We start from the raw sequence: 57,671 nt of genomic DNA on the forward strand, positions 1-57,671 counted from the left end.
ATCTATTAGATAATATAATCAATATAAATTTACACCCATACTAATACTGTGTTCTACTGATAAAGAAAGGTAGCCTTTTATAATGAATAAATTTCGTGAAAAATGGTCAGCAGCCTTAGCGTTTGCAATATTTCTGCATTTAGCGATATTCTTTACCTTTTATATAAACTCAAGCAAATACAGTTCAGATGATCTTGCTAATAACCAGAAAAATAGTTCGGATCACATCACTGTGACTCACACAGATAATAGCGATTCCCCACTTAAGACATCGGCCTATACCCTTACCTTAGATAAAGCTGAAACACGTCCTAAAATCGATAATAATCAGAGAAAGCACGTCACTGTCTCGGAAAAAACTATTCCTCAAGAGAGTGAAAATCAGAAAAGCAACTCTCAAAAACGTAATGAAAATGATAATTCATATTCTATAGAGCCAAGTATTGCGTCTGATAAAGACTCACAAAAAGTGGATAAAATCTTAAAAAATGAGCAAGTGAGCAAAGTGATACCTTTACGCACTATAGAGAGAGAAAATTTAGAAGATTTTGAAAACGATTATGGTCTACTGGATATAGATATCCCGACACAAAAGACTGAGATGAAAAGAAATGAGAGTTATGAGGAAAAAAAATCTGAAGTAGAAGAAATAAACAATCAACTTAGTGCTGCTATTAGTGAAGTTAAAAAGCGCAATCAGCAGAAAATCGACCAAATGCAACAACAAAAACAACTGAGCTATGCTGAAGAAAATGTAGAACCAAACTCGGTAAACTAAGTACTCATTCATGGCAAAGGGTTTATCGAGAAACGCACTGTATGCACCATACACTGCTGAATCTGCATTTTAGGATAGAAAAGTACCCATAGCATCAGAGAAAGCCTTTAAATCGTCTATACAGGCGATTAAGACGTCTTGACCCAGCAGATTTGTCGTTAATGCTATTGAGAAGCTGATTTTTCCAAGCGAGGATACCATCGATGAAAAGGTCATTGTTTGGTCACCGAGCAAATAGTCAGCGATTTTGGAACGAAAACTATAGTCAAGGAATGTTAGAATCGCTACAAGGCGACCGACCGCAGATAGTACACTGCGTACATCTACGACGGGTAACACCGTAGCGGTTTAAAAGTGCTCTGACGATACCTGCATGCAGATTCATATCTGGTTCATTAATAAAGAGCTAGCTATCGCTACTGGAGCGATAAAGTGAAAGTGAAAGTGAAAGTGAAAGTGACAAGACCATATTATTAAAAAGCTTTAAGCTAAAATTTAGACACAAAAAAACCTCAAGTAAACTAATACTTGAGGCGAAACTTGCTTAAACTTTACAGTTTAAATTCGTTTTAAATATGGCGCAGCGGACGGGACTCGAACCCGCGACCTCCGGCGTGACAGGCCGGCATTCTAACCAACTGAACTACCGCTGCTTAGGTCTCTTTAGCACTTTACCTTTATGAAGAGGCCCACTTCGCTAAATAAGTGGTGGGTGATGACGGATTCGAACCGCCGACATTCTGCGTGTAAGGCAGACGCTCTACCAACTGAGCTAATCACCCATCGAACAATTGCTATGCAATTTATTCAACATCAACTGAGCTCTTTAGTTTGTCACTAAGCTCTGCTGCTGTGGGTGTGTATTATATAGATTTACATGTGCGTGTCAAACAGTATTTACCACTTTTTGAGATATTTTATTCACTATTATGACAAGCATATGTTTTTGTTGATTTTATATTTTTATAAATGTTCAATATTTCTAGACTTCATGCTTATTTATTAGCTAGTGCTTGCTCGATATCGCTTTTTATCGCGTCAGGCTTGGTCGTTGGTGCATAACGATCAATCACTTGACCCTTACTATCGATTAAAAATTTGGTGAAATTCCATTTAATACCATCTGTCAGCAATCCGCCCTTTTGCTCTTTGAGCCATGCATAAACGGGATGAGCCTCTGCTCCGTTGACATCAATCTTTGCCATCATCGGAAAGCTGACGCCATAATTCTTTTGACAAAACGCGCCAATTTCGTCATTAGTGCCTGGATCTTGGCTACCGAATTGATTACAAGGAAAGCCAACGACGACCAATCCTTGATCTTTGTATTGCTCATATAGCGCCTCCAACCCTTCAAACTGGGGCGTAAAGCCACATTTACTCGCGGTATTAACGATTAACAATACCTTGTCTTGATAGTCAGAAAACGCTTGCGGGCTACCATCCATGCGCTCAGCCGTAAAATCATAAATAGTACTCATCATTTATCCTTAAATTGAGGTTTTTGTTGTTTTGGGTATTCATTTGACACTTTTACTTTATCAGTCATATAAGCAGCAAGTGTTATTGAAAAGGAAGCACTCTGTACTTCCCTTCCATATTACTATTACTACTATTATCTAAATACTTACTTCTCAGACTTATCTAAATCGATAGATACTGAGTTGATGCAATAGCGCATACCTGTCGTCTCACTCGGTCCATCAGGGAATACATGACCCAAATGTGCGCCGCAGTTGCTGCAAGTTACTTCTGTACGAGTCATACCTAGCGAATTATCAACGTGCTCTTCAATTGCGCTATTATCGATGCCTTGATCAAAACTTGGCCAACCGCAGCTTGCATCAAACTTATTGGTCGAATCAAATAAGCTGGCACCGCAGCCTTTACAGCGGTAAACACCGTCATCAGTCGCGTCATTATAAACACCAGTAAATGGACGCTCTGTGCCTTTCTCACGCAGTACATGATATTCGTCAGCACTCAGACGCTCTTTCCAGTCAGCTTCAGTCAATTGGCTGATTTCTTCTTTACTTAATTGATTGTCTTGCATGATTTGTCCTTATTAGAGTATCTGTTATCTCTGTCACTATTTTATCGCCATATTATTATGAAAACGATGTGCCCTATCTGTTGCTTATCGACTCACTATTCAAGGTGAATATTAGAGTCGCAATGCCTGTATTTTGGAATAAGTATGTCGTTAAATAGAATTTTATCTGATTTAAAATATATCAAATTACTTTAAAACTAGAGTGAGTAAAGATGTAATTTTGATAGGTAAACATGTATTTAGTTGACTGTCATCGTCGGGAGCGTCATACATAAAAGGAGTAATGCAAGTAAAACTTGCATTTACAAGTGTAAGTGATTTGAAAACCTCTTGCATTAAGATTAACAATGCAATAATATCTTGCATTGGCGTCTAATTAAAATCCTCAATTCATCTACTTATTAAAAAACTATCAGTTAATAAAGGCCTAAACAACCATGTCGGATGACAACAGCACCCAAGCAGCACGATTGGTACAATTACGCCGTAAGAAAGGATTCACCGCTGAGCAGCTAGCACAAGCGATGACCGCTGCTGGTGCCAAGGTGAGTCGCGGTGCTATCTCGAACTGGGAGCGTGGTACCAACGGTATCGTCTCATCCAAGCTCCCTACCCTCGCACGTATTTTGGGCTGTAGCGAAGGGTATCTGTTACGTGGTGAGCTTCACGATGAAAACTCTGATGACACATCGCCTAACAGTAATAGCCCACCTCAAGATGAAAAAATGCAAGACGCAATAACACCACAGAAAACACAAAGAAATCAGACCAAGACGCCATCAACTGCTTTCATTGATACTAATAAAAACTCACCAAACACCCTGACAAATGGTCATGCTATGAATCCGATAAAAAAATCCGATAAATTACAAAACGTTTGCTATGACATTCGTGGTCCCTTATTACAGACTGCCAATAAAATGGAAGCAGAAGGCAAACGTATATTGAAGTTGAATGTGGGCAATCCAGCGCCGTTCGGCCTAGAAGCCCCTCATGAGATTTTACGCGACGTCGCGATGAATCTATCTGAAGCCACGGGGTATTCGGACTCGCAAGGGATTTTTTCGGCACGCAAGGCTATTTTGCAGTATTACCAATCTAAAGGTCTGCTCTCGGCAGTTGATGTCCGTGACGTATATTTGGGTAACGGGGTCTCTGAGCTGATTGTCATGACCATGCAGGCGTTGATGAATGATGGCGATGAAGTGCTGATTCCGATGCCAGACTACCCGTTATGGACGGCAGCGGCTAACCTCGCTGGTGGTACTGCTGTACACTATCGCTGCAATGAAGAAGACAACTGGCACCCTGATATCGAGGACATCAAATCTAAAATCACCAGCAAAACCAAAGGCATTGTGGTTATTAACCCCAATAATCCGACAGGTTCCCTTTATAGTGATGAACTACTAAAGCAAATCATTGCAGTCGCTAAAGAGCATGACCTAATCATCATGGCCGATGAGATTTACGATCGCATTCTCTATGATGATAATGTGCATACCCCGATGAGCACTTTAACTGACGACGTTTTGGTTCTCTCATACAATGGCTTATCGAAGTCGCATCGCATTGCAGGATTTCGCTCAGGTTGGATGATGGTATCTGGTCGCAAGCAACATGCAGCGGACTTTATTGAAGGCTTGGATATGCTAGCATCCATGCGCCTTTGCTCTAACGTCCAAGGACAGTATGCGATTCAGACAGCCATGGGCGGTCACCAAAGTATGAAGGACTTAACCTCTAAGACCGGTCGGCTATATAAACAGCGCGACATGGCCGTCTCACGTCTCAATGCGATTAAAGGTATTTCTTGTACCATGCCTCAAGGCGCGTTTTATTGTTTTCCAAAGATGGATCCTGAAGTTTACCCTATCGAAGATGATATGGATTTTATGATGGACTTACTTGTCGAAGAAAACGTATTGATGGTTCAAGGCACAGGATTCAACTGGGACAAACCAGATCATTTTCGCTTGGTGTTCTTGCCAAACTTGCTTGATTTAGAAAATGCGATGGATCGCTTGGACCGCTTTTTTGCCAAAAAACGCCAGCAGTTTGGCACTGAGTAAATCTGCATCCAACATAAAAAAATGCTTATCAGCATCACGCTGATAAGCATTTTTTGGTTCTAATCCAAGCCTTATTAATGGGCTCTATAGCATTACTCTTAAAAGATATTTATCAATATGAGATAACTAATAGCAGACATTGAGGCTGCCGCCGGAAGGGTAATCACCCATGCCAGACCAATTGGTTTCATAAGCTTCCAGTTAGTGTCTCTATTGACGATACCAATGCCAAGTACTGCACCGACCAAGGTATGTGTACTTGAGACTGGCAGACCCATCGTCGATGCGCCCATCACAACGGCAGCAGCAGCCAATTCAGCTGAGAATCCAGAAGCTGGATGCATCTTCGCTAGATTGGTACCGACGGTCTGAATCACTTCTTTACCAATGAACCAAAGACCAACGATAAGAGCAACACCAAAGGTCAGCATCACAGCAGGGGGTACAGCCGCTTCGGTAGAGATACTGTTGGTACGAATGACATCCATAATCGCCGCAAAAGGACCAACTGCATTGGCAATATCGTTTGAACCATGACTAAAGGCAAATGCAGAGGCAGTAAAGACCTGCATCCAACTGAACATAATGAATGTGGCTTTGGTCAGATCTTCTTTATGCTTACCACGGATACTCTTGGTATAAATATAGGTCGCAAGCCATACTAGCGCTGAGATCATCCCCATGATCAAAAAGCCTTGCAGCGTCGTCATACCATTATTGACGTTCTTTAGACCTTTAAAGACAACCAGAGAGGCCATGACTGCACCGCCCATAGCCGCAATTATAGGTACCCATTGCTTCAATGCCTTTAGGGTATCGAGGTTACTGCGCTCGTTTTCAATCTCATAAAGCTGTTTGTAATAATCGGTCTCTAAATCTTCAACGACGCAATCATCATCTTTGTAAATTTCTTGGTCACGTAACATCGCTGAGGTATAAGCCAGCTGTTCTGATTCTGTTAGACCGTCCAAAAATTCTTTGTGGTTTTGTTTTAAGGTTTTTTTATCAGCTTTTAACTCGCCAATATGCGCCTCTGTTTTATCATTATACTCGATGATATTTTTCTTAATTTGTCCATATAATAAATAAGACAAAACACCGCCTAGTAGCGGTGATAGCACCCAGGAGATGGCGATAGTACCAATCTTGCCCCAATTCACGGTTGATAATGCCATTTCGGTACCACCTAGCGTGATACCTAATACGATGGAGCTACCAACCACGCCGCCAATAATCGCATGTGTGGTCGAAACTGGCAGACCTTTTTTGGTGGCAAATAACAGCCAAAAGGCAGCAGCAATGAGTGCTGAAAGCATGACATAAATAAACTGGTTGGGTTCGACTGCGAGGCCATCTAGATCGACAATGCCGCTTCGGATAGTATCGGTTACTTCACCACCTGCCAGCACAGCGCCTGACACTTCAAATATCGCTGCGATACCCAATGCTTGCGGGATAGTCAACGTCCCTGCACCTACTGAAGTACCAAAGGAGTTGGCGACATCGTTACCACCGATATTGAATGCCATAAAGACACCAAAAGCGGTCGCCACAATAAATAGCGTCGTTTGCTGACGCATCGTGTAATCTAGACCCCACCACAAAAAGTAACTGGTCATCGCAACCAATAAAATGGCAAAAAATAGATTTATTCTCATGGAGCCAACTGATTTAGCTGACTCTGTAGAACTGTTGCTAATACCCATACGTTGATGCGTCCTGCGTAAGCTGATTGGAATTATATGCGATTAGTAATATTGCGCAGCTATACAGGCAGGTTTTAATATCCCGCACTAAAATAGCATTATATAAAGGCGCAACGTGCTCTCTAAACAATGAACTCTTTACGTTTGTTTTGCTGCCGTATCTTAGAATCGATTGTTGCTGTTTGACGTTTGATTCAAATTATTAATACATTATCAAAAACCCATCACTCCACATGTCACAAAGCCGCAAGTGGTATTGCTAAATCATCTGATTACAGCATCTTGCGGCTTATATTTGTGGTGATGTTACTGTTTTTACCGATATCTGATACGGCAACAATATCTTTTAAATATCTGTACAAATCATACAATACACACTTATTAAGGCAATATATGACATAACAGAGACAATTGTGCCCCTATTATATTAAATATAATCACATAATGCATAATGATATTGCAAGATTTGTAACTGTGACTGTGTACTTTCAATGTCACTCTTTATCAGTGACAGATGAGATCTAGTATGTTTCACTAAACTTCACTTGGAAAAGACGGCTGACAATATAGACCGCCATTAACCTTCAATTTTAATAAAGAGCTACTGGCTTTTAGATGCTACTGACAACTGTTTAATAGCATGATCTAAAACATCCAAACGCGCTTGACGCTTCTCATTGGTGGCTATGACACACCATGGTGCATATTCAGTATCAGTACGTACCAGCATATCAGCGGCGGATTGTACGTGATCTGACCACTTATCGCGGTTACGCCAATCGTCATCAGTGAGCTTAAACTGTTTATGAGGTGTTTCTTCGCGCGCTTCAAAGCGCTTAAGCTGTTCTTTCTTATCAATCGCCAGCCAGTATTTAATAACCAACGTCCCTGCTGCGCTCAAATCCGCCTCGAAGCGGTTGATTTCATCATAAGCACGTTGCCATGCAGCATCAGTCGCAAACTGCTCAATACGCTCAACCAACACGCGCCCATACCAAGTACGATCAAAGATGGCAATACGGCTGATACGATTTGTTTGCTCGTCAGGCAGCCTTGTCCAAAAACGCCAGAGATAAGGATGCTGCGACTCGTATAGCATCGGCGCACCAATATTATAAATTTGGTATTCACGCGGATCGAGCGCTGCCACCAGTCTTTTGATAGCCCCGCCTTTGCCAGCAGCGTCCATTCCTTCAAAAGCAAAAACAATATGACGACCTTTGCGCGCACGTAGCAATTCGGCAAGACGAGCTTGTTTTTCTGCCAATGCCTCTTGATAGTCAGATTTACTGACGTCTGAGTCATCGATATCGGTTAGTAACTTGGGTATTTTTACAGGTTCAAACGGTTCCTGATCGACTTTTGACTCAAGTTTTTGCGTCTTGGACTCGGACTGACTTTTTGTTGTTTCCTTATTGTCTGTTCGACTACTTACAAGTGCAGTTTGCATCGCATGCAATACTTCATGGCAAAAATGATCGGCAGCTTGTGATTTATCCTCACCATCGATGATGATCCAGTCATCCTGTTGCCGTAACAATGTCACGGCTACTTTGTTAAACTGCGCGACAATCTCTGCATTATTCCAATCAATTTGATACAAAAACTGCGGATCGGCTTCATCGTCATTTAATCGCTCTTGCAACGTTTCAATATCAACATGAAACCAGCATTTTAGTAGTCTGGTTTGATTGGCAACGAGGTCTTGCTCAAATGCTTGCAGTTTAATAAGTTGCTGCTGTAGATACGCTTGCCATTTCGCAATCGGTAGCGCTTTGTCATTATCGGATTTTTTGTCTTCTGATTGACTATTTTTTGACGACTTATCATCGTTTTTGTTGTCTGCTGCCATACGCATGACGTTGTAAAGCAAATCAGCATACCAGTTGCCAAAATAAACCATGACATCACCATGACGTGGCAGCGCTTTAGCGTGTGCTTGCCACATCGGCTGATACGCTAAGGGACAATAACCAATAGTTGCCTCCACCTTAAGCAGCCGAGGATCTACCCACTGGCGCAACTGTTTGACAGCAGTCCCCTTGCCCGCCTGCTCCATACCATTAACCAGTACCAACAGCCCAGTTGGCTGATTGGCAGGTGGCGGCGTTTGTTGCCGTGTCGCGCGCAGAGCATATTGGGCAGTAACCAGTGCCAATCTAAGGTCATCTTTATCCATCGAAAACTGACTCAGTGGATTGGGCGTTAAGCGCTCCTCGATCACTTGCTCACTAAATTGCGCACTGACCGCTTGTGGTGCTGTAAGTTCAGTCGTATTATTATTTTTGCTCATAACTGGTATCGTCCTATGATTGAAAGCGTGTCAGCTTAATCATAGCATTCGACCAATTCAGTAAATAACGCTGCTGTGTAACAGTTTGACATTTGTATTCTGCTTTATTTTCTTTTAAGGTGAACACAATCTTGAGAGCATGTTTTAAAAGAGTCTTAAAATTATAATAAGCACCAAAAACGGCATAACTTTGACCATTTTATTCTCAACTTAATCATGATCTTTATTTTTATATAGGATTTTACGCCATGTCTGCTTTAACCGACTTACAACAGCACCTAACAAATTTCTGGGCGCTGCCACATCATCAAGACGCCGAATTGAATATCAAACTCAACGAAGTGCAAGCATGGCAACAAGCGCGACTCCAACGTACGCATAGTGAGCTGTTTGAACAGCCAAAAAACCAGCTGATGGCAGACTATTTTCTGACACAGTTATATGGTGGCGATGAGTTCAAGTTATTGGCCGAACAGTTAGAACGCATTTTGCCAAAAGCAAAAAAGCTTGAGCGTCTTGCTAAAGAGTCCGCTTTAGAAGCTGGCAGCATGGGCATCCAAGCAGCCATTTTAGCGATTGAACTAGACTTGCATTTGGCCCAATGGCTACTTGCTCAAGACTTACCAGTCACCGAAGACAATATGCTAGCCGCCTATCGTACTGTCGATGAAGAGGATGAACGCCGTGTCCAGATTGGTACTCTTAAAGACGTTTGCTACCGCACTGACAAACATCTGAACTCATTTATGCTCAAAAAAGCGTTTGCCCTAGCAAAAGGTACCGCCTATCGCTATAACTTTCAACCATTGTACGACTTCATCGATACTGGTTTTAAGGCCATGAAACCCCTCAAAAGTGTGAGCAATTTTATCGAGCCGTTTTGTGAACGTGAGCTTGAGATTATTGACGAAGTTCATGACACGGATAATGGCAGTAAGCCCTTGTCATTTGATGTATCATAGGATTGATGAGAGACTGAGTTAACTGGCAAAAACTCGTTAACGAACACAATATATACTCAAAAAACATCTCAAATAAATAATCATAAAAGTGAACAATAGGATAATGCAATGACCGATATTACCAATAATAACACTGCTCACTCTGACCAAAAGCCAGCGCTCAACACCACGACTAATGGTCATTTACAAGATAAATTGGTCAGAGACAGTATCACTCACAGTCAAAATATCACTGCACAAGTAAAAGCGCGTCAAAGTCCTGTGCCTAATGCGATGACTGATACTGGTAGTGATGCTAACGTCAAAAAAAGTAATGATTTTACGCAAGTCCAAGACTTGCCAACTGGAACGCCACAAGGCCAACAAACCACTATGTCAAACAACCCTACAAACAATAGCGCCGCTGCACAAGAGCAGACCGCTAAGCAAACGCTTTTTAACCAGCGTGATGACATTAATAACCCGCACACACTCGACACTGACGGTAATGAGCAAACGCATTTCGGTTATAAAACAGTCAATAAAGCAGAAAAACAAGCACGTGTTGCCGACGTTTTTACCTCAGTCGCCAAAAAATACGACATTATGAATGACTTGATGTCCTTTGGTATTCATCGCTTATGGAAGCGTTATGCGATTAGCTTATCAGGCGTACGTGCGGGTCAGCATGTGCTCGATATCGCTGGCGGTACGGGTGATTTGGCCAAAGTCTTTAGCCGTGAAGTCGGTCGCAACGGTAAAGTCGTGTTATCTGATATCAATGCGGCAATGTTAGAAGTTGGTCGTGAGCGCTTGATTAATGCTGGCTGCAATAATGTCGATTTTGTACTTGCCAATGCGGAAACATTAGCACCATTTGATGACAATAGCTTTGATTTGCTTACTATCAGCTTTGGTCTGCGTAATGTCACGGACAAAGATGCTGCTCTAAAATCTATGTATCGCGTGCTAAAACCAGGTGGTCGCTTATTGATTCTAGAGTTCTCAAAACCTGTGTTTGAGCCATTATCGAAAGCCTACGATTTATATTCATTTACCGCCTTACCGATCATGGGTAAGCTGATTGCTAATGATGCTGAAAGTTACCAATATTTGGCTGAATCGATTCGTATGCATCCTGATCAGCAAACGCTGAAGCAAATGATGCAACAAGCGGGCTTTGAAAATTGTGATTATCATAACCTTACTGCTGGTATCGTCGCCGTGCATCGTGGCTTTAAAGCATAACGATAAAAGAAAAATACTAACACCCAATAGTCGTAACCACTGACCCTGATAAACCATGCGCTTTTCTAAAGGCGCTCAATTAAATATGCGAGAGCCTTATGCTGACTGTGTTACTTTTAGCTGGTGCCGAAAAGCTGATTAACCTTGCCATTGCTAGCGATGAAATCACCAAATCAGGTCTAGCACCATTGGCTGGCAAAGTGTTACGGCTGAATATGAAGTCGCCTGAGATTGATTTGGATGTGTTATTCACCCATGAACGTTTGCGTTTTGAGCCCGTCACGACTGACAGTGTGTTTGAGCCAAGTGGCCGCATGAGTGAACGCCAAAAAGCGAGTATGGAGCGCGCACGTATCGGTCACAGTCGACCCGATTGTGTCATTACCGTAGACAACCCAGCCCAGCTGCTCAATCTAATGCGAGGCACTGAAGGTAACTTGCCTATCGCTGGTGATTATAAAGTGCTGATGCAACTGAAACAGTTGGTGGCAGGTTTTGACCCAGATGTCGCTGGCCAGTTAGAACCCTTCATCGGAAAACCGATGGCGAGTCAGTTGCATCTGCTCATATCACAGCTGAAAGGCAGTTGGCGTCATAGTGCCAAACGTGCTTTTAATGATGTCAGCGACTGGGCCAATGATGTGGCGGGCAACAGTGTCCCTGACCCCGTTGAGCTGGAAGAAGTAAATGATCTTAAGCAACAACTGCTAAAGCTGCGTGCTGATGTCGAACGTGAAGAGGCCAAACTTGCTGCTATCAAAGAGGAGCAGGCACGTTTTATCAATAATTCGTTCCATCAATAACCCGTTTAATTAATAACAAGCAAACATTATTAGTTAAACGGGTTATTGATCACATTATCTATAGATAAGCACAGCGTCTACCTTATTTTTGACTTTCTCTAGAGTACCTATACCTCATGCTATTATCCCATCGCGCCCGTTTACTTGAGCTTTGGCGTATCGCCGCAATATATCGCATTGATACGCACTTTTCTATTGAAGAGGCGCCACAGCTGCAACCTTTAGCACGTTTAATTCGCTTGCATCCAGCTGCTTGGGGTAAAAAACATCAGCCAAACGCTATTAAATACGCGCTTGAGGACATGGGTACGCTGTTTTTAAAATTAGGCCAACTACTGTCAACACGTCGTGATTTGGTACCGCCTGAGATTATTGCTCAACTGGTTCAGCTACAAGACAAGGTTAAACCATTTAACTCTGATGTGGCCATTACCCAAATCCAAGACCCTAAGCATGGTCTTGGGCAGTCTATTGGCACATTGTTCGCACGCTTTGATGTCAAACCGCTAGCGGCCGCCTCTATCGCCCAAGTACACACTGCCGCCCTGCATGATGGTCGTGAAGTCGTCATAAAGGTGGTTCGTCCCGATATCCGCACCACGATTGTTTCTGACTTTGAGCTACTGCGTGAATTGGCAAGCTGGGCATCCGCTCGTATTGAAGCGGCGCGTGCCGTACATATTATCGATATTGTCGAGGATTATCGGCAAGTCATGCTTAACGAGCTAGATTTGATGTTAGAGGCAGACAATACCACCCAGATGCGCAATAACTTCTTAGGTTCAGCATTGATGTATGTGCCTGAAGTGTATGATGCTGCCAAAAATGTGATGGTGATGGAGCGTATCCAAGGTGTCCCCATCTCGCAGGTTGAAGTCTTTGACCAGCTAGGCTATGACCGTGCAGCACTGGCAAAAAAAGGTCTAACGATATTTTTCACCCAAGTCTTTCGTGATAATTTCTTTCATGCTGATATGCATCCAGGCAATGTATTCGTAGAGACCCCGCCTGTGCAAACACTACATGCAGGTATGGCAGCGGTCGACTTGGGTCATGAGCCACGTTACATCGGACTTGATTGCGCCATCATGGGCACCTTATCAAAAGACGATCAGCTCATTGTCGCGAGGATGTTATTGGCGGTTATGAATGACAACTTTACCGCAATGGTTGATATCGTTAGCCGAGCCGGTTGGATACCACCAAATGCAGATAAGCATGCGTTGATGCGTGATATGAAACGCACCGTCGGCCCTATGCTACAAAAATCCATTAATGACATCGACTTTGCTGGCGTATTGATGCAGATTTTGGATATCGCACGTCGCCATCATATGAGTATCCCGCCACAGCTGATGCTATTGCTAAAGACATTAGTACACGTTGAAGGCCTCGGTCGCGACTTGTATCCTGACCTTGATATTTGGTCACTTGCCAAGCCCATTCTAAGCAGCTGGATCAAAGAACAGCTAGACCCGATGCGTAATCTACAGCAACTACGCCAGCAATTACCTGAAATGTTACTGTCTACAACTGATATTCCAAAACTGCTAGATCAAGGCTTACAAAGTCTTGCCTCACAAGGCTCACGCCAAGACAGCCAACTACGTGAAATACAGCAAATTCGCGCGGACATGCTTAACGATCGCCGCCGTGATTGGCTAGCACTTGCAGGCTTTGCTATTTTCATTGCCATTGCAACGCAAGTCGTCGGTTGGCTATCACCTATATTTTATATACTGGCTGTCTTGGTAGTTGTTTGGCGAATTTTAGCTTAGAGACCAACTTTATCTTTTATTTACTTAGTTCAGAAAAAGCCTCGTAACTCGAGACTCAAACAAAAAAATGCGCCTGCTTTTAATGAGAAGCAGGCGCATTTTTTATGCTAAATACTGATTACTATAACATTTGGTCAATCGCCATTTGAGTCAATACACGACCACGTGCCGTACGCAACACATAGCCTTGCTGAATCAAATAAGGCTCAATCACGTCCTCAAGTGTACCGCGATCCTCTGCCATAGCAGCTGCTACCGCTTCGACACCAGCGGGACCACCATCAAAACGCTCATGTAGTATCTCGATATAACGTCTATCTAAATGATCGAGACCACGTCTATCAACAGCTAGCATATCTAGCGCACTACCCGCAATCGCCCCATTGATACTGCCATCTCCCCTGACCTCCGCATAATCGCGCACACGGCGTAGTAACCGATTGGCTATCCTCGGTGTACCACGCGCCCGACGAGCAATCTCTACCGCACCATCTTCACTCATAGGCACACGCATCAAGCGGGCGGCACGGCTAACAATCGTGGTCAGATCGGCGATATTATAAAACTCTAGCCGCTGTACGATACCAAAGCGATCACGTAGTGGTGAGGTCAATAATCCTGCTCTGGTCGTTGCCGCAACCAAGGTAAACGGTGGTAAATCAAGCTTGATAGAACGGGCAGCTGGCCCTTCACCGATCATGATATCTAGCTGAAAATCTTCCATGGCTGGGTAAAGTATTTCTTCAATGACCGAACTCAAACGGTGAATCTCATCAATAAATAGTACGTCACCCTCCTCCAAATTGGTCAGCATGGCCGCCAAATCACCTGGACGCTCGAGGACAGGCCCTGAGGTCGAGCGTAAGTTACCGCCCATTTCACGAGCAATGATATTGGCAAGCGTTGTTTTACCCAACCCTGGTGGACCAAAAATGAGCGTATGATCCAATGGCTCGCCACGACCGCGTGCCGCGCCAATAAATACTTCCATCTGCTCACGCACCACCGGCTGACCAATATATTCAGCCAACAGTGCTGGTCGAATATTGGAATCAGGCGCATCCCCTGCGCCTTCTAGCGGATTAATCAAACGATCTTGCATCATAGTTTTTATCATTATATTAAAAAATTAGGTAATAAATAGCATAACCAAACGCCACCTATAAGTCATGCAAAACATCAACAGTTATATACCAAAACGAAAATAAGCGACAATTAATGTCGCTTATTTGTTTGATACTGACTGATGTAACCATTAATAGCAGTTGGAGTAAAAACTACTTAAACGTTGATAGCTGCTGTAATGTGGCTTTTAACAATCCTTGTGTATCTTCAAAGATGCCACCGTTACTTTTGGCAGCTTTGATGGCTTGCTGAGCTTCTTTTTCTTTATAGCCCAAACTAATCAGAGCGCCTTCTACTTCGGCGATGATATTGTCTTCGGCAGAAATCTCAGCTGGCTGCATAGCAAACTCTAAATTACTATTATCCACTTCGATATTTTTTAGCTTATCTTTTAGCTCAATCAATAACCGTTGCGCGGTCTTTTTGCCAATACCTGGAATACGAGTCAATGCGGTTTCAGAGTCTTGCTCGACGTGCATTTTTAGCTCAGCTGCTGACATTGCAGACAGCATCGCTAGTGCCATTTTTGCACCAACACCGTTGATTTTAATCAACTGACGAAAGACATCACGCTCTTTGCGGTCAATAAAACCATAGAGCAACTGCGCATCTTCACGCACATGGAAATGCGTCCAAATGCTTGCCTGCTCATTGAGATGTAGCTGACAAAATGAAGGCAATGGCAGCTCAATATCATAACCCACACCAGAGGTCGTCATGATACAGGCGGTTGGTGCCATTAAGTATTGCACTTGTCCGGTAATCAATCCAATCATCACTCACTACCTCTTACATAGGCCATCGTATAAATAACATCAGCTACCATTTTTTGTCTGCGACGCTTGTTCAAAAAAATAACCTTACTGGTAAAAATTCACCATACCTTCAAGGCTCGTTGGACGAATTTTATGCGCTTGACCTGCAGAACCAAAAGCTTCAAAACGATTGGTGCAGATATCTGACATTGCGACCATAGATGCTTTGAAGTATTTACGTGGATCAAACTCGCTCGGATTTTCTGCAAGAAATTTACGGATAGCACCTGTTGAGGCCAAGCGTAAATCGGTATCGATATTGACTTTACGTACCCCGTGCTTGATCGCTTCGACGATCTGCTCAACTGGCACACCATAAGTTTCGCCGATATCACCACCATTCTCATTGATGATTTTTAGCCATTCTTGTGGCACTGATGATGAACCATGCATCACCAAATGCGTGTTAGGAATACGAGCATGAATCTCTTTTACGCGCTCAATAGATAAGATGTCACCTGTAGGTGGACGCGTAAATTTATAAGCGCCATGGCTAGTACCAATAGCAATGGCTAGCGCGTCGACATTGGTGTCTTTTACAAATTGTTCGGCTTCGTCAGCACTGGTCAATAGTTGCTCATGATCCAATACGCCTTCAGCGCCAGAGCCATCTTCTTCGCCTGCCATACCAGTCTCAAGACTACCTAAACAACCGATTTCGCCTTCTACAGAAACACCGCAAGCATGTGCCATTTTGACGACTTCACGAGTAACGCTAGCATTGTAATCGTAATCCATTGGCGTTTTGCCATCTTCACCAAGCGAGCCGTCCATCATCACTGATGAAAAACCAAGCTGAATTGAACGCTGGCAAATCGCTGGTGACATACCATGATCTTGATGCATAACTACTGGAATATGTGGCCACTCTTCGATAGCGGCAATGATCAAATGACGCAAAAACGCTGACCCTGCATAGTTACGTGCGCCTGCGCTGGCTTGTACGATGACAGGTGATTCACAAGCATCCGCAGCCATCATGATTGCACGCATTTGCTCTAAATTATTGACGTTATAAGCAGGAACACCATAGCTGTGTTCAGCGGCATGATCTAGAAGTTGACGTAAGGATATTAGGGCCATAAGACGCTCTCTGATTAGATTTTGAATAGTATTTAAAAAAGCTTTATAACGATCATCCCAATGTGCAGAAGACCATACTAACGGTATAGAAAGTAATAAAAGCCCAAAATATTTTGGGTGTGAACGCTACGCGGTGATTATAGCAAAAATTGTTCCGTCTTCGTAGCAGTTGCCCGACTATTTGTCAGTCTACACGTCCCTTCACGTGAGTTTGATTATTATCAACTATAACACTGACACACAACGCAAAAAGCCTTGGTAATCACCAAGGCTTTTCTAGTATTTTGAGGGCTTATAAAGCAACTATCAATTAAAGCAATTATCAATGCTCGCTACTCATTTAGTGCCTCGTCCTATCAATCGATAGCACGTCACCGAATCAATAACTGACTTGCTCAGTACGATTATTAGTACTGTTGCTCTGCTTCTACTGCGTTTTCACTGGCTTTATCTTCAACAGCAGATGCGCCATCGGCAACCACTTCAGCAGTATTGGCAACGGCTTCATTTGCGCCGACCACAACCGCTTCACCCGTGTTTTCTAGTGCATTTGTAGCGGCAACACCAGCAGTGTCAGCGCCTTCAGCAACTTCGGTACCAGCGTTTTGTGCGGCAACTTCAGCTTCAGCAGCAGCAGCTTCTGTTTCAACAGCAGCAGCGTCAGCGTTAGCAGCAGTGTCTTCAGCAGCAGAATCAGCAGCAGCTTCAGTTTTATCTTGTGTTTCTTGGCTACATGCAGTGATTGCAAAAGTACCAGCAAGTACGCTAGCAAGTAACAAATGACGTTTTAACATAATAAACCTCTCGTAAATAAAGCATGTCAAAATACATGGTTGCGCTATTCTATAGGCAGTAAATAAGACATGCAATAATAATTTTCAGTATAAAAACAAATAATTACTACTTGATAATAATTGATGACCAATTGCACTCATAGCTGTCAAATTAATAAGGTAAGAGAGCCAGTCACCATATTATTTTTATAGCCTACCTTAGATGATTGCGATACGTTGTACGCCTAATGTTACTGAACTGCTGAAAGTTGGTTAAATTATCGCGCTTCTATTTGCAGTGCGGCAACAGCTGGCAGCACTTTGCCTTCTACAAACTCTAAAAATGCACCGCCACCTGTTGACATGTAGCTCACGCCATCTGCAACTTGATATTTATCGATCGCTGCTAAAGTATCGCCACCACCAGCAATCGAAAAACCTTGACTGTTTTTGACCGCATTTGCCACGATTTGAGTGCCTTGACCGAAAGCATCCACTTCAAAAACACCCACTGGCCCATTCCACAAAATAGTCTTTGCATTGGTAATAGCATCAGCCAGTTGCTTGGCGCTTTCTGGAGCGATGTCCAATATCATGTCATTATCACCAATCGCATCAACCGACTTCGTAGTCGCAGTGGCTTTTTGTAAGGAGCCTGTAAAGTCAGCGAAATCAATCTCATTTTTATCGGCAACCACCACATACTCAGGCAGTAAAATCTCAGTTTTAGTCATAATCTCACGAGCGGTCTCAACCAAGTCCGCTTCATATAGCGAAGCGCCGACACTGTGACCTTGCGCGGCTAGGAAGGTATTCGCGATACCACCACCAACGATTATTTGCGTGCATACTTCTGCCAAGCTATGCAAAACTTGCAATTTTGTAGAGACTTTTGAGCCACCAACAATAGCGAGCATGGGCTGCGCTGGGGTTTCAAGCGCTAGGCTCAAGGCATCAAGCTCAGCGGCTAATAGCGGCCCTGCGCACACTGTTTTATCTGCTTGACGCATGGCCTGAGTGACACCCTCAGTTGAGGCTTGCGCACGGTGCGCAGTGCCAAAGGCGTCCATCACAAACACATCACATAGCGATGCATATTTCTGTGCTAAGTCTGCATTATTTTTCTTCTCACCCGTATTAAAGCGCACGTTTTCTAGTAGTACCACTTCACCTGCTTTAATTGCAACGCCTTCAGTCAGATAGTCATTATTTAAACTAACTGGCGCTGCCAATTTGTCGCTTAAATAGTCAGCGACAGGTGCTAGAGAATATATGGCTTCAGGATTGCCTTCAGTTGGACGTCCCAAGTGTGAACACACAATAACGGCAGCGCCTTTCTCTAGTGCCATTTTGATGGTAGGCAAGCTGGCCTGCAGGCGCGCATCACTCGTGACCTTACCGTCTCTAATAGGTACGTTCAAGTCTTCTCGAATCAATACCACTTTGTCCGTTAAGTTTAGCTCACTCATACGCAAAAAATTCATTACCTGCTCCTATGCATCATCTATTGTTAATCTACGGTGTGGCTTTTTACTAAATATCACTCAATGCTAAATATCACTGAATGACAGTTATCAAACTATTTAACCGCTTATTCTTACTAATGGTCTCATGAGACTAATCTAGCAAGAATCTGAGGCGGTGTATTCTAGCAGTTTTCTAACAAGCGCTCATAAAGAACCTATGATTAAATTTTACTAAGCAGGTTAAAAATAAGACAAACTTATTTAATTTTTATAAAAATCAGTAACATTTCGTGGTGGTACTCAGCAGTCAGGCTGTTTATGATGGCATTGATGTTTATCGTAAATATGAGCTTTACGATACAGCGCCTATTAATGATAATAATTAAGTTCAACAATAAAAATAACCCATTAGGAGAATACCATGAGTATCGATCTAGCCACTGCTAAACAGACTTTATTGAAGCTGAAAGACGAGTATGAAACTCGAATCGATAAAATCGAAGATCATATCCAAAATCCACAAGATGACCTCAATGAGCATTGGGAAGATCAAGCCATCTCTTATCGTCAAAACGATATGCGTAAAAATCTCATGGGTGAAGCACGACAAAGCCTAATCTATGTCGAAAATGCCTTGAACCGTATCGAAAATGGGACTTATGGTGAATGTGAGGTATGTGGCAAACTGATTGAAGAAAAACGCTTGGAAGCACTGCCCTATGCCACCTTATGTATGGAACATGCAGAATAACGATTCATTTATATAATGCACTTATATTTTGAAACATCGATTTTATTTTGAAACATTGATTTCAAATTTAGAAATCAGTTATAAAGCAGGCGTCTGCCACGTACCAAGCGCCTGCTGCCATTGCTCACAGCGCTCGGCTATTTGGTGTTCTGGCAAATCCATAATATCCCCAACTACTGCCACATAAGCAATCGGCAAACCTGCCAGCTCAATAACGTTTTCTGCCGTTAGACCGCCTATCACACATAACTCAATACCTTGCTGACACCCATCGGAAAGCTCTCGGCGCGAGATGACATCTGCATTAGGCTTGGTTGTAGACGCAAATACTGCGCCCATCGCGGCATAACTGGCGCCATCATCCTGCGCTTCTTTCACCAGCGCCACATCACCATGACAAGTGCGGCCAATAATCTGATTCGATAATAGACATTGCTTGGCCTCTCTGATATCGCCATCTTCTTGCCCCAAATGAACCCCAACACCAAGCTTTGCGGCCAGCTGAATATCATCATTGATGACGACTGGGACATTGTATGTCTTTGCCAAGCGAATTATTTGTAGAGCTTCGTCATAGAGCTTGGATGCGCCATTGCTTAACGTCAATGTTTGCTTACGGCGGATTTGCAATAAGGCAATACACCCTGTGGCAAACGCGGTCTCTAATTTGCGGTATAGCAGCGCGAATTCATCATCATTGGTCAGCAAATATAACTTTGGGGCTAGTGTAGTAGTCGATGCTTGAGTCATATGGTTTTTCCTAGGGCGTGTTCTTATTTTAAAAATAATGGAGACAAAAATTCAACACAATAAAAAAGCCGTTATATTACATAACAGCCTTTTTATACCTACTAAACCCATCCGCTTACACTGTACGGCGAGTTGCCAAACTGTTTAAAATGTTCTTAGCATCACCCCAACGCGTGGCTGAGCTGTTCGCCCCTAAGATGACAATAATCGCAGGACGGTTATTCACACGTGTTTCCATTACCACACAACGACCTGCTTCATTAATAAAACCGGTTTTTGAGATCCCGATTGGATAATCGCCTGAACGTACTAGACTGCTGGTGTTGTTGGCTTTATAGGTACGGTTACCGGCTGAATAATTGGCCACGTAAAAGTCATAGCTCTTAGTCGTGGAGAAACGACGAATCACATCGTAGTTACCAGCAGCACGGACCATTTTTACCAAGTCATTTGATGAAGCAATGTTACGTTTATCGAGACCCGTTGGATCACCGAAATAAGCTGTCGTCATACCAAGCTCTTGTGACTTACGGTTCATCGCTCGTATAAAGGCATCATAGCCACCTGGATAGTTACGCGCTAGGCTTTTGGCGGCAGGGTTTTCAGATTTCATTAATGCCATTAACAGCATTTCAGCACGGTTCAAACGATCGCCTGATTTTAACCGCGAACTTGCACGCTTAGGACCGACGAAATCTTCAGGATCGAGGGTGATCTCTTCTCTCATATCGAGACCTGCATCCAACACCACCATTGCCGTCATTACCTTAGTAATACTCGCCATAGGACGGGCGACATCAGCGTTTTTCTCGTAAATAGATTCACCAGTTTCGGCATCGATCACCGCCACACTGCGAGAGTCGGTGCTGATCGGAATCATGCTACTGCTGCCAAAGCTCCCACGATAAGTAGTGTTATAGCTGTTGGTGTTATTGAAGCTGTTATTACTACTACCAAAACTACTGGTGTTGCTGTTAGTAATATTGGTAGTGCCATACCCATTATCGACTTTTTTGATGGCCGAACCGTTAGACTTGTACATGATATTGCGCGCTTCGGACAAGCTATCAGCACCGCCCCAACTCATACGAGCACTCGATCCAGCATCAGCGCTACCATTAATTGTAAGTGCAGCTTGTGCAATACTGCCTAAACTCAATGAAATCATGGCAGCAACTAACTGCTGTTTGGTTAATGGTAAGTGCTTCATTCTTCCCCCTGCTGTCGCGATGCTGTTAATTAGCGAATCAGTTACATACTAATTAATAGCAACAACGTACGTAGCGTTTGTGGTTGTGTTTGTAGGTACTCACATAGAGTTTTTGTATTTTTAGTGTATCATGGTTTGCATTTAAGTTTAATGTACTAAATCAGTTAGATGGGCATTTTTTAACCAGCTTCAAATTTTGCTACATTTAAATTAGATTTTAGCAATATTAATTAACACTATAGCAATATATGATGAGAGTAGTAGTCATCAAATCAATGCGATATCATCCTATTATAAAATAATAAAAATCATTGTTGTGGTTAATAGATATACAGATTGGTTCAGATAGTTTAACGTTCACAATGCAACCTTCATTTTGATAGACAGCAAAGAGTACAACTATGATTCGAGTATTGGTAGTAGATGATCATGATTTGGTGCGGATGGGTATCAGCCGTATGTTGGCAGACAGTGCTGATATCGAAGTCATCGGTGAAGCTGACAGCGGCGACATGGCGATTAAACTGGCCAAACAGCTGCGCCCTGATGTGATTTTGCTAGATGTGAATATGCCCAATATCGGCGGGCTTGAAGCAACCAAGCGCTTGATTCAGCTCGATCTGGGTATCAAAATTTTGGCCGTCAGTAGCATGTCGGCACAACCTTATCCATCCATGCTGATCAAAGCGGGCGTCAATGGTTATATTACTAAAGGTACGCCGCTTGATGAGATGATACGCGCGGTCAAAAAAATCTATCAAGGTGGTCGTTACTTTAGCCAAGATGTCGCTGAGCAGTTGGCTGATGTTCTCTTGTCAGATAATGCCAACTCACCTTTTGACTTATTAAGTGACCGCGAAAAACAAGTAGCCATGATGGTGGTCAACTGCCAAAGTCCGCAGCAAATTGCTGATCAATTGTTCGTGAGTGTCAAAACCATCAACACTTATCGCTATCGCATTTATGAAAAAGTCGGCGTCGATAGTGACGTGAAATTGACTCATCTGGCTATCCGTCATGGTCTCATTCAACCGTAAACCTCTTCATACCTTTTTTATTACGGTCAATTTATGAAACTTGCGCTCAGAGCCGTCTCTGCTATCACCAATTACCTACAGCAAGATGAGACGCTGCCTTTACCACAGTTACGGCGGTTGGGACTGATCTATAGCAGTTATCGATTTATCGTTAGCGTATTTTTTATGTTGATGGTATATGTGACCGTCAAATCTGATAGTGGCTCATTATTACCAAGCTTATTGCAGCAAACAGCGCTTAGTTTCTACGTCATCATCAGTTTAATTTTGCTTGGCTTGTTTTATGTGGTGACTAAGAATCTGCGGCGCCAGCTGGCTTTTGGATTGGCATTAGATGTCATTATCTTGAGCCTTTTGCTTTATACCAATGGTGCCCCTGACTTACAGCTCACCATGCTTTATATGGTCGTCGTCGCGGCCAGCTTCATGCTACTGTACGGCTCGCAAGCACTTATTATCACTTTGCTTGCTATTATTTTCGTAATCTATCAGCAGTTTTTTTATGCCATCGCCAATAGCATGAGTTTGTCCAATTTAGGCGATGCCTTGCTGATGTCAGCAAGCTTTTTGGCGGTAGGGGTCTTGAGCTGGTCCATTTCCCAGCGCTTGGTACAAGTCGAGCAAGTCGCTGCAAATCAAGCCAAAGAAGTCGAACGACTGAACGTGATCAATCAAGAAGTCATTACCCAAATGGTCAATGGGGTCATCGTGATTGACAGACAGCATATTGTGTTAGCAAACCTAGCGGCTCATCAGCTACTCAGTATCCCCCACCCTCCGCTAGCGTCCATGCTTGATACGTCCAGTCATTTAAGATATGAGCAAAACAACCCCGAAGCTACCCTTCTCGCCGACTTTCAACATCAGCTCAAAGAACAACATCTGCAACTTATTGATGCCTGTTTGTCCGTCTCTGAAGGGCTGTCACGCAGCTTTGTTTATGAATTACCTGCGGTAGCAAATGCCTCTGTCATCGGTAAGCTACGGGTACAAATCATCCCCTTAAAAGATAATAGCAAGCTGATCATGCTAGAAGATTTGCGCCGTGAGCAAGCCAGCGCTCAACAGTTAAAGCTGGCATCGCTTGGGCAATTGACCGCCAGTATTGCCCATGAAATCAGAAATCCGCTTGCGGCTATCTCACAGGCCAGTCAACTATTGATGGAAGATGTCGTAGAAAGTGAGAGGAACAAGGCAGCAGAGCATAGTACTATCAGTTCTACTGCCGACCATACAACAGCGATGACAGAGCCTGCAAATACTTATATGACGGGCAATCACGAACTGTATGAAATGATATTTTCGCAAACCAAACGTGTAAACCGTATTATTGAAGATATCTTAAAACTGTCGCGCCAGCAGGTAGCCCGTCAGCAATCAATTCTATTGGCTGATTGGCTACCACTGTTTTTGGACAATTATTTTCGAGACCATGACATTTTTTTGCGTGTATATACCAATCCCACTATCTCGTTCGACATGCACCAATTGGAACAAGTATTAATTAATTTGATCAATAATGGTCTGCGTTATAGTAGCTACGCTCACCCTCATGCTTTTGTGGAAATTGAGATTTACTGTGCTGATAACGATGTTATAATTGATATTTTAGATGATGGATTGGGCGTTAGTAGCAATGATTTACAGCATTTATTCAATCCATTCTTTACCACCGACGAAGCTGGAACGGGTTTAGGATTGTATTTATCACAGGCGTTCTGTGAAGCCAATCAAGCCCGTTTACTCTATATTCCTGAACACCAAAAGACTTGCTTTCGCTTGATTGCCCCTGCTATCGACACCGATGGTCACGATGCTGATAAACGGCTTACTGAAGACCAGTAGCTTCTATAAAAGAGAAGGGTTGTTTGATAAAAACACGTTGATTATCACCCTTACTAGGGCGTGTCATCAATTAGCACATGGATACATTTAGTGGTCTTAAAATGGCTAAATTTAGCCAAACATCGTCAGAAATCTTGTCAATATGTTCATATTTACGGCAATTTCTTCCTTGTTTGGCTGCAATTTTCCTCATTTTAAGCCTCACAATCTAAATGATGACACACCCTAGATAAGACAGATTGAACCCTATTTTTAAATTTTTAGCCATCGAACACAATGAGATAACGTATGACAGTAACCGCGCTAGTCGTTGATGATGAAGTAGATTTGTGCCGCTTGATGCAAATCACCCTAACCAAGATGGGCATCAAAAGCGATGTGGCTTATACCTTATCGCAAGCACGCGCCTACTGGCAGCAAAACGACTATGACTTTTGTCTGACGGATCTCAAGCTACCCGATGGCTCAGGACTAGAGCTGGTCAAAGACATCAGCAACAGCTCTAGTACACCGATCGCCGTGATTACTGCCCATGGTAGTATGGATTTGGCTATTGAAGCGTTAAAGCTGGGTGCTTTTGACTTCGTCAATAAACCGCTTGAGCTGCCACGTTTACGCCAGTTGGTCGAAAACGCACTCAAGGTTATTCACCAAAATAACGAAGCAGAAGCCGCGCCTGAATGTTCACCTGAGCAGCAGATGTTGGATAGCCGTTTAATCGGTGATTCTGCCGTCATGCATCCCCTTAAAAACACCATTTTAAAGTTGGCACGCTCACAAGCGCCAGTTTTTTTATCAGGTGCGTCCGGAACAGGTAAAGAAGTGGTTGCCAAGCTGATTCATGATTTAAGCCCACGTCGAGATGGCAGTTTTGTACCGGTGAACTGCGGAGCAATCCCTTCCGAGCTGATGGAGTCGGAATTTTTTGGTCATAAAAAAGGCAGCTTTACGGGAGCGGTCGCTGATAAGCAAGGCTTGTTCCAACAAGCCAACGGTGGCACGTTATTTTTGGATGAAGTAGCAGATTTGCCCTTGGCAATGCAAGTCAAATTACTACGCGCCATTCAAGAAAAAACCGTGCGTGCCATCGGTGATACCAAAGAGCTGCCTGTCGATATCCGCATCTTATCTGCGACCCATAAAGACTTGAACCAATTGGTACAAAGCGGACTGTTTCGGCAAGATTTGTATTACCGTATCAATGTGATTGAACTAAAACTGCCCACGCTTAATGCGCGGCGTGATGATATTCCTGTCTTAGCAAAGCATTTTTTAGCACTGATCGCAAAAGAGTGGCAGTTGGACACCCCACCCTCATTGACAACGGCGGCTTGCGCGCGCTTGCAGCATCATGATTTTGCTGGTAATGTTCGTGAGCTACGCAACCTACTCGAACGCGCCGTGACATTGGCGGAAACGTACACCATTGACGTCAGTCATCTGGGTCTAGCGGAGCTTGATACTCATCAAGAGATTAATACTCAACAAAGTCAAAATACCAACGCAACCAGTCATAAAGTGCCTACTCCCAACCCATCTAATTATAAAGAAGACAACCAGCCAGCAATCGAATCCGTAATTAACAAAGAAGAAATTGGTCAAACCTCGACGGTGAAGCAATCTGAGCAAGCAAAGACCAATCTACATCCTTATCGTACGATTACGCAGCACTACCCTTCCACGATTCAGCGGTCGATGGCCGATAGCAGTGAACCAGACCGTAGCCCCATCTCTTCTATAGAGCAGGAATTAACAACCAGTCATGACGAGCAAATAGGGTCAGAAGAGAATTTTCAAAGCCAGTTGTTGCCTGCCAAAGGTCTAGAACACTATCTGCAAGAGCAAGAAAAAAATCTGATTATTACTGCACTTAAACAAACAGGCTGGAACAAAACCCAAGCCGCTGAACTGTTAGGAACGACGTTTCGCTCTTTACGTTATCGTATGAAAAAGCTCAATATTGCTGAAGATCAGGCCGATTGATTTTAAGGTCTGTAGATTTAAACATAATACATCATCAATTTTGAGCATAATAATGGTGCTGGGCAAGTAAAGTACGCTTAGGGCTATCGATACCTATTTACTTTTCGTCTATCTGCTTTTCGTCTGTCTGATCTTCGAGAATATTATCCTCTACAGCTGAATTTCTCACAAAGCGAATACCCGAAGCGAGCGCTTTTGCCCTGAGTAAATCAAGCGCCTGCTGCTCCCATGTATTCTCATTACCCAGTAGAGCCACATCAGGCTCGACCCCGATACCATCTATCTTATTGCCAGCCGCCGTCACATAATTAGCAACGGTTAGCTTAACGGCCTGCTCGTCATTCACAGGTATCACCGACTGTACCGAGCCTTTGCCATAGCTCACCTCACCGACGATAGTGGCGCGTTTTTGCGCTTGCAAGCTGCTTGCTAATACTTCGGCAGCTGAGGCAGAATAACGGTTTTGCAATACCACTACGGGCAATGGCTTGAGTATTGCAGCACCTTGGGTCGATAAAACACGAGAGTCATCTTTCCGACCTTTCACTTGTACCACATCAGTGTCCGCCATAAACAAACTAGCCACACTCACCGCTGAGGTTAAAACACCACCTGGATTATCACGCATGTCTAACAAAATACCGGATATCGGTGCTTCTAAGCTAATAAGACCTTGCAGCAGCTTTTCACGACTGTTGTTTTGAAAAGCGGGCAGTTTCATCACCGCCATACCATCAACAAGCCGTGTCTCAATGACTTGCGGGTGGTTATTGTTACGCTGTAAAGTCGTGGTATGTTTGCGGCGACCCGCTTTAGAAGTCACAATATCCACTTGTGTACCCGCAATACCGGTTAAAAGCTGTTCAACATCATTAGTTTGTTTGTCGTCATCTAATTTGAATTCATCAACTTGATGCAGATAGTCACCGACTGCGATGCCTTTTTTATCCGCAGGTGAGTCATTAAGAACTTCTGTGACGACCCAATAGCCAGCCTTTGGTCGATAGACCACCTTGATACCAATATCGCCGACATCCCCTTCGGTAAAAGCCCGCAGATTTTCGTAGGCCTCAGCATCCAAAAATTCAGCGTGGCTATCGAGCTTAGTCAACATGCCACTCATCGCATTATTAAATAACTCTTCGTCATTGACCGTGTCCACATATTCACGGCGTACCAAGTCCACGACCGCGACAAACGTTTTTAGAGTTTCAGGGGAAATAGCATTCAATGACACTTGGCCCACTTCATCAGGGACATCTGTATTGATATCGTCGGCCTCATCGGTCAAAGCGCTTTCATCTGCAACACTGTCTATCGCATCATCAGACGCGTCAGCAGCATCCAACATATCAGCGATATCAGACAAATTATCTGCACCGTTTTCTGCCGATATCTCATCAGCATCGAGACTGATAAGCTGTAGGCTGGCCGTCGGGCTGCTTTCATTATTTGTCGCAGCCTGTGCTTGCATGCCAACAACATTCAACCCTATGAAACTGGCCATGAGTACGGGTTTAAAAACAGTCGACGTTATCAATGCGGTCATCATTGATGGTTTTTCTAGTCGTTTAGACGCCGACGAACGTATAAGACAGATGGGATGCATAAAAACTCACCTAGATAAAAAGAAAACATGCAAAGTTATTGTTATCGGGTAATTAATGAATGATATCGTGTAAGGTAGCATCAAGATCACAGCCAAGACTAGGGTAGTATTGCAAGTGATACCAAACCCAAAAAGTACGATTAGCTGTGTCAAACTCGTTTAGTCTACAATGCGTAGCACTTATACTCGTTTTCCTTGCTGCTCTAATTTTTGTGAATGGTATAAGCTAAAATCCTATCCTAAAAAAGGGAAGGAGCATAGATACCCTTCCCTTTATCTTTCATTCGCTGACTGCTTCAGCTGTGCTTATGGCATTATCATAGGCATTATCATAGCCAGCATGCGAAAGTATCAGAATGACTGAATCACGATACTGGAATCAATAGGTTTTCGCCCGTCATTTCTTCTGGCGCATCGATATTCATCAATGACAAGATGGTCGGTGCGATATCGCTAAGCTTACCGCCACTACGTACTTGTACTTTTTGCTCACCAATATAAATTAGAGGCACATGCTCGGTGGTATGTTGGGTATGTACCTGTCCGCTTTCGTAGTCTTGCATTTGCTCAACATTGCCATGATCAGCGGTAATGAGCATATCGCCGCCAGCTGCTCGTACTGCCGATTCAATGCGGCCAACACAGACATCTAACGCCTCTACCGCTTGCACAGCTGCTTCAAAGATACCGGTATGCCCTACCATATCACCGTTGGCATAATTGACGATTAACACATCATATTTGCCTGATTCAATAGCAGCCACCAACTTATCGGTCACTTCAGGAGCACTCATTTCTGGCTGCAAGTCATAAGTGGCGACATCTGGCGACGGCACAAGAATACGTGTCTCACCTTTATACTCTGCTTCGCGGCCACCACTAAAGAAAAACGTCACGTGCGCGTATTTTTCAGTTTCGGCAATACGCAGTTGCGTTTTACCTTGCGTTTGCAAATATTCACCCAGCGTATTGGTCAAAGACGTCGGATAATAAGCGATACTGGTCTTCGGGCTATCCGCTAAAATATCTGAGTACTTGGTCAACATGACAAACGCGGCCAGTTTTGGCTGTTTATGACGGGCAAAACCTGAAAACTCATGATCTGGCAGCACAAACGCTTGCGCTAGCTCACGGGCGCGATCGGCACGGAAATTCATAAAAATAAGTGCATCATTATCATCGACGGTATAGGGCGTGTCGCCGCTCTCAATCACGGTAGTTGGATTGATAAACTCATCAGTTTCACGGGCTTTGTAAGCGGCTTGAACAGCACCATCAGCACGGGTAGATAGACGATCGGCTTTACCTTCCGTAATAAGCTCATAGGCCTTCTGTACTCGATCCCAGCGATTGTCACGATCCATCGCATAATAGCGACCGATGATACTGGCAATCTGTACGCGACCTTCATAATGGGCGTTAAGCTTGTTCAAGTATTCACGCAAACGATTGATGTACTTATCAGCAGATTTAGGCGGCGTATCACGACCATCTAAAAAACAATGAACAAACACGTTTTTGGCACCGTGAACCAATGCCGAGTGACACATTCCTTCGATATGGTCTTGATGCGAATGCACGCCACCATCAGAGAGCAAGCCCATAATATGGACATTACCCCCTTTTTCGTTAGCCGCTTTGACAGCATCGACCAAGGCTTCGTTTTTATAGAACTCGCGATTGGCAAGCTCACTTGAGATACGGGTTGAGTCTTGATATAGCACACGACCAGCACCTAGGTTCATATGTCCCACTTCAGAATTACCGAACTGACCATCTGGCAAACCAACATCTTCACCCGACGCAGAAATCAATCCATGCGGATATTTCTGATAGATCTTATCTAGATTCGGCATATTAGCCGCAGCAATGGCATTATCCTTGTCTTCTTCACGATGACCAAAGCCGTCCAATATCATTAAGACATACGGTGTTTTTTTATGCTGTGCGCTATCTTGCTTGCTATCAAGTTGCGCCTGATTGTCGTCAATAGATTCAGATTGTTGCTGGGTACTGGTCATAGATTACCGCTCCTCAAGTGAATGAACGCCTATACTGCTATATTAGGATGTCGAAAGTTGTCTATATTAGCATACATCTTGAAATTGCTGAAAAACTGCGCGTTTATCCTGTTATTTCAATGCTTTCGACCCTTTTTTTCTGCTATTTATTTTATGGAAATGGTTGCTATTATTGCTGTGCTTTTCTAAAAAGACGTATTAATCTGTAAACCGCGCTTGCAATCAGCTATGCCATTAGTTAAGATAAATCTATTCTGAAGTGTTGGCTAGTAGATGTTTATTCCCTGAGCCGATAATGCTTTACCAGGATGTGGTACCTATTGCTTCATTGTGTATGCCTGCACCGCTTGCGGTGTATCAGGAAACCTGCAGAGGCAGTGACGCATCCGCCCTGAACTTCACGGTTCATGGGTCACCATCTTACGGCGGCACTTCGGTTGTTATATTCGGTTAGTCATGTCTCTATTTATATTCACTAGGTTTATTAGTAACCCATAAGTTTATAAGAGATTCATAATAACCAACAAAAAGCCCCTTTCGTCAATGACGTAAGGGGCTTTTTTTATGTCAATTTTTCGCTATTTTTATTCATCATTAGCAGATTTGGTAATCTTTTTGACATCTTTAGGAATGTTTTTAGCAGTCCCATCAACGGTTGTATGCTGCTTGAACACATCCCCAAATGGGTTTTGTTGTTGTTGACCGAATGGGTTTTGGCCATTAATACCACCGCCAGCGCCACCAAATGGATTTTGTCCACCCATACCGCCTGCGCCGCCGAATGGGTTTTGACCGCCGCCCATCTGTTTGGCCATCATCTCCATCATTTTTTGCTGGTTGTTCATGACGTAATTATTAGCAAAGTCTTTGAGCTTCTTTTGCACAGGTGGTAATACCACCAATAACGCGAGTAAATCGCTAAGCACACCTGGAATAAGTAGCAAAATACCAGCCGCTGCCATGGCCACACTTTTAAGCATGGTCGACTCTTGTGGGCGCATCGCTGGGTTCATCATGCCGCCCGCTTTCATTTGCTGAGCCATCGGATTGAGCGCTGCCATACCTTTACGAATAAGGGTGATACCAATAACTGCGGCGATAATAAACCACATGAATACCCACCAACCACTCATAAACTGGGCAATTAAATACCACAGTAGCATCTCGATAATAAACCAAACGATGGCAATACCAACTATCTGACCCATAAAGTGTCGTCCTATAAAATAAAAACCAATAAATTGAGCGCCATACAAATTAAGATGGCTAACATATGATGTATATGGGGATTGATTGCTATACTATCAAACTTAAGGCGTATTTTTAAGCCATATAGTCGGGGCAATATAATTTGGATACAAGGAAGATGAGTAAAAGTACTACGAGTAGTAGGCTGAGCGAGTCTGACACCGTATCCGATTTATATAGGATTGAATATAAAACAAAATGTAAGTAAGACGGAATACTATGGCAATTATTATCGGGATTGACCCAGGCTCACGTATGACGGGTTATGGTATCGTGCAACAAACGGGCGATAAGCTAACCTATATTGACGCAGGCACCATTCGTACGGATACCAAAGAGATGCCTGAACGCCTAAAGCGCATCTTTAATGGCTTGACGCGTATCACCCAGCATCATCTAAAATATGCAGAAGAGCCGATTTATACCGCAATTGAGCAAGTATTTATGGCAGAAAACCCAGATTCTGCGCTTAAACTGGGGCAAGCACGAGGCGCAGCCATCGCCGCGATGGTGGCACTGGATTTGGAAGTATCAGAATATACCGCACGCCAGATCAAGCAAGCTGTGTGCGGTTATGGTGCCGCAGCCAAAGAACAAGTACAAGAGATGGTCTGCCGGATACTGTCTTTAGATGTCGTACCACAACAAGATGCCGCTGATGGTCTTGCCTGCGCTATTTGTCATGCGCATTCAAGCCATTCAATGAACAAGTTGCTCCTAAATAGCGCCATGCGTGGACGCGGTGCGTCTAAGAAAAAAGGTCGCTGGCGTTTGACGGAAGAAGATTTAGGTAATTTACGATAAGATAAGAAGCCAAAATACAGCAAACAACCATAAAAAAAACACGCGATCAAATGGCGCGTGTTTTTTGTTTCAACCATCTAAATGATTCAAATAATTTAACTATAATAATAAGACCGCTTCACCCGTCGTCTACTCTGCGACGGCACTCTCAATCACCGCATCTAACACATAAGCATATTCTTCGCCTTCTGCACTCTCGTTATTGTCGATCTGATAGCGTTGTAGGCGTAATACTTCTTCGTGCATGCCGTCGTGTTGATAGCCATCAATGTCACCCTTGAATGCTGTCCACTTGCCTTCGCTGGTTTTCAGGCCTTGATCATCATAAGTGACAGGCTTGACTTGCAGACACATCCTAGAGTCAGCATCGCCACAAGCGATTTTTTCACTACTCACTGCCCAAAAGACGGTCTCGCCTTTGCTATTATATTTGGCTTGTGAAGTGAGCCTACCTGTCCAAATCAAAGTCATTGAATCATTAGTCACTTGCGTCAATAGTGGCGTCTCACCTTCAGTGACAGTTAACTCGCTACTACCTTGCATGAGCGTATTTAAAAGACTCTCTGCGCTATCAAGATTGCCACACGACATCTTAGTGCTCATACTATCTTCTATCGTTAACCTTTGAGCCTGTAATTCATAGGCAGCGCTCATCGTATTGCAGCCAACGCTATAACTCAAGGTATCTTGACCTTGATTAAATAACAGCGTCACCTGATCCTTGATATTTATCAGGGGCGCTAATGGTTGATCGCTCGCACCTTTGGCAGTCATCAGTGTCCAACGATGGCGCGCAAGATTGGCAATCATCTGTTGTTCGACGCTGAGCTCAGTTACTTCAGATGCCGCCACTGTCTCATTAGCATCAGGCTCAACTTCTGTGTTTGCTAGCGTAGCCCTCATCTCTGCACTTGCCGTAGCATCTGTCCCTTCGCTCTCCGTAGATGGGGCGTTTTTTTGACAAGCACCTAGTGTCAGACTGACTGCCAATACGCTGGATAATAACAGTAGTTTTGTGATTGGTTGCCTTTTTATGTCTACCATACTACGCCTCTCTTACTAAGCTTATCTGATGCCTGCTACGACTGTATTAACTTATAAGGATTCTTATAGCTATTCATAAAACAAAACCAATAGCAGCAATCCGATACAATTTAACCACTATAACCTCGATCCTATTATCGTATGTAATGAAACGTTTCATTTTATTAATGATATTTTAATAAATAAACATAGTGAGTTTCCAAAAAATAGGGATGGCTAACAGTTCTAGTTAACCATCCCTATTTGGGTGTTTAATACAGCTATTTACACAGTTGATAGTTAGCACTTCAAACCACTAAAACTTAAAGCACGATTGACGATGTAGCCAGTTCTAATTGCACAGAAAAAATCAGATTTAATTACTGTCCACTACTCATTGGTCGCTTTAGGTTCTGCTTTTGCCAGTTTTTTAATACTAAAACGCTCATGCATTTTTTCATAAAACCGCGCAAGATTCGCGCCATGGGCTTTGGGGTCTACTTTTAATGCCTTGCCAAAGTCCAAACCAAGATATAGTACGATGTCTGCAAAGCTCAGTTGATCCCCGACTAGATATTCATGACCTTCTAAGCTTGTTTCGAAATATGCTAAGGCTTTTACAGCGCGCGCAATGGACGGTGCTACAAATTCTGGTACTTGGTCAACACGTTGTGCCTTTAATGGATGACTGTGCTGAAATGCCAGCATCAAGTTGTACAGTATTTCAAACTCCGCGATGCGGCGCATAGAGCACACTTGCGCGCGTTGTATGACATCGTTACCCATCACTGAGCGCTCACCATAAACGCGATCAAGATACTCACAAACCGCCTGCGAATCATTGAGCATCGTACCATCATCTAACGTTAAAACAGGTACCGTCTGCATCGGATTCATTTGAGTGAAAGCCTCTGACATCTGCTCGTTAGCAGCAAAATCAATGTCTATCACGTCGATGTCATCCATATCATCGACATCAATACCTTTTGATGCGAGCAAAATAAGAGCTTTACGAGGGTTGGGTGCAGTACGGGTTATATATAGTTTTTTCATGGTAAATTCCTTTTAAGTATTATTTCCGAAAAGAACGATAACGGTAAATTTTTATGATTATCGTTATATTATCAAAGCACAGAAGTTTATTGTTGCTCGCTTAGCGCAGTGACTATTGGTTTTTTTATCATAGCAAAACCTTGTCGCTGCTTGTGATATGAATAGTAAAAAACCCCATAACAGTAAGTTATAGGGTTTTTATTTTTTAAGCAATTATAAAAACGCGCACTTTATTTGTTAGGCGCTGGCGTGGTGCGCAAATAAGGCTTAATTTCTGTATGACCTTTAGGATAATTGGCAGCAATGTCTTCATTTTTTACGCTTGGTGGAATGATGACATCATCACCGTCTTTCCAGTCGACGGGAGTGGCGACGTTATATTTGTCCGACAATTGCATAGCGTCAATAACGCGAATAATCTCGTCGAAATTGCGACCACAGCTGGCTGGATACGTTAAGGTCAAACGTACTTTTTTGTTAGGATCAATAATAAAGACACTTCTAACCGTCGCTGTATTATCCGCATTGGGATGAATCATGTCATAAAGATTGGCCACGGTGCGCTCAGAGTCAGCAATGATTGGAAAGTTGACAGCAGTCCCTTGAGTCTCTTCAATATCGCCAACCCAGCCTTTATGATCTTCTAAGCCATCAACTGATAAAGCAATTGGCTTCACATTGCGCTTTTGAAACTCGCCGCCTAATGCCGCGGTACGACCAAGCTCAGTCGTACATACTGGCGTATAGTCTGCAGGATGTGAAAAGAAAACCACCCAGCTATCCCCTGCCCAATCATAAAAATTGATGTCGCCGTCTGTCGTAGTGGCGTCAAAATTCGGTGCGCTATCACCTAAACGTAAATGTGCCATGCTTAATTCCTTAGCTATTGTTAGTGATGAGCGCTGGTCTCTAAAAGCCAATGTTTAAGCATTAGCATATAAAGAAAATCACGCGCTCTATTATTATCATTGACGCGCGCCGCTATAAGAAAGGACTGGCTACACGTCAGGAAAACTTACTTTATCTTAACAAACTGATTATCAATGTCTTGTGACGGATTGTAATGCGGTTATACCATTTGGGTTTAAAAAAATAACAGATGATAGAGTTTTTATTTAAACCACCATTCCTGAATCCCACAAACAAAACTCGCCAAATTTACCGCGTTTGCTAGTACCTCCAGCCGTACGTCCAATATCCGTCAATACCAACTCGCCTTCTTGCTCTACTAGATAGCCTGCGGCAAGGAGTTTGTCATTTAATTCTTGCGTCTTCAAGCCCAACTCTTTCGCCAGCTTCGCCGTAGTAAGTTTGGAGTAATTAGGCGTTGCCGCTTCTGTAGTGGTGATAGCCGGCGCTTGAACAGTAGCGCTTGCTGTTTTAGCGTTAGAGTCAGTCCTATTATCAGATTCGCTTACTTTTTCGAGGGACATGCGGACTTCATCACTGATACGAATAATGCGCTGGGCTTCCTCATAAGTGTCGGCATAAAGCTTGGCGTCTTCGTTACGGTAAATCAGCACGCCCATTTCATTATTATTGACTTGGCTAAATTCATAGAGATTCAGACTGGTAATGATGCATTCATTTTCGTTGAGGTAGCATTTGGCATGCAAGTTTTTGCAAAAGCTGGTACGGATAAAAGTGAGATTTTTCAGCCAATTAATCTCTTCAGGGTGCAAGTCATTTTTGCCATAGACAATGCGAATATCGATTTTAAGACGGTTACGATCCTCTAATAGCTCTTTGATGCGCTCATTGAGTTTTAAATAGGGGCTGATAATAATCAATCTGTCAGACGCGTTTTTAATCAGCTCTTCTAAATGATAAGTCGTCCCACTGCTATTTAAAAACTTTGCCATTCTAATGCCCCCAACATCTATTATCAAAATTTTTGCGTAGTCACAAAAAAACCCATCCCTAGCGTACTAGAAATGGGCAACATTGCAAACTACTATTGTTGATTATTAGATTAAAATGCTATCGATAAGGTTACGACTGACACAGATTAAGCTGGTTTATAACTGTCACGCAAGCTGACAATTTGATTAAACACGGGCTGGTCACTACTGTGCTCTTCGCTATCAGAGATAAAGTAGCCTTCACGCTCAAACTGGAAGCGCGTGCCAGCATCAGCATTGACCAATGATGGCTCAACCACAGCATTAAGTTTAGTCAATGAGTTAGGGTTCAATGCTTGATGGACATCACTGACATTACTCGGATCTTCGACACTGAATAGCGGCTCGTATAAACGCACGGTGGCTGGAATCCCTTGGCTCGCCGATACCCAATGAATCACGCCTTTAACCTTGCGGCCTTCAGGATTTTGACCCAAGGTCGTCGGATCAATCGTCGCTTTTAGCTCCACGACGTTGCCGCTATCATCGGTAATATGCTCGGTCACGGCCAATACATAAGTATTACGCAAACGAATTTCTGGCTTTTCAGGTGATAGACGCTTATAGCCTGCTGGCGGTTCAATCTCGTAATCGCCTTTATCGATATAAAGGGTCTCGGTAAACGGAATCTCACGCTCGCCCATATCGATATTGGGATGGTTTGGCTGCGTCAACCATAAGGTTTGTGCCTCAGCGTCAAAGCGCGCATTGACGCTGTCCGCTTTTAGCATTTTCCACTGACTGACCGCATCGCTGAAGTTAGTAATGGTCACTTTCAATGGCTTAAGCACCGCCATACCGCGTGCTGTCGTATTGTCTAACGACTGACGAATACTAAATTCTAGCAAACGCATATCGGTCACACCATCTGCTTTAGAGACACCAACGCGATCACAGAAATCACGCAAGCCTTCAGGCGTATAGCCGCGACGACGCATACCAGCGACGGTTGGCATGCGTGGATCATCCCAGCCATCGACGATAGCTTCATCGACCAATTGCTTGAGCTTGCGCTTACTGGTCAACGTATGGTCAACATTGAGGCGTGAGAACTCATACTGATGCGGCGGTTGCTCGAAGCCGATTTTATTGACAATCCAATCATAAAACGGACGATGGTCTTCAAACTCAAGGGTACATAGCGAATGAGTAATGCCTTCTAAGGCATCTGACAACGGATGGGCAAAATCATACATAGGATATATGCACCATTTATCACCGGTCTGATGATGTTCTTGATGCATCACACGGTAGATAATTGGGTCGCGCATATTCATATTGGCATCAGTCATGTCAATTTTGGCACGTAATACGGCAGTACCGTCTGCATATTTGCCGTTTTTCATGTCTTCAAACAATGCTGAATTGTCTGCGACGCTAGCATCACGCTGTGGTGACGGCTTGCCTGCCTCATTGAATGAGCCGCGATTTTCTTTGATTTGCTCAGGGGTCTGTAGGTCAACGTATGCATCGCCCTGCTCGATCAATTGCACCGCCCAGACATATAGCTGGTCGAAGTAGCTAGAAGCATGCAGTGCCTCGCCTGCCCAGTCAAAGCCCAACCATTGCACATCGTTTTTGATATTATCGATGTAATCTTGCTTTTCGGCCGTTGGGTTGGTGTCGTCATAGCGCAAATGACAGATACCACCAAACTCTTTAGCGACGCCAAAGTTTAGACAAATGGATTTTACGTGACCCAAATGCAAGTAGCCATTTGGCTCAGGCGGAAAACGGGTCACAATCTGCTGGTATTTTTGCGCATTGACATCGTCACGAATGATATTACGAATAAAGTCGTTTTTTTGTTCATCTTTTTGTGCATTGTTGCTTGAGTGCTCACTCATCGGGCATTGCTCCTAACGCAAATTGTCCATTCATGCAGCGTGCCATCACGCCTCATGAAAACTTAAACCAAACTATTAAAACAGGACTATTAAAATCGGACTATTAAAACTAATTTACTAAAACTAAGCTACTAAAAATGGATGATCATAAACCCAATTGTTAAAATTGGCGCTGTTAAAATCAGCGTTCAAAAATCATTAAAAATGGAAAGTTGCGTTATTCTATCAGCTTTTGCAAACGCATTAACAGCCAGATACATGACACGGGATAAAAAAGCCGTTAGACTAGCCATAACTTTTAACCACCAACTTTTTATCCACCACTTAACAGCGTCATTTTAGGCGCTGCAATCAAAAAGGAATATCTTATGGTAGACATGCCACCAGTAGTAGAGCTTGAAACCAATATGGGTGCGATCGTTATCGAACTCAATGAAGAAAAAGCGCCAAAAACCGTAGAAAACTTTTTAAACTATGTAAAATCTGGTCATTATGACGGCACGATTTTTCATCGCATCATTGATGGTTTTATGATTCAAGGCGGCGGAATGGACGCTGAAATGAATGAAAAAGCAACCAATGCCCCAGTTGAAAACGAAGCAGACAATGGTCTAAAAAATGATGCTGGTACGATTGCGATGGCACGTACCCAAGATCCGCATTCAGCAACCAGTCAGTTTTTCGTTAACGTAAAAGACAACGATTTCCTAAACCACTCTGGCAAAAACATGCAGGGTTGGGGCTACACTGTATTTGGTAAAGTAACAAGCGGTATGGATGTGATCGAAAAAATGCGCGGCGTTCCTACTGGTCGTTTCGGCATGCATGCTGACGTACCAAAAGAGCCAGTCGTTATCAACTCAGCGACCATCATTACTCAGTAATAGTTATTAAGTAATGGTTATTAAGTGATAGTTAAGATATAAGCATTATTGATAGAAGCTTATGACAAGTCACGAGGATAAGGATAAATGCAAAGTTTTGACCACCTAATTACCACCCGCCCTCATGAGGTGCGGCAAGTATTGATTAGCGATTTGCATTTATCGCCTGAAGAGCCTGCCTTAGTGCAGGCTTTTTTGGCGCTATTGGATGATTGCCTTGCCTTGCCTGCGCTTAAGCGACTATTCATTTTGGGCGATTGGTTCGAAGTTTGGCTAGGCGATGATGTGTATTTGTCCTTATCAGAAGAGGAGCGACAAAGTCATTGGCTTACCCCACTTATCATTAAGTTGAAAAAACTACGGGTAGCTGGCTGCGAGATTTTAGTCATGCATGGCAACCGTGATTTTCTATTGGGGCAGCCTTTTTGTAATATATTCGGTGGCGAGCTTATTTTTGAGCCTTACGCCTTAAAAGTCGGTCAACAAGACTACCGCTTAGAGCATGGCGATGCCTTGTGTACTGATGATAAAAAGTATCAGTTTTTTCGCAAAGTAATGCGCAATCCTATGACCCAATGGTATTTGCTGAACAAACCGCTAAAAAAACGTCTGGCTATCGCCGATAACATACGTAAAAAAAGTCAAAAGAACAATGCCAATAAAGCCGCGCATATTATGGATGTTAATGACAAAGCTGTGGCAGCCGCAGTGAATAACAATGATGCGCTATTACATGGACATACTCATCGTCCTGCCATTCATCAAAGGGAGAATGATAAGATACGTTATGTCCTTGGCGACTGGCGCTTGCTCGATGAAGAAAAACGCCAATCCAAAGTTGTGGCGGTGATTGGTGCGGTTATATCTGAAGAACACTTAGAGCATAATAATGCTGAGTTTAGCTTGGTTGAGTTTAGCTATTTAGTGTAGGGTGCGCCTCATTAAGTACCTTTCATTTAAAAGAAAAAGGGTCTGTTGCATAAGTAACAGACCCTTTTTTATACCCTTTCACATTCTGCTAGCCATTATCCTAAGGCATGAGTTTAAAGAAATGCTGACGATAATGTTTCAGCTCACGAATAGAATCGCGAATATCATCCAATGCTAAATGACTGCCACCTTTTTCAAAGTTTCTGAGAATATCAGGACGCCAGCGGAAACACAGCTCTTTAATCGATGACACATCGAGGTTGCGATAATGGAAGAATCGCTCAAGCTCTGGCATTTGGCGCGCCATAAAGCGGCGATCTTGACAGATGGAGTTGCCACACATAGGTGACTTGCCGCTATCGACCCATTTATTGAGGAACTTAATCGTCTCAGCTTCAGCTTCTGCCAATGTCACGGTACTACGGCGCACACGATCCACCAACCCTGACTGCCCATGCTGCTTGGTATTCCAATCATCCATGCCGTTTAAAATACGGTCAGACACTTTTATAGCGAATACAGGTCCTTCAGCAAGGACATTGAGATCCTCATCCGTCACCACGGTAGCAATCTCGATAATCTCATCGTTGATGGTATCAAGTCCGGTCATTTCTAGGTCAATCCATACCAGCCCTTTTTTGCCTTGGTTTCTGATTTTAATCTTATTGGGATGGTCATCGGTACTCATATTTTGTCCTATGGTCAAAAAGTTTGGAACAACTTTGGCGCAGTGTTACTTACGTAAATCATCGCCAGCTGGCAACGCGCAGATGACATTGCTGTGCGCTTGGTGGTTCATAACGTCCAAAAAAACTTAAACATTACAAAACCACTGTCTGGCACAGGCGCTTTAGGCTGTATGTTAGCAAATTTTCACGCTACACTTAGCAATATTTTTTTAATAGGTCACACTCTCATGGCATTAATCCGGCAACGCAAGCTGACCAAACAACAGATTCGGCGCATCGACAAACAACAGCTGATCAGTCAAGACAGCATCGATGAGAGTTTGATGGATGGCGTGGTCATGGCGCACTATGGTAAGCAATTAGAAGTACAAGTCACCAGCTTGCCAGCGGTCATCCCAGCGCAGCCAGAAGTTGCCCCTGATGATCCTGAGCCGTTTTGGCAAACGCTTGAATTGGGTGATATTTGGCGCTGTCATGTACGTACCAACTTGCCGATGCTGGCCGCTGGTGACCAAGTACGCTGGAGCGCCGATTCTAATACGGGCTTTGGACGTATCGAATCAGTCAAGCCGCGCACGTCTCTCGTCTCACGCCCTGATCGCTATCATAAGCTCAAGCCCGTTGCTGCCAATGTCGATATTCTCGCCATTGTGTTTGCGCCGTTGCCTGCTGCTGCGCCAACCTTAATCGATCGCTATTTGGTCGTCTGTCATCATGCTGGTGTAAAGCCGCTATTGGTGCTGAATAAAGCCGATTTACTAGCAGCAGAAAACGGCGTCGATACCAGTGAGCTGTTGGCACAGTATGCTGCCCTTGGTTATGAGAGCGTATTGACCTCAGTTGATTGCCCAGAAAACGTCGCAGATAGCGATGAGCAAGAAGGACTGGATGAGCTTAAGCGCTACATCGATAAAAAGCTGGTTATTTTTGCCGGGCAATCGGGCGTTGGTAAAAGCAGTTTAATTAATGCGCTATTGCCAGACTCTGGGCAGATCGTCAATATCATCTCTGAGAACTCAAAGCTTGGTCAACATACCACCACCACCAGCCGTCTGTTACCTTTCAACCCTGATGATTTAACCCAAGGCGGTATCGTTGATACGCCGGGTATTCGCGAATATGGTATTTGGCATTTGACGCCGGATGATATCATCTCGGGCTTCGTTGAGCTTGCACCACTGTCAGGTGACTGCCAATTCCGTGATTGTCGCCACACTCACAACAGCAAAGGCTGCGCGTTATGGCAAGCCGTTGCTGACGGTGAAGTGCTGCAACGCCGCGTTGAAAATTTGGTGACGCTAAGAGAAGAAGCTGACACCAAACCTTATTAACCGTTGCCTTATTAACTGTTAAACGTTAGGTTGAGCATCACACGTTTACTATAGATGACCTTATCGGTATAATAGCGCCTTGTTCAATATCGTTAGGCTGTCTTCTCAGCTTAACAGAACACTCATTTTTGGAGGTATGTTTTGGATCGTGCGCTAGAATTTGTGGGTAACCACCCGTTTTTATTTGGCATATTAGCCGTACTTGCCGTACTGTTCTTTGCCATCGAAAACAAACGTAGCGGTAAGAAAATATCACCCAATACCCTTGGGATGATGGTGAACTCGCAAAACGCGCAGCTTATCGATATTCGAGCCAAAAAGAAGTTTGAGACTGGTTATATCCAAGGCAGCCGCAACATACCTTTTACTGATCTCAAAGACCGCATCGAAGAGATTCGTGCGATTGAGCATCCAGTCATCATCATTTGCGATATGGGCGTGCAAGCAGGCGCAGCCATCCAAATGATTGGCAAAGACAGTGTTTACCGCTTAGAAGGCGGTGTTGGCGGTTGGCAAAGTGCTGGCATGCCATTGGTCGGTGTAAAAGATGCCAAATCTAAGAATAAAGGTAAGGCAAAACCGAGCTTGCATAAGTAGCTTGCGTAAACCTACTTAATCAAATAGCTTGCTCAGGCTACACGCTCGTTCTCACTGCTAGCAGCGCAAAGTTAGAAAAAAGACACTTCTTCATTGGGTGTCTTTTTTTGTGTGGCATTTATGCTACTGTCACACCTTTTGGGCTTAGCCAGCTTGAATTTATGCTACCCATCCCCACTTTATAATGAGCATAATCAATTACGTTTGTAATTTACTCGTTGGTGACGGATTATAATATTTTTTATAACATGAGTGTTTATAATAAAACTGTTGCCGCATAAACTGATAAATAAGGATTTACCATGACTGTATCTGTTAAAGTTTACACCACTCCTATCTGCCCTTACTGCTCAAACGCCAAACAACTGCTAAAATCTAAAGGCGTTGACTATGAAGAAATCGGCATGCATGACATGAGCAGCGATGAGCGCCGTGCTTTGATGCAAAAAACCAATAACTATCGCACCGTACCACAAATTTTCGTCGGTGAGACTTTCGTTGGTGGTTTTGATGAGCTCAATCAAATGAACCAACAGGGCAAACTTGACGAGCTATTAGCAGGTTAATCTGTTAACTTTGCTGACTGTCACTCTTTACCTGTGCTATCTTTGCGTTTGTAAAGATTTGATATTCGAAGATCAACAACGGCAAGAATAAAAAATTGGTAAAAAAATATCGAGATAATGTCTAAATAACTTCGAAATAATATCGAAACATAGTCTCGATTTATATTACAATTATTATTTGCCCACTCATTTGATTAACTTTTAGAGGAATTATCATGGCTGAAGAACAAGCACAACCACAATTGGCACTAGAACGCATTTATGTCAAAGACATGTCACTTGAAGTACCAGGCGCTGGCGTATTCACCAAAGAGTGGAACCCTGAGCTGGATATCAACTTATCAAGTAACGCTGAAAAACTTGACGACGATCATTATCAAGTGATTTTGACGGTAAGCGTCACGGCTAAAAACGCAGATGAAGCGGCGTTTATCGCTGAAGTTCATCAAGCCGGTATTTTCTTATTAAAAGATATTCCAGAAGATCAAATCGGTCAAATTTTAGGTGCATACTGCCCTAACGTGCTATTCCCATACGCTCGCGAAGTCATCAGCGACATCGTGACGCGTGGTAGCTTCCCGCAGTTATTGCTAGCACCTGTTAACTTTGATCAAGCTTACGCGCAAAGCCAGCAACAAGCGCAAGTGGATGCTGAAGGTAACGCATAAGTTTTAAATCAGAAGTGTACTGACTTTATAAGTCATATATTTTGATAAAAAAGCCGTTTACTCATAATGAGTGAGCGGCTTTTTTTATGGATTGGTTTCCATAATGTTAAGGCAGTTTTATCACTATCAATTTTTGGACATAAAAAAACCCTGCTAATGAACAGGGTTTTTACTGACTACATCTATCATTTACAATCGATAGCTAGCCCTTTAGTGCAGACAAAATTTGTTGCTTAACCTCATCGATGCCTTGGGTACCATCAAACTTGTCATAGTTAGGCGCTGCATTACCAACATCGCCGCCTTCTTTGACTTTATCTTGATAAAAACCAACGAGCGCTGATGTTTGCTCATGATAAGTAGACAGACGGTCGCGAATGGTAGACTCTTCATCGTCTTCACGCTGGATAAGCGCTTCGCCAGTCACATCATCAAGGCCTTCTTGCTTCGGTGGATTATGATCCACATGATAAACGCGACCTGAGCCTGGATGCTGGCGACGACCAGATAGGCGATTGACGATTTCATCATCAGGCACACTGATTTCAATCACATGATCAATCGCAACGTCTGCATCAGCAAGTGCTTGCGCCTGTGGAATCGTACGTGGAAAACCATCCAAGATACAACCATTCGCGCAATCAGGCTTAGCGATACGTTCTTTCACTAGGTTGATGATGAGATCGTCAGAAACCAAACCACCAGCATTCATAATGTCTTTGGCTTGTTTGCCAAGCTCGCTACCTTCTTTGATTGCTGCACGCAGCATATCACCCGTTGAGATCTGCGGAATATCATATTCTTTAGAGATAAACTGGGCTTGGGTACCTTTACCGGCGCCTGGTGGACCTAGCAAAATAATACGCATCATTACACGACTCTCCTTAATAAATGGGATTTTGGGACAAATAAAAATCAGGGATTGGTTGATTGCAAAGCTACCTTACCTTGTGGCTTTGCAAAGCTCAAGTATTTTCATTATTACTGTGATAAGTTGCCATGACTTATCTGTTCATATAATGCTATTGCGCGTGACTCCGACGGGCAACAGCAGTGGTATTAAAAACTGATGGTGTGAGGGAATTATATCAAGGAACCTGTTGATTGATATCAACGTTGACCTGATTTTGCTCAGCGCTAATCACCACAGGATTACCCGATAAATCACCTGACTCTGCACTGGCATTGCCGCTATGGCTAATACGGGCAATGACGGCCAACTGTATTTTGTCCGCACGGGCAGATTTTAGCGTTCGTGTCGGCATCATGGCATCAAGATCGCTTAGACTGATATTGACCTCACCTTGCTTAATCACGCTAATTGGCAAACGCTTAGCAGCAAACGGCGGACCACCTTTGACATCGCGTATCGCTACAAACAAAACATCATCGCCTTTGACCAGCGGTAACAAACTGGCGTTGATCGTTATTGTGACGTCGATACCTTCAGAGGCTTGTTGTTGCTGAGTCGTCACATTAGCACTCAACTCGTCCAAACTGGCCAGCGCTTGTGTATGATCCCCAGGCTTGGCCGCAATACTAGCGCGCAAACGCTTAATCCAGCCTTGTGCTTGATCAAAGTTACTACTGCGTGCCTCACCCATTGCCATGAGCATTTGCGCACCCTCATGCTGTGGATTTTTGGCTAAAACCGCCTCCAAAACACGACGACTATTATCATCCAACTGCCCTTTATTGGCAAAGAAGCTAATCTGTGCGTACGTCGTCGCAATCTCTTCGTTATCTGGCGACAATCGATAGGCGCGCGACAATGCTTCTAGTGCCGAGTCCGTCGCCTCTAACGATAAGAACAACTCTGATAAGCGCATCCAGCGATTGTAGTCATCAGCGTGGCGATAGACATTGGTTTGCATAGCGCTAATCAGCTGCTGCCCATCTTCAATGGCCCATGCTGGCGGCTGGTCAATCTTACCTGTGAGTAAATCATCAGCAACTTGACCGACTTTATCCTCGGCAGCCCACAACTCAAAAACAGGCGTGCGATCACCGATCATCAGATATGCCATGACCGCCAAGACCGGCACCCAAACTATAATAATCAATCGGCTTTTGATACCCGGTACGACCATCGGTGCTACAACGCGCTGTGCATCTAAAAGCTGACGTTCAAGCTCAAGCTTTTGGGTTTGATAATGGCTATCGTCAATCGTGCCAGCATCCTTATCCGATTTTAGCTCTGCTAGGCGCGCCCGAAAGACAGCGATATTGATATCGAGTAGCTGATTGTCCACGGGTTTATCTGGTGTGCGTGAGGCTCTTAACCACGGCATGATGGCGATAACACCAAGGATCAAAGCGATAAATAAGCTTAGAGCAATGAATAAGCCAACGGTAGAAAATAGGGTCATTTTTTGTCCTCGAGGCTGGTGGTGTCATGATCCGTTCTATTGACGCTATTATTGCTATCGGCGCGTGATAACAGGCGATCAAGTTCAGCTTGTTCTGCTGCCGTCAACGCAGCCGCGCTACTGTCCATCGTCACTCCACTTTGACCACTGGCAATACGCTGATGGCGCTTACTCTGCCAAAACCAACCAACAATTAAAAACACTAGTAATAAAGGCGGGAAAAACCATAGTATCCACGTCGAAGGACGGACAGGTGGCTTATAGCTAATAAAGTCACCATAGCGCTCCTGCATATAACTGCGAATTTCGGTATCACTACGACCATCTTTGACCATATCGTAGGTTTTTTGCTTTAGGTCTTGGGCAATTGGCGCATCAGAACCTGCAAGGTTTTGATTTTGGCATTTGGGACAGCGCAGCTCTTCGATGAGACCACGATACTGGGCTTCTTGTTGAATAGAGTCAAAGTCGTAAACGTCAATGGCGGCATAAGCGGTCATGCTTACGCCCATAGCAAGACTTATACTTAACAAACAGGCAGATATAAAGCTGGCGAATGTCGTGCTCAGAGTCTTCATGTGCTTTATAAGCATAGTCGTTATAGACATCGTCATCATTTGCACGCCTCCTTGACCTGAGTAGCGTCAGGACTGACATTACGCTTATTGGCTTCGTTGAGTACCATGAGACAAGGCGTGATACGACTTTGCCAATTGCTCTCATTAATCTCACCGATGATATGCTGACGAATCACTCCTTCACCATCGACAATGAAAGTCTCAGGCGCACCCGTCAAACCTAAGTCTAAAGCAAACTGTCCCGATAAATCCTGAATAGACATCGAGAAAGGATCACCACCACGGTTGAGGTAGCTGAGGGCATCACCAATTTCATCTTTATAATTGACGCCAACCAAATTGACACCGCGCTCTTCTAACTGCATTAAAAAAGGATGCTCGATAATACAAGTGGGACACCAAGAGCCCCAAATATTCAGCAAAAACGGTTGATCAGGCAGATTGTCATTGGTCATAATACGGCTAGTATCGGATAACAATGGCAGCTCAAAAGCAGGTACTGGACGCTCAAGCGCGGTATTGGTCACGATCTCAGTCGGCTGACCTAAGCGCATGTAGAGCATAACCACGAAGCCTGCAAAGACGATGAGCGGAATGACAAACCATATCTTTAACTGCTTTTTATTTATGGTCTTGTTGCCGTTCTGATTAGAGGTATTATTTGACCTAGTCATACTATTTGTCCCCCATCTTTGCTGCTGGTACTTCTACATCTGCTACTGTCGCAAAACCTGCAGCATTAATCACATTTTGGCTGACAGTCTTAGGCTTTTTAATTCGATAGCGCTTATCTAACATACTTAGCAACCCACCTAGAGCCATAATAATAGCACCAAGCCATATCCAACGAATCAACGGCTTCACATAGATGCGTACCGCCCATTGGTTGCTGTCTTTAGCAATCGGTTCGCCAAGTGCCACATAGACATCACGCATGAGGCTGGCATCAATCGCCGCTTCAGTCATCGGCATCATACTAATGATATAGTTACGCTTTTCAGGGTACAAGGTAGTCACATCTTGACCGTCTTTGCTTACTAATACCTCGGCTTGTGTCGCATCAAAGTTACTGCCTTTGACTTCGCTAAAGCCTTTTACGGTAAAGTCATAGCCTTGCACGTGGACGCTATCGTTTGGTCCCAGCGCCACATCTCGCTCGATGCTCAGACTGCTAGTAAAAGCAATACCGATAACCGCTATTAAGACGCCAATGTGTGCCGTTTGCTGACCCCAGTAGCTCAAACGTAATTGACTTAAGCCTTTTAAAAGGCTCGGTGCATTTTTGGTTTTGTCTTTGAAGTCGACCACCATCCAGAACAATACCCAAAAGCTAACCGCCAAAGTAACGCCAATATTGAGCATAGAAGAAGGATGGACAAAGTAGGTAATAATGGCCGCAAGCACCAGACTACTAACCGCAATGACCATACCAACGCCTAGTAATGGACGCTTGTCTTTTTTCCAACGGATATTGGAGCCCATACCCATTGCAATCAACAACAACCACGTTAAAGGCACAAATAGCGCATTGAAGTAAGGAGGACCAACGGACACTTGACCCAAATTAAAAGCATCAGCAATGATAGGATATAGCGTGCCAAGCAGCACCACCAAGGTCGAAATCAAAATGATGACGTTATTAATAACTAAGAATGACTCACGCGAGATGAGCTGGTACTGACTCTCAACCGTCAAGCTCCAGCCGCGGATAGCAAACATCAGTAAACCACCGCCAACGATAACACCCAAAATAACCAAAATAACCAGACCGCGAGTTGGATCGGCTGCGAACGAATGTACCGACGTAATGACCCCAGAGCGAACTAAGAAAGTACCGAGCAGACTGAGGGCAAAGGCAAAAATTGCCAGCATAATCGTCCAAGCCTTAAAGACACCGCGCTTTTCTGTGACTGCTAGCGAATGTAATAAAGCAAGACCAGCAAGCCATGGCATCAGTGAGGCGTTCTCTACCGGATCCCAGAACCACCAACCACCCCAGCCAAGCTCATAATAAGCCCACCAAGAGCCCAGCGCGATACCAATAGTTAAGAAACCCCAAGCAGCCAGTGCCCATGGACGCGACCAACGTGTCCAAACGGCATCCAAACGCCCTTCCCACAGTGCAGCCATACAAAACGCAAATGGCACCACCATACCCACATAACCCATATACAGCATAGGCGGGTGAATAATCAGACCGAAATCTTGTAGAACCGGGTTTAAATCGGCACCGTCAACAGGCAAATTCGGCAGGGTACGATCAAACGGCGATGAGGTAAAAATCAGCATCGCCAGCATCATCATCTGTACGCCAGCCAAAATCACCAGTACGCGCGCGCGCATAGATAGCGGCAGACCGCGGCTAAAGTAAGAGACCAAGGCACACCAAGTGGCCATGATGGTCATCCAAAGTAACAATGACCCTTCATGCCCGCCCCATGTCGCTGATAGCTTATAGTACCAAGGCAATAAAGTATTAGAGTGCTGGCTGACATAGACTAGGCTAAAATCATTATAATAAAAGCCTGCCATTAAAGCGCCAAATGAGATAATCATTGCGGCAAACTGTGCCCACGCCAAACTTGGCGCCAAACGCTGCCAAGCAACGTGATCACGCATAACGCCAATGGTTGGTAATACTACTTGCAAAATCGCCAACATAAAAGCGATCAGCAAGGCAAAATAACCCAATTCTGTGATTAACATACGGTCTAACCTTGTTTACCTTGGATACAATTAAAGGTTCACCGATGGCATGGTTAGCCACTGGCAAACACTAAATAATCCTTTATTTGGTCATGGTTTACGGTTGAAAACTGAGGTTTTAGTGGCTATAGAAGCCCATAAAACCCGCTACTATTATCGTGATGTATTAATACGAATTATTAATACAAAGAAGCTGGCTTAAACTAGGGTGTGTCATCATTTAGATTGTGAGGCTTAAAATGAGGAAAATTGCAGCCAAACAAGGAAGAAATTGCCGTAAATATGAACATATTGACAAGATTTCTGACGATGTTTGGCAAAATTTAGCCATTTTAAGACCACTAAATGTATCCATGTGCTAATTGATGACACGCCCTAGGGCGTGTCGAGCACTCAACCATAGCACTGGCAATAGCAGTGACTATTTATGAATGCTCTGTGAGTCTTCAACACGCCCTAATGTTGTTAACTATATTCTTTTAGACAGCTTTTAAAAGTTTTGACTCATTGCTCTACTACTGCATCGCTGGGAAAAACACCAATACCAAATGCAACCAACCTGCCAAAAATCCAGTCAATCCGCCCAATACGATAAGTGTCATCTCATCTTCACGAAACGCTGGACGTAATAAATTCTGAAACTCATCTGGCGATAGCGCACGAATACGATCCCGAAACAGCCCAAATATCTTACTAGCGCGGCTTTCATTCAGCTCAGGATCTCGCAGTGGCACCATAGTAGCAACGATAGATTTGTCAATGATAGTGTTTTTTAACTGTCCATACTCACGGCGACCAAGCCCTACGCGCAAGGTTGTGCTAATGACAGGAGATTCTAGCACTTCATATAGGTGCGACTTCATAAGTTCACGCGTTTGCACAGCACGATCCCCATACATCATTTCATTCATGATGTTCTCAAGCGTGACCAAATCCTTTACCACAATCTCAGCAAAAACTTCAGAGACTTCCTCTTGCCGTTTCATGAAACCACCCTGAAAACGATACTGACCAATATGCGGCAACTGCGGCCTAATAAACGGGAAGCGACTTTGCAGCGCAAAAAACTTCACGTAAGGGATAAAGTGTGGCTGCACTGGATTAAACACCATCCAAATGGCAATCCAGTTGGTGAGAAATCCCCAAATAGCGGCAAAGAAAGGCACCGTCCAATGCTGCGGCACCACCAAAAATATAAACATTTGGATAATACCGAAAACCAGTCCAATCAACGCACTGATATGCCAAATAAAGTTAATCTCTTTTTGGCCTACCTTCAAAAACATATCGACCATTAAGCGCCGATCATTTTCCATCGTATTAACGATCATTTTACGCATATCGACCAAGTCTTCGACATGATAAGTCAAATCCGTCACGAGCGACTGCATGATACTGGGCAGCTCTTTGTGCGCTTGAGCATAGACGCGACGCTTTAACGCATAAGGCAAATTGCCCCATAGTGCTGGCGAGTGATCCAGCATAATCTCATCAATCAGTGGCTCAAGGTTTTTATCCACCGTATCAGTGATGAATACTGCCATCTGCTCAGGTTCCATCGCCTTAAAAAACTCATTAAGCGAACCCAATTTGGAGAGCGTCTGATCTACAATCACCCCAGATATCTTGCCCGCTTTTCGCGGAACGATACCTTGCCAACCGATACCCGGTAGACCAAAAAATGGAAAGTTCGGAATACGAATACCCCAAAACTTGACCGGATAAAACAGCATTTTGAGCGCCATCCATACGTGTATCCAAGTGACGAATGCCGTCACTGGTGGAATGGTCAGCATGGCAAAAAACTCTGGGTGCTCAGCTATCGTCTGCCACAATGAAGTTGCGTCCATGACTTTCTGTGTCCCTGACGTGATGGTTGTCGTTGCTAATGAAATACGCTTAGCAAGTTGAGAACGCTTAAAAAGACGTTCCGCCCAAATAACTACTATAAAATAAATCGCCTGATTTTAGCATACTTGCCGTTTATTAGCACATGTAGACCAGAAGCAAGTTGTGACTAAAGGTGACATATTTTATGTGATTCTGATGGTAGAAAAAATATTAATATGGTCTATCGCTTGTCTGGCGTATTATGACAACAAAATAAATGGCTGAGTACTGCGCCCTCGCGTTTGTTCTGTTATAATTTGTGCTTAATTTGCAGCGAAACCTAGCATACCACCGCTTGCAATCCAATGCTTACTCATAATACTGTATGTGATTGAAATCCTTTATCTTCTCTTTTATATTCATCGCGTTTTGGCTTACTTCCCTGCCCTTTTATTCCATTTCCAATGCTTCTCTGACCGCCTGAGTACTGATTTTCTATGAATAAACCGCTAGCTTCCGACGCCGAACAGGTCAACCGTATTTTTGCGCACCGAATTATTATCTTTGGGCTACTAATATTTTTGGGTCTGAGTGGTTTGCTAATACGCTATGGTTATTTGCAAGTTTATGCTCATGATAAATACACCACACAGGCAGACAATAATCGCATTAAGCTAATATCTGCGCCGCCAAGCCGTGGTTATATTTATGATCGTAATGGCGTGATTTTGGCAGACAATCAGCCCGTGTTTACTGCCATGCTAAGCCCTGATGAAGTAGAAAACCCAGAACGCACTTTAAATTTGCTCGCGCCTATTTTTGAGCTTACTGATAAAGACATCACGGATATTTTGGCACGTCTGAGCAAAAGCAAAAACGATCCGGTAACCGTTAAAATCGACTTAACCGAGGCGCAATTGGCTCAGTTCAGTGAGCGCAAACCTTTCTTTCGTGGCGTAACCATCCAGAGTAAGCTGACACGCTCGTATCCTTATGACGAGCTGTTTGCTCATGTCATTGGTTATGTCGGTCGTATCAATGATAAAGAAACCAAGCGCATTGACAAAGATCGCTATGCGGGTACAGATCTGATTGGCAAAATCGGCATCGAAGATTTTTATGAAGATATCTTACTTGGGCAACCGGGCTACCAATCGGTAGAAACAGACGCCCACGGCAACATCATCCGCCAACTAGACACCAAGCCACCGATTGCAGGGAATGACATTACCTTGAGCTTGGACTATGGTTTACAAACCATCGCTCAGCAGCAGCTCGATGGTCGTCGTGGTGCTATTGTGGCGATAGACCCCCAAAACGGTGACGTGTTAGCCTTCGTGAGTAATCCAAGCTACGATCCCAACCCTTTTATCTCTGGCATCTCGTTTAAAGACTATGGCTCTCTGCGAGAAGACCTAGACCAGCCGCTCTACAACCGAGCGCTACAAGGCACCTACCCGCCCGGCTCTACCATTAAACCCTTTGAAGGCCTAGGCGGAATTCATTACGGCTTACGCAATTGGGACACCACCATCTATGATCCCGGTTATTTCAGCCTGCCTGGAGACTCACACCGTTTTCGCGATTGGAAACGCGGTGGTCACGGCACGGTCGATCTCAAAAAATCCATCGTGATGTCGGTTGATACCTACTATTATAAACTGGCCTATGAGATGGGCATTCAGCGTCTGCATGATTGGATGGTACGCTTTGGCTTTGGCGAAGAGACAGGCATTGACTTGCCCAATGAAAAGTCAGGCATTATGCCTTCACCTAAGTGGAAAAAAGACACTTACGATAAAGGCTGGTTACCTGGTGAAACCATCTCAGTCAGTATCGGTCAAGGGTATTTCTTGGCAACGCCGCTACAGATCGCTAATGCGACAGCGATGACTGCGAACAAAGGCTATCACATCACCCCGCATCTATTAAAAAGCAGCGATGGTGCAGCAGCGGTCAATGTCATCACCAAACCCGATGGCAAAATTGACTATAACGGCAAACCCTCTGATTGGCTGCGTATGCATGATGCGATGGAAAGTGTGGTTAAAGATGGCACGGGACGCGGTATCTATACCCCGCGCTATCGTATCGCGGGCAAGACTGGCACAGCACAGGTAAAATCCATCGCTCAAGGCAAACGTTATGATAAGTCTGCGATAGACAAACGCCACTGGGATCATGCGTGGTTCAATGGTTTTGCACCAGTAGAAGACCCACAAATCGCCCTTGCCGTGTTGGTCGAAAACGGCGGCGGCGGTAGTGCCGTGGCAGCACCTATTGGTCGCGCGCTGTTTGATTATTGGGTATTACAACGCAAAAACGATCCTATTCTGCCACCCTCTGCTGATGAGCTAAAAGTCATCAAACGTCAAAAAGCCTTTGAAAAAATCATGCGTGACACCCTGCGCGATAAAGAAGAGGCACTAGCAGAACAAGCAGCCGCACAAGCAGAAACCACGACAGCGACCGAATAAAAACCAATACAGAAAAAGAATAGTGGCCATGAAAAAAACAGCAGCATCGCGTAATGCCAAACGGAAAACATCTCATCAGGAAAAATCATCGACGGCCGGTCAGGTACGTATTATCGGTGGGCAATTTAAACGTCGCAGCGTCAGTTTCATTGATGCTGAAGGTCTGCGCCCAACACCAGATCGCCTGCGGGAGACACTATTCAATTGGCTACTTGCCGACATCCATGGTGCATACGTGCTTGATAGCTGTGCTGGTAGCGGCGTCTTAGGCTTTGAAGCGCTGTCTCGTGGCGCAGCACACTGCACCTTTATTGAGATGAATCGTGGGCAAAGTCAAATGCTAGGCCAAAGTGCTGAGCAGTTGCGGCTCAATGCTGACACCTATCAAATTATCAATGGCACAGCAGAGCAAGTATTGATGCAAAGTCATATCGTCCCGCGCCCTTTCGATATCGTATTTATCGATCCCCCTTATGCTGAGGATTTATGGCAGCCTATTCTAGCGACGCTTATTACCCAAGCATTAATCAACACCGAGACGCTTATTTATTTAGAAGCGGACAGAGACTTAGCGACACAATTGGAGCAGTTAGAAGAGACTATTAATAATAGTATGGTGACTCAGCCATCTGTTATTCAGCAACCAATTAACTTTGAATGCTTGAAACAAACCAAAGTTGGACAAGTTGTTGCTGGACTTTTTCGCCTATCATCGTCATAATTGTCGGGTTAATGAAAGCCGTTAATAAATTTTAAAAATGTTTAAAACCGCTAAAAAACTGGCCAACGCTGCAGTTTAATGTATATAAGGCGAAAATAAACCCCAATGCAGCTTGCAAGCGTAGGCGCTACTGCTTATAATGTGCAGTCTGTTTTTTGAGAGCCCCGTTTTCCCAGCTAAACTCTCAACGAATTCTAATTTTAAGGTTTTATCATGAAAACACTTAGTGCAAAACCAGCTGAAGTGACCCATGACTGGTATGTCGTAGATGCTGACGGCAAAACCCTTGGTCGCTTAGCCACTCAAATCGCTACTCGCTTACGTGGCAAGCATAAGCCATCTTTTACGCCGCACGTTGACACTGGTGACTTTATTGTTGTCATCAACGCTGACAAAATCACGGTAACGGGTAAAAAAGCGCAAGATAAAAAGTACTATCGTCACAGTGGCTACCCAGGTGGTATCAAAGAAACCAACTTCAGTAAATTGCTTGCACATAAGCCTGAAGATGTTCTACACAAAGCGGTTAAGGGTATGCTTCCAAAAGGTCCTCTTGGCTATGCGATGATCAAGAAGCTGAAACTTTATGCGGGTACTGAACATCCACATGAAGCACAGCAACCTAAAGCACTAGACATCTAAGGATATACTTATGGAACGCAATTACGGAACTGGTCGCCGCAAAACTTCTACCGCTCGTGTCTTTTTAGCGAAAGGTACTGGTAGCATTGTTGTTAACGGCAAACCACTTGATGAGTATTTCAGTCGCGAAACGTCGCGCATGGTTGTTCGTCAGCCTTTAGAATTACTTGACACCCCTACTGCTTATGACCTTTACATCACTGTAAAAGGCGGCGGTATTAGTGGTCAAGCTGGCGCAATCCGTCACGGCATCACGCGTGCATTGATTGAGCTTGACGAAGCCAACAAACCTGCTCTAAAAGCAGCTGGTTTTGTGACTCGTGACTCACGTCAAGTTGAACGTAAGAAATTGGGCCTACGTAAAGCACGTAAACGTCCACAATTCTCGAAACGTTAATCAAAGCTACTTCTTTGCTTTTTGTGGTTATCGCCTTTTTCTCAGAGTCGATCTAACAGTATTAAGCAAAAGAATAGATTTGCAAAACCTCATAAGCTGGTCACAGTTTATGAGGTTTTTTTATGGCTGCTCGTTAAGTGTCGAAAACCAGCTTGCAAACCAGTAGCGACTACCCCATCATAATAATAACTTTTTGTCATTAGCTCCGACGTTATAAACAGTGCTACAAAAGGACATTATGAAAGCGCCCGAACAATACGACCCCAGCAAACCGCCATCAAAAAATAGCATACCACCACTGAGTATGCAGCGGTCGGATAAGTCGCCCGCCATTCCTGTCGGCACGCCAACGATTACCCAAACTCATAAACGTACGGCACAAGCAGACAAAAAGCCCTTTCAATGGCAGTTCTTATCGCCTAAATATTGGGCAATTTGGCTATTGTTCTTGATGATGTTGCCCATGATTTATCTACCGCTACGCTGGCAGTTTTGGCTAGGGCGTAAAGTGGGTATCTTGTTTTACAAAGTTGTAGGCTCGCGGCGACGTGATACGCTCATTAATTTAAAACTGGCCTTTCCAGAAAAGCCGGAAGTTGAACGTGAGCTGATGGCAAAGCAAGTCTTTGTCAATCAAGGTATTGGTATATTTGAAACCTTGTGTGCTTGGTTCCGCCCGAATGTCTTTACTCGCACCGTTTCTATTTCAGGACTACAGCATTTAGTTAATGCCCAAAACGAAAATCGTCCGGTCATTTTGCTAGGTGCACATTATACGATGCTTGATTTGGGTGGATTGTTTTGCGCACAGTTTTTTGCCTTAGACTGTATGTATCGTACACAGAATAACCCGCTACTTGATTGGTTCATTTATAACGGTCGTACCAATATATTTGGTAAGCAAATCTCCAGTCGTGATATGCGTAGCTTGGTGAGTTCAATTAAAGCCGGGCATGTTATTTGGTATTCTCCTGATCAAGACTATGGTCTCAAGCAAGGTGTCATGGCACCGTTTTTTGGTGTGCCAGCAGCCACTATCACTGCCTCAAGACGCATGGCAAAATTGGGCAGCAAGGCGCATCCGCCTGCTGTCATGGCATTGCATACCTATCGGCAAACGCCAGATAACTTGCCGAGTGGCAAACGCCCGCATTATCATCTGACGATTACGCCTGAGCTGCATAATTATCCAAGTAATGATGAGGTTGCTGACGCCACTCAGGTGAATGAAGTCTTAGAAGGACTCATTCGTATCGATCCCACCCAGTGGATGTGGTTTCATCGGCGCTTTAAACATGGGCCTAATGGTCGCACAAATATCTATAAGTAGACTTTATTCCCAAAAATATAAGTAAAATTTGCTATACTTTGAGGCTAATATTTTTGCCATTAACTGTGCAAAACTAACCATAAATTTATAATAATTTGATAAACCAAATAATGGATTTCCCATGAGTAACAACCGTACTTCTGATAATCAGACCTCTGATAGCCAAATCTCTAATAGCTCAACGCAAGCCAAACGCATTTTAACCGGTATCACCACTACTGGTATCCCCCATTTAGGTAATTACGTTGGCGCAATTCGACCAGCGATAGCATCTATTCAGAATAGTGACAGTGAAGCATTTTTTTTCTTAGCAGACTATCATGGCATCATTAAATGCCATGATCCTGCTGCCATTCATGAGTCCACTAAAGCGATTGCTGCAACTTGGCTTGCTTGTGGCCTTGATCCTGAGCGTGTGACTTTTTATCGTCAATCAGATGTGCCAGAGATACCGGAGCTGGCGTGGGTACTCAATTGTTCATGTGCCAAGGGTCTGATGAACCGTGCCCATGCTTATAAGGCATCTGTCGATATTAATAACGAAAAAACTGACGTTGATCCCGATCAAGGTATCACGATGGGTCTGTTTGGCTATCCCGTATTAATGGCTGCGGATATCTTAATGTTTAATGCTACTCACGTACCAGTAGGACGTGATCAAATTCAGCATATTGAGATGGCACGTGATATTGCCGGAACTTTTAATCATAAATATAAGCCGCTATTTACGCTACCTTCAGCCGTCGTCGATGATGAGATGCCTCTATTAACAGGGCTTGATGGTCGCAAAATGAGCAAAAGCTATGGCAACACTATTCCGCTATTTGGTGAGTCTAATCCGCAAGTCAGTGCCGAAAAACAAATGCACAAAGCCATCATGAAGATCGTCACTAACTCACAGCTGCCTGAAGAGCCGAAAGATCCTGACGACTCTGCTATC

At 43.8% G+C, this 57,671-nt stretch carries 49 protein-coding genes, 2 tRNA genes and 1 other RNA gene (1 of these 52 running past the window's edge); 24 read left to right on the plus strand and 28 right to left on the minus strand.

Going from position 1 to position 57,671, the window contains the following annotated elements:
* The first annotated feature begins 82 nt into the window (after window positions 1-82).
* Window positions 83-778 carry a hypothetical protein gene (locus tag JMY08_RS09340; protein ID WP_201593028.1) on the plus strand — a complete coding sequence of 232 codons (696 nt, stop codon included), beginning with the start codon at window positions 83-85 and terminating at the stop codon, window positions 776-778.
* Window positions 779-1,354: 576 nt separating this feature from the next.
* On the opposite strand, the gene JMY08_RS09345 is transcribed toward JMY08_RS09340, so the two are convergent.
* The 4 genes from JMY08_RS09345 to msrB form a co-directional block, all read right to left on the minus strand.
* A tRNA-Asp gene (locus tag JMY08_RS09345) sits at window positions 1,355-1,431 on the minus strand.
* Window positions 1,432-1,484: 53 nt separating this feature from the next.
* Window positions 1,485-1,560, minus strand: a tRNA-Val gene (locus JMY08_RS09350).
* A gap of 213 nt (window positions 1,561-1,773) precedes the next feature.
* Window positions 1,774-2,259 (minus strand): glutathione peroxidase, encoded by a 486-nt coding sequence (locus tag JMY08_RS09355; protein WP_201593029.1) that lies wholly within the window; start codon window positions 2,257-2,259, stop codon window positions 1,774-1,776.
* Between the two features lie 146 nt (window positions 2,260-2,405).
* On the minus strand, window positions 2,406-2,831 hold the full coding sequence (gene msrB, locus JMY08_RS09360) for a peptide-methionine (R)-S-oxide reductase MsrB (protein ID WP_010199314.1): 426 nt from the start codon (window positions 2,829-2,831) through the stop codon (window positions 2,406-2,408).
* 437 nt (window positions 2,832-3,268) lie between these two features.
* Between msrB and JMY08_RS09365 the strand changes: the two genes are divergently transcribed.
* Entirely contained in the window at window positions 3,269-4,903 is a 1,635-nt protein-coding gene (locus JMY08_RS09365) for an aminotransferase class I/II-fold pyridoxal phosphate-dependent enzyme (RefSeq protein ID WP_201593030.1), read from the plus strand.
* 98 nt (window positions 4,904-5,001) lie between these two features.
* Here the strand turns inward: JMY08_RS09365 and JMY08_RS09370 are convergent, their stop codons facing one another.
* Together JMY08_RS09370 and JMY08_RS09375 are read right to left on the minus strand one after the other, a co-directional pair.
* Window positions 5,002-6,609 carry an inorganic phosphate transporter gene (locus JMY08_RS09370; protein ID WP_194620170.1) on the minus strand — a complete coding sequence of 536 codons (1,608 nt, stop codon included), beginning with the start codon at window positions 6,607-6,609 and terminating at the stop codon, window positions 5,002-5,004.
* A gap of 601 nt (window positions 6,610-7,210) precedes the next feature.
* Window positions 7,211-8,902 carry an ATPase gene (locus tag JMY08_RS09375; RefSeq protein ID WP_201593031.1) on the minus strand — a complete coding sequence of 564 codons (1,692 nt, stop codon included), beginning with the start codon at window positions 8,900-8,902 and terminating at the stop codon, window positions 7,211-7,213.
* 248 nt (window positions 8,903-9,150) lie between these two features.
* Here JMY08_RS09375 and JMY08_RS09380 point away from each other — a divergent pair, with 248 nt between their 5' ends.
* The 4 genes from JMY08_RS09380 (at window position 9,151) to JMY08_RS09395 (ending at window position 13,672) form a co-directional block, all read left to right on the plus strand.
* Window positions 9,151-9,864, plus strand: coding sequence for an FFLEELY motif protein (locus tag JMY08_RS09380; protein WP_201593032.1), 714 nt, complete (start codon window positions 9,151-9,153; stop codon window positions 9,862-9,864).
* Between the two features lie 372 nt (window positions 9,865-10,236).
* Window positions 10,237-11,091: a bifunctional demethylmenaquinone methyltransferase/2-methoxy-6-polyprenyl-1,4-benzoquinol methylase UbiE gene (ubiE, locus tag JMY08_RS09385; RefSeq protein ID WP_413786695.1), complete on the plus strand. Its 855-nt coding sequence runs from the start codon at window positions 10,237-10,239 to the stop codon at window positions 11,089-11,091.
* A 98-nt stretch (window positions 11,092-11,189) separates the two neighbouring features.
* Window positions 11,190-11,894: an SCP2 domain-containing protein gene (locus JMY08_RS09390; protein ID WP_194620178.1), complete on the plus strand. Its 705-nt coding sequence runs from the start codon at window positions 11,190-11,192 to the stop codon at window positions 11,892-11,894.
* A 116-nt stretch (window positions 11,895-12,010) separates the two neighbouring features.
* A complete protein-coding gene (locus JMY08_RS09395) occupies window positions 12,011-13,672 on the plus strand; it encodes an ABC1 kinase family protein (protein ID WP_201593034.1) in 1,662 nt (553 codons plus the stop codon).
* Window positions 13,673-13,793: 121 nt separating this feature from the next.
* Here JMY08_RS09395 and ruvB read toward each other — a convergent pair whose 3' ends face one another.
* The 5 genes from ruvB to JMY08_RS09420 form a co-directional block, all read right to left on the minus strand.
* Window positions 13,794-14,774 carry a Holliday junction branch migration DNA helicase RuvB gene (gene ruvB, locus JMY08_RS09400; RefSeq protein ID WP_026037210.1) on the minus strand — a complete coding sequence of 327 codons (981 nt, stop codon included), beginning with the start codon at window positions 14,772-14,774 and terminating at the stop codon, window positions 13,794-13,796.
* A gap of 175 nt (window positions 14,775-14,949) precedes the next feature.
* Window positions 14,950-15,573 (minus strand): Holliday junction branch migration protein RuvA, encoded by a 624-nt coding sequence (ruvA, locus tag JMY08_RS09405; RefSeq protein WP_201593036.1) that lies wholly within the window; start codon window positions 15,571-15,573, stop codon window positions 14,950-14,952.
* An 84-nt stretch (window positions 15,574-15,657) separates the two neighbouring features.
* Window positions 15,658-16,695: a class II fructose-bisphosphate aldolase gene (gene fba, locus JMY08_RS09410; RefSeq protein WP_201593038.1), complete on the minus strand. Its 1,038-nt coding sequence runs from the start codon at window positions 16,693-16,695 to the stop codon at window positions 15,658-15,660.
* A gap of 407 nt (window positions 16,696-17,102) precedes the next feature.
* Entirely contained in the window at window positions 17,103-17,489 is a 387-nt protein-coding gene (locus JMY08_RS09415) for a hypothetical protein (protein ID WP_201593040.1), read from the minus strand.
* 257 nt (window positions 17,490-17,746) lie between these two features.
* Complete coding sequence (locus JMY08_RS09420; protein WP_201593042.1) at window positions 17,747-18,952, minus strand: phosphoglycerate kinase; 1,206 nt, start codon at window positions 18,950-18,952, stop codon at window positions 17,747-17,749.
* 403 nt (window positions 18,953-19,355) lie between these two features.
* Here JMY08_RS09420 and JMY08_RS09425 point away from each other — a divergent pair, with 403 nt between their 5' ends.
* Window positions 19,356-19,685: a TraR/DksA family transcriptional regulator gene (locus JMY08_RS09425; RefSeq protein ID WP_201593043.1), complete on the plus strand. Its 330-nt coding sequence runs from the start codon at window positions 19,356-19,358 to the stop codon at window positions 19,683-19,685.
* Between the two features lie 78 nt (window positions 19,686-19,763).
* Here the strand turns inward: JMY08_RS09425 and JMY08_RS09430 are convergent, their stop codons facing one another.
* Window positions 19,764-20,435, minus strand: a complete 672-nt coding sequence (locus JMY08_RS09430; protein ID WP_201593044.1) for a thiamine phosphate synthase — start codon at window positions 20,433-20,435, stop codon at window positions 19,764-19,766.
* Between the two features lie 115 nt (window positions 20,436-20,550).
* The gene (locus JMY08_RS09435) at window positions 20,551-21,645 is read right to left on the minus strand and encodes a serine hydrolase (RefSeq protein ID WP_201593045.1); all 1,095 of its coding nucleotides are present in this window, start codon (window positions 21,643-21,645) and stop codon (window positions 20,551-20,553) included.
* Between the two features lie 401 nt (window positions 21,646-22,046).
* Here JMY08_RS09435 and JMY08_RS09440 point away from each other — a divergent pair, with 401 nt between their 5' ends.
* The 3 genes from JMY08_RS09440 (at window position 22,047) to JMY08_RS09450 (ending at window position 26,510) form a co-directional block, all read left to right on the plus strand.
* Complete coding sequence (locus tag JMY08_RS09440; protein WP_010199282.1) at window positions 22,047-22,682, plus strand: response regulator; 636 nt, start codon at window positions 22,047-22,049, stop codon at window positions 22,680-22,682.
* Between the two features lie 33 nt (window positions 22,683-22,715).
* On the plus strand, window positions 22,716-24,527 hold the full coding sequence (locus tag JMY08_RS09445; protein ID WP_189584258.1) for a sensor histidine kinase: 1,812 nt from the start codon (window positions 22,716-22,718) through the stop codon (window positions 24,525-24,527).
* A 288-nt stretch (window positions 24,528-24,815) separates the two neighbouring features.
* The gene (locus JMY08_RS09450; protein ID WP_201593046.1) at window positions 24,816-26,510 is read left to right on the plus strand and encodes a sigma-54-dependent transcriptional regulator; all 1,695 of its coding nucleotides are present in this window, start codon (window positions 24,816-24,818) and stop codon (window positions 26,508-26,510) included.
* A 97-nt stretch (window positions 26,511-26,607) separates the two neighbouring features.
* On the opposite strand, the gene JMY08_RS09455 is transcribed toward JMY08_RS09450, so the two are convergent.
* Both JMY08_RS09455 and gpmI read right to left on the minus strand, forming a co-directional pair.
* Complete coding sequence (locus JMY08_RS09455; RefSeq protein ID WP_201593047.1) at window positions 26,608-28,119, minus strand: S41 family peptidase; 1,512 nt, start codon at window positions 28,117-28,119, stop codon at window positions 26,608-26,610.
* A 365-nt stretch (window positions 28,120-28,484) separates the two neighbouring features.
* Window positions 28,485-30,140, minus strand: a complete 1,656-nt coding sequence (gene gpmI, locus JMY08_RS09460) for a 2,3-bisphosphoglycerate-independent phosphoglycerate mutase (RefSeq protein WP_201593048.1) — start codon at window positions 30,138-30,140, stop codon at window positions 28,485-28,487.
* 248 nt (window positions 30,141-30,388) lie between these two features.
* On the opposite strand from gpmI, the gene ssrS reads away from it, so the two are divergent.
* Window positions 30,389-30,584: non-coding RNA, 6S RNA (ssrS, locus tag JMY08_RS09465), on the plus strand.
* Between the two features lie 140 nt (window positions 30,585-30,724).
* On the opposite strand, the gene JMY08_RS09470 is transcribed toward ssrS, so the two are convergent.
* On the minus strand, window positions 30,725-31,348 hold the full coding sequence (locus JMY08_RS09470) for an FxsA family protein (protein WP_201593050.1): 624 nt from the start codon (window positions 31,346-31,348) through the stop codon (window positions 30,725-30,727).
* Window positions 31,349-31,607: 259 nt separating this feature from the next.
* On the opposite strand from JMY08_RS09470, the gene ruvC reads away from it, so the two are divergent.
* The gene (ruvC, locus tag JMY08_RS09475) at window positions 31,608-32,192 is read left to right on the plus strand and encodes a crossover junction endodeoxyribonuclease RuvC (protein WP_010199263.1); all 585 of its coding nucleotides are present in this window, start codon (window positions 31,608-31,610) and stop codon (window positions 32,190-32,192) included.
* Between the two features lie 129 nt (window positions 32,193-32,321).
* Here the strand turns inward: ruvC and JMY08_RS09480 are convergent, their stop codons facing one another.
* The 5 genes from JMY08_RS09480 to JMY08_RS09500 form a co-directional block, all read right to left on the minus strand.
* Window positions 32,322-33,236, minus strand: a complete 915-nt coding sequence (locus JMY08_RS09480; protein ID WP_201593051.1) for an META domain-containing protein — start codon at window positions 33,234-33,236, stop codon at window positions 32,322-32,324.
* A 369-nt stretch (window positions 33,237-33,605) separates the two neighbouring features.
* Window positions 33,606-34,268, minus strand: coding sequence for a glutathione S-transferase family protein (locus JMY08_RS09485; RefSeq protein WP_201593052.1), 663 nt, complete (start codon window positions 34,266-34,268; stop codon window positions 33,606-33,608).
* 230 nt (window positions 34,269-34,498) lie between these two features.
* Window positions 34,499-35,137 (minus strand): peroxiredoxin, encoded by a 639-nt coding sequence (locus JMY08_RS09490; RefSeq protein ID WP_010199256.1) that lies wholly within the window; start codon window positions 35,135-35,137, stop codon window positions 34,499-34,501.
* 246 nt (window positions 35,138-35,383) lie between these two features.
* Window positions 35,384-36,130 (minus strand): phospholipase D family protein, encoded by a 747-nt coding sequence (locus tag JMY08_RS09495; protein WP_201593053.1) that lies wholly within the window; start codon window positions 36,128-36,130, stop codon window positions 35,384-35,386.
* A gap of 146 nt (window positions 36,131-36,276) precedes the next feature.
* Window positions 36,277-38,016 (minus strand): glutamine--tRNA ligase/YqeY domain fusion protein, encoded by a 1,740-nt coding sequence (locus JMY08_RS09500; RefSeq protein ID WP_201593054.1) that lies wholly within the window; start codon window positions 38,014-38,016, stop codon window positions 36,277-36,279.
* Window positions 38,017-38,384: 368 nt separating this feature from the next.
* Between JMY08_RS09500 and JMY08_RS09505 the strand changes: the two genes are divergently transcribed.
* Both JMY08_RS09505 and JMY08_RS09510 read left to right on the plus strand, forming a co-directional pair.
* Entirely contained in the window at window positions 38,385-38,900 is a 516-nt protein-coding gene (locus JMY08_RS09505) for a peptidylprolyl isomerase (protein ID WP_010199251.1), read from the plus strand.
* Window positions 38,901-38,987: 87 nt separating this feature from the next.
* Window positions 38,988-39,830 (plus strand): UDP-2,3-diacylglucosamine diphosphatase, encoded by an 843-nt coding sequence (locus tag JMY08_RS09510; RefSeq protein WP_201593055.1) that lies wholly within the window; start codon window positions 38,988-38,990, stop codon window positions 39,828-39,830.
* Window positions 39,831-39,930: 100 nt separating this feature from the next.
* Here JMY08_RS09510 and orn read toward each other — a convergent pair whose 3' ends face one another.
* On the minus strand, window positions 39,931-40,518 hold the full coding sequence (gene orn / locus JMY08_RS09515) for an oligoribonuclease (RefSeq protein ID WP_037033272.1): 588 nt from the start codon (window positions 40,516-40,518) through the stop codon (window positions 39,931-39,933).
* Window positions 40,519-40,746: 228 nt separating this feature from the next.
* Between orn and rsgA the strand changes: the two genes are divergently transcribed.
* The 4 genes from rsgA (at window position 40,747) to secB (ending at window position 43,681) form a co-directional block, all read left to right on the plus strand.
* On the plus strand, window positions 40,747-41,850 hold the full coding sequence (gene rsgA, locus JMY08_RS09520; protein WP_189584224.1) for a ribosome small subunit-dependent GTPase A: 1,104 nt from the start codon (window positions 40,747-40,749) through the stop codon (window positions 41,848-41,850).
* A 141-nt stretch (window positions 41,851-41,991) separates the two neighbouring features.
* The gene (locus JMY08_RS09525; RefSeq protein WP_010199245.1) at window positions 41,992-42,447 is read left to right on the plus strand and encodes a rhodanese-like domain-containing protein; all 456 of its coding nucleotides are present in this window, start codon (window positions 41,992-41,994) and stop codon (window positions 42,445-42,447) included.
* A 302-nt stretch (window positions 42,448-42,749) separates the two neighbouring features.
* On the plus strand, window positions 42,750-43,013 hold the full coding sequence (grxC, locus tag JMY08_RS09530) for a glutaredoxin 3 (RefSeq protein WP_010199242.1): 264 nt from the start codon (window positions 42,750-42,752) through the stop codon (window positions 43,011-43,013).
* Between the two features lie 215 nt (window positions 43,014-43,228).
* On the plus strand, window positions 43,229-43,681 hold the full coding sequence (gene secB, locus JMY08_RS09535; protein ID WP_010199239.1) for a protein-export chaperone SecB: 453 nt from the start codon (window positions 43,229-43,231) through the stop codon (window positions 43,679-43,681).
* A 202-nt stretch (window positions 43,682-43,883) separates the two neighbouring features.
* Here the strand turns inward: secB and adk are convergent, their stop codons facing one another.
* From adk to JMY08_RS09565, 6 genes are all read right to left on the minus strand, one after another.
* Window positions 43,884-44,552 carry an adenylate kinase gene (gene adk, locus JMY08_RS09540; RefSeq protein ID WP_201593056.1) on the minus strand — a complete coding sequence of 223 codons (669 nt, stop codon included), beginning with the start codon at window positions 44,550-44,552 and terminating at the stop codon, window positions 43,884-43,886.
* 217 nt (window positions 44,553-44,769) lie between these two features.
* A complete protein-coding gene (ccmI, locus tag JMY08_RS09545; protein ID WP_201593057.1) occupies window positions 44,770-46,050 on the minus strand; it encodes a c-type cytochrome biogenesis protein CcmI in 1,281 nt (426 codons plus the stop codon).
* Window positions 46,047-46,628, minus strand: coding sequence for a cytochrome c-type biogenesis protein (locus tag JMY08_RS09550; RefSeq protein WP_413786696.1), 582 nt, complete (start codon window positions 46,626-46,628; stop codon window positions 46,047-46,049). The genes ccmI and JMY08_RS09550 overlap by 4 nt, the downstream gene beginning before the upstream one ends.
* Window positions 46,629-46,663: 35 nt before the next feature.
* The gene (locus tag JMY08_RS09555; RefSeq protein WP_010199230.1) at window positions 46,664-47,302 is read right to left on the minus strand and encodes a DsbE family thiol:disulfide interchange protein; all 639 of its coding nucleotides are present in this window, start codon (window positions 47,300-47,302) and stop codon (window positions 46,664-46,666) included.
* A 1-nt stretch (window position 47,303) separates the two neighbouring features.
* Window positions 47,304-49,334: a heme lyase CcmF/NrfE family subunit gene (locus JMY08_RS09560; protein WP_010199227.1), complete on the minus strand. Its 2,031-nt coding sequence runs from the start codon at window positions 49,332-49,334 to the stop codon at window positions 47,304-47,306.
* A gap of 515 nt (window positions 49,335-49,849) precedes the next feature.
* Window positions 49,850-51,184, minus strand: a complete 1,335-nt coding sequence (locus JMY08_RS09565) for a membrane protein (protein ID WP_010199226.1) — start codon at window positions 51,182-51,184, stop codon at window positions 49,850-49,852.
* A gap of 477 nt (window positions 51,185-51,661) precedes the next feature.
* Between JMY08_RS09565 and mrdA the strand changes: the two genes are divergently transcribed.
* The 6 genes from mrdA to trpS all read left to right on the plus strand — a co-directional run.
* Window positions 51,662-53,641, plus strand: coding sequence for a penicillin-binding protein 2 (mrdA, locus tag JMY08_RS09570; RefSeq protein WP_201593059.1), 1,980 nt, complete (start codon window positions 51,662-51,664; stop codon window positions 53,639-53,641).
* A 28-nt stretch (window positions 53,642-53,669) separates the two neighbouring features.
* Window positions 53,670-54,362, plus strand: a complete 693-nt coding sequence (rsmD, locus tag JMY08_RS09575; RefSeq protein ID WP_201593061.1) for a 16S rRNA (guanine(966)-N(2))-methyltransferase RsmD — start codon at window positions 53,670-53,672, stop codon at window positions 54,360-54,362.
* Between the two features lie 213 nt (window positions 54,363-54,575).
* A complete protein-coding gene (gene rplM / locus JMY08_RS09580; RefSeq protein ID WP_010199223.1) occupies window positions 54,576-55,004 on the plus strand; it encodes a 50S ribosomal protein L13 in 429 nt (142 codons plus the stop codon).
* 10 nt (window positions 55,005-55,014) lie between these two features.
* Window positions 55,015-55,401, plus strand: coding sequence for a 30S ribosomal protein S9 (rpsI, locus tag JMY08_RS09585; RefSeq protein ID WP_010199221.1), 387 nt, complete (start codon window positions 55,015-55,017; stop codon window positions 55,399-55,401).
* A gap of 238 nt (window positions 55,402-55,639) precedes the next feature.
* Complete coding sequence (locus tag JMY08_RS09590; protein ID WP_201593062.1) at window positions 55,640-56,731, plus strand: lysophospholipid acyltransferase family protein; 1,092 nt, start codon at window positions 55,640-55,642, stop codon at window positions 56,729-56,731.
* Window positions 56,732-56,852: 121 nt separating this feature from the next.
* A protein-coding gene (gene trpS, locus JMY08_RS09595; protein ID WP_201593063.1) for a tryptophan--tRNA ligase crosses the window boundary here: on the plus strand, window positions 56,853-57,671 show its 5' portion. 282 nt of this gene lie beyond the right edge of the window; 819 of the gene's 1,101 nt are visible here — the first part of the coding sequence; the start codon lies at window positions 56,853-56,855; its stop codon lies beyond the right edge, outside the window.

The organism is Psychrobacter sp. Pi2-51 (assembly GCF_904846665.1).
Classification (GTDB): Bacteria; Pseudomonadota; Gammaproteobacteria; order Pseudomonadales; family Moraxellaceae; genus Psychrobacter; species Psychrobacter glaciei.

Bases quoted from the DNA above. Each gene is read 5' to 3' on its own strand.
- JMY08_RS09340 (WP_201593028.1), top strand. From the start codon at position 83: ATGAATAAATTTCGTGAAAAATGGTCAGCAGCCTTAGCGTTTGCAATA.
- JMY08_RS09355 (WP_201593029.1), bottom strand. From the start codon at position 2,259: ATGAGTACTATTTATGATTTTACGGCTGAGCGCATGGATGGTAGCCCG.
- msrB (WP_010199314.1), bottom strand. From the start codon at position 2,831: ATGCAAGACAATCAATTAAGTAAAGAAGAAATCAGCCAATTGACTGAA.
- JMY08_RS09365 (WP_201593030.1), top strand. From the start codon at position 3,269: ATGTCGGATGACAACAGCACCCAAGCAGCACGATTGGTACAATTACGC.
- JMY08_RS09370 (WP_194620170.1), bottom strand. From the start codon at position 6,609: ATGGGTATTAGCAACAGTTCTACAGAGTCAGCTAAATCAGTTGGCTCC.
- JMY08_RS09375 (WP_201593031.1), bottom strand. From the start codon at position 8,902: ATGAGCAAAAATAATAATACGACTGAACTTACAGCACCACAAGCGGTC.
- JMY08_RS09380 (WP_201593032.1), top strand. From the start codon at position 9,151: ATGTCTGCTTTAACCGACTTACAACAGCACCTAACAAATTTCTGGGCG.
- ubiE (WP_413786695.1), top strand. From the start codon at position 10,237: ATGTCAAACAACCCTACAAACAATAGCGCCGCTGCACAAGAGCAGACC.
- JMY08_RS09390 (WP_194620178.1), top strand. From the start codon at position 11,190: ATGCTGACTGTGTTACTTTTAGCTGGTGCCGAAAAGCTGATTAACCTT.
- JMY08_RS09395 (WP_201593034.1), top strand. From the start codon at position 12,011: ATGCTATTATCCCATCGCGCCCGTTTACTTGAGCTTTGGCGTATCGCC.
- ruvB (WP_026037210.1), bottom strand. From the start codon at position 14,774: ATGCAAGATCGTTTGATTAATCCGCTAGAAGGCGCAGGGGATGCGCCT.
- ruvA (WP_201593036.1), bottom strand. From the start codon at position 15,573: ATGATTGGATTGATTACCGGACAAGTGCAATACTTAATGGCACCAACC.
- fba (WP_201593038.1), bottom strand. From the start codon at position 16,695: ATGGCCCTAATATCCTTACGTCAACTTCTAGATCATGCCGCTGAACAC.
- JMY08_RS09415 (WP_201593040.1), bottom strand. From the start codon at position 17,489: ATGTTAAAACGTCATTTGTTACTTGCTAGCGTACTTGCTGGTACTTTT.
- JMY08_RS09420 (WP_201593042.1), bottom strand. From the start codon at position 18,952: ATGAATTTTTTGCGTATGAGTGAGCTAAACTTAACGGACAAAGTGGTA.
- JMY08_RS09425 (WP_201593043.1), top strand. From the start codon at position 19,356: ATGAGTATCGATCTAGCCACTGCTAAACAGACTTTATTGAAGCTGAAA.
- JMY08_RS09430 (WP_201593044.1), bottom strand. From the start codon at position 20,435: ATGACTCAAGCATCGACTACTACACTAGCCCCAAAGTTATATTTGCTG.
- JMY08_RS09435 (WP_201593045.1), bottom strand. From the start codon at position 21,645: ATGAAGCACTTACCATTAACCAAACAGCAGTTAGTTGCTGCCATGATT.
- JMY08_RS09440 (WP_010199282.1), top strand. From the start codon at position 22,047: ATGATTCGAGTATTGGTAGTAGATGATCATGATTTGGTGCGGATGGGT.
- JMY08_RS09445 (WP_189584258.1), top strand. From the start codon at position 22,716: ATGAAACTTGCGCTCAGAGCCGTCTCTGCTATCACCAATTACCTACAG.
- JMY08_RS09450 (WP_201593046.1), top strand. From the start codon at position 24,816: ATGACAGTAACCGCGCTAGTCGTTGATGATGAAGTAGATTTGTGCCGC.
- JMY08_RS09455 (WP_201593047.1), bottom strand. From the start codon at position 28,119: ATGCATCCCATCTGTCTTATACGTTCGTCGGCGTCTAAACGACTAGAA.
- gpmI (WP_201593048.1), bottom strand. From the start codon at position 30,140: ATGACCAGTACCCAGCAACAATCTGAATCTATTGACGACAATCAGGCG.
- JMY08_RS09470 (WP_201593050.1), bottom strand. From the start codon at position 31,348: ATGGGTCAGATAGTTGGTATTGCCATCGTTTGGTTTATTATCGAGATG.
- ruvC (WP_010199263.1), top strand. From the start codon at position 31,608: ATGGCAATTATTATCGGGATTGACCCAGGCTCACGTATGACGGGTTAT.
- JMY08_RS09480 (WP_201593051.1), bottom strand. From the start codon at position 33,236: ATGGTAGACATAAAAAGGCAACCAATCACAAAACTACTGTTATTATCC.
- JMY08_RS09485 (WP_201593052.1), bottom strand. From the start codon at position 34,268: ATGAAAAAACTATATATAACCCGTACTGCACCCAACCCTCGTAAAGCT.
- JMY08_RS09490 (WP_010199256.1), bottom strand. From the start codon at position 35,137: ATGGCACATTTACGTTTAGGTGATAGCGCACCGAATTTTGACGCCACT.
- JMY08_RS09495 (WP_201593053.1), bottom strand. From the start codon at position 36,130: ATGGCAAAGTTTTTAAATAGCAGTGGGACGACTTATCATTTAGAAGAG.
- JMY08_RS09500 (WP_201593054.1), bottom strand. From the start codon at position 38,016: ATGAGTGAGCACTCAAGCAACAATGCACAAAAAGATGAACAAAAAAAC.
- JMY08_RS09505 (WP_010199251.1), top strand. From the start codon at position 38,385: ATGGTAGACATGCCACCAGTAGTAGAGCTTGAAACCAATATGGGTGCG.
- JMY08_RS09510 (WP_201593055.1), top strand. From the start codon at position 38,988: ATGCAAAGTTTTGACCACCTAATTACCACCCGCCCTCATGAGGTGCGG.
- orn (WP_037033272.1), bottom strand. From the start codon at position 40,518: ATGAGTACCGATGACCATCCCAATAAGATTAAAATCAGAAACCAAGGC.
- rsgA (WP_189584224.1), top strand. From the start codon at position 40,747: ATGGCATTAATCCGGCAACGCAAGCTGACCAAACAACAGATTCGGCGC.
- grxC (WP_010199242.1), top strand. From the start codon at position 42,750: ATGACTGTATCTGTTAAAGTTTACACCACTCCTATCTGCCCTTACTGC.
- secB (WP_010199239.1), top strand. From the start codon at position 43,229: ATGGCTGAAGAACAAGCACAACCACAATTGGCACTAGAACGCATTTAT.
- adk (WP_201593056.1), bottom strand. From the start codon at position 44,552: ATGATGCGTATTATTTTGCTAGGTCCACCAGGCGCCGGTAAAGGTACC.
- ccmI (WP_201593057.1), bottom strand. From the start codon at position 46,050: ATGACCCTATTTTCTACCGTTGGCTTATTCATTGCTCTAAGCTTATTT.
- JMY08_RS09550 (WP_413786696.1), bottom strand. From the start codon at position 46,628: ATGAAGACTCTGAGCACGACATTCGCCAGCTTTATATCTGCCTGTTTG.
- JMY08_RS09555 (WP_010199230.1), bottom strand. From the start codon at position 47,302: ATGACTAGGTCAAATAATACCTCTAATCAGAACGGCAACAAGACCATA.
- JMY08_RS09560 (WP_010199227.1), bottom strand. From the start codon at position 49,334: ATGTTAATCACAGAATTGGGTTATTTTGCCTTGCTGATCGCTTTTATG.
- JMY08_RS09565 (WP_010199226.1), bottom strand. From the start codon at position 51,184: ATGGACGCAACTTCATTGTGGCAGACGATAGCTGAGCACCCAGAGTTT.
- mrdA (WP_201593059.1), top strand. From the start codon at position 51,662: ATGAATAAACCGCTAGCTTCCGACGCCGAACAGGTCAACCGTATTTTT.
- rsmD (WP_201593061.1), top strand. From the start codon at position 53,670: ATGAAAAAAACAGCAGCATCGCGTAATGCCAAACGGAAAACATCTCAT.
- rplM (WP_010199223.1), top strand. From the start codon at position 54,576: ATGAAAACACTTAGTGCAAAACCAGCTGAAGTGACCCATGACTGGTAT.
- rpsI (WP_010199221.1), top strand. From the start codon at position 55,015: ATGGAACGCAATTACGGAACTGGTCGCCGCAAAACTTCTACCGCTCGT.
- JMY08_RS09590 (WP_201593062.1), top strand. From the start codon at position 55,640: ATGAAAGCGCCCGAACAATACGACCCCAGCAAACCGCCATCAAAAAAT.